A 57,671-nucleotide genomic window follows, 5' to 3' on the forward strand; every position below is an offset into this window, starting at 1 on the left:
TTCATCGCCCTCGCCGTCCTCGTCGTCCGCTGGATCGGCGTCCTACTCCTCGGCCTCACCTCGGTAGCAGGCCAGCTCCTCGCCTCGATCGCTCTCGACGTCGCCATCCCGACCGGCGCGGGGCTGTCCATGACGGCTGTTGCCGGATGTGCCCTCACGCTGGTCGCGGTGCTATTGGCGACGGGTGTTCCGAGCAGCCGCCGGGCGGATCGACCCTCCTGACCGGGGTCGTTTCAGCAGCAGCCTGATCGCCGCTCTGGCACCCGCAGGACGCCGGCCTGCCGGATCCGCGGCCGCCGGTGCCGCATGCCCGGTTCGGGCCCGGAATGCTCAGCCCAGCTTCTTGGAGCGCAGCTCATGCCCCTTGGAGGTCTTGCAGCGGCCCGATTCCAGGTCCCATTGCCAGCCGTGCAGGTTGCAGGTGAGGGTATTGCCCTCGACGACGCCGAACTTGGACAGGTCGGCTTTGAGGTGGGGGCAGCGGCGCTGGACTTCCCAGCCGGCGAGTTCGGTGGAGGCGGAATCGTCGTGTGCTTCGGAGAACCAGCCGTCGGCGTAGGCGATGCGCTCGTCGGTGAGGCATTTGAAGAAGGTGTAGAGGAATTCGTTGTAGCCGCCGATGCGCCACGCCTGGAAGCGGGTGGACAGGAAGATGGTGTTCACCCAGTCCGGCTCGTCGTCGCGCAGTACCGTGCGCACCAGCTCCGGTGCGATGCGGAAGCCGTAACGGTATTTGCCCTCGCCCTCGATCGGGCCGCGGACCAGGCGCTTCGGGAAGTCCAGCACCACGGTTTCTTCGCCGATCACCAGCCCGATGGGGTAGCCGATGCCGTCGCAGATCAGATCGCTCTGCGCCATGATCGGCTCGAACAGCGCCTTCAGCGGTTCCAGCAGCGATCCCTCGCCCGTCGCCCAGGACGCCTTCTCGGCCGCAAGCACCGGCGCCATGCGCTCGGCCATCCGCTCGATGTAGCCTGCCTTGTCGTCGTAGATCTCGGCCGGATCGAAGGGGTGGGTCAGCGCCAGCTCGGCGCCGTGCACGTCGGCCACCGACCCGGGGATCATCAGGACCCCGCCCTCGTTGCCGTGGATCCGCATCTGCTCGAGGAACACCATCTGATCAGGGAAGATGTTGCCTTCGTCGCCGCGGTCGTCGTTGAGGTAGCGCAGCTCGTCGTCCAGGAAGACCGGCGGCCCGGCCGAGGGCACCACCCAGGTCGCGCCGACCTGCTCGATATAGCTGCGGGCCCGGTCCATACCGCGCTGACGCTTCTGCTTACCGAAGTTCGACTTCGTGCGGTTGGGGATGTCGTAGACCATCGGGTACCAGATGGCGCCCGAATACTGCAGCAGATGGATGTCGATGTGCCCGAACGCATCGTGCAGCACGTCCATATCCACCGGCCGGGCATCGTTCATGTTGAAACAGGTGGTCTCACCGTCGGAGACGACCAGCCCGGAGTCGCCGATCGGCCCGTCCGCGGGGGCGCGCAACGCGATGATCATGACGTCCAGGTCGCCGCCGGGACCGGTCACCGTGTGCTTGACCGAATCCTCGGTCTCGAAGAACTTGTGGAAGCCGAGCTTCTCCAGCTCACGGCGCAGATCCGGGACCGGGTAGTCCGGCAGCAGCACGGTGGCGTCCTTGTTGACGTGCGCGGCGAGGTTCTCGGCGTCGAAGTGGTCGCGGTGCAGATGCGAGACGTAGAGGAAATCGCAATTGCCCAGCGCATCCCAGTCGAGCTGGGTGTTGTCCGGGAACGGGACCCAGGAGGCGAAGTAGGCGGGGTTCACCCAGGGATCGCAGAGAATCGACCCGGCCGTCGTCTGGATATGGAAACCCGCATGTCCGACGCTGGTGATCTGCACGAGCTTGTTCCTCCTGAACCGCGGTGTTTCCGTACTGTCAGCCGGTCGTCCAGGGTAGTCGTTACGGGGAGACGTCCCCGATGCAGTAGCCGTCTGATCCCTCACTCAAGGTGAAGGTCCGGCTCTGCGTCACACCCGAGGAGTTGGTGACGGGCACCTGGACCCGGACATATCCGGCGCGCAGCGACGAGGAGTTGATCTGCTGGTCGGCGAAGGCGGTCGTGCCGGTCAATCGGCCCGGATTGTCGGCCAGTGGTGCGCGCACGGGGCTTCCGCTGCCCTGCGGATCCCAGGCCGCCGGGGTCGCCGCGCACAGCAGCGGATGCGTGCCTTCCTGGTCGGTCGGGTCCAGCGGGTCACCGGTGAGCCGGGCGAGATAGCGGCGCACGGTGTGGCGGGCGTCGGCGTCGTCGTATCCGGGTTCGGTGCCCGCGGGGAACACCCGGGGGCAGGCGTAACCGGACTCGATCGCGGCCCGGTCCACGGTGACGGTGCTGCCCGCGCCGCGCCAGGTGATGACGTCGTCGGTGATCGTGCCCGGCTGGGCCAGCGCCCCCAGCACCGGCTGCGGATCGGCGTACATGTCGGCGACGGTCAGCGGCGGCAGCGTCCAGCAGGTGGTCTGTAGTTGGGCGATGGTGCTGGTTTCCAGGTCGACGGCCCAGCGCTGCACCGCGGGCGCGGCCTCGGGCAGCCCGGGCACCGCACCGACCGGGGGAGCGTCGGCGGGGACCGGCGGGGTCGTCGGCACGGGCGGGGTCGGCTGGGTGGGGATGGCCGCGGGCGGGGTGGTGGCGACGGAGGTGGTCGGGTCCGGATCGTCGCCGGGGATCCCGCTCGCCGAATCGCATCCGGCGAGCAGCATCGCGCCCGCGATCAGGCCGCCGATCAACGCGGGGCGCACCGCCGTCCGCCGAGTCCGCGTGCCCGGGGCGGTATCGATCCGGCGTCGGTGGTCGGTGATCGCCGGATCGCCCACCTGCTCGAATAAGGTCGAACCGCAGCGAGCGGCGAACGAGGCGCTGCTGCGAGGTTGCTGCGATACCGACTCCGCGCGTTCCACTTCGACGATCACCTTTCCTCGTACATGCGTGAGGTGCTTTTGGGTCGAGCACCCGATTCCGGCGGCGGCTCACCAACCGAAGCGTGCGATTCGCGAGCGAGGGCGAACGGCCGGTCGCCGGACGCGTTATCGCGGCGCACTGCCGGATCGGACGGGCAGCGACTACGCTAGCGGAATTGTGGAACCCGTCTACCGGACGATCATCGGCCTGGCCCGTACCGTCTTCTTCGTTGAAGGTCTGAAGTTCACCGTCACCGGCGATGAACATATCCCCGCGTCCGGCGGTGCCGTCTTGGCGGTGAATCACACCGGATACATGGACTTCACCTATGCCGGACTGCCGGTGCGCACCCCCAAGCGCTATATCCGGTTCATGGCCAAGAAAGAGGTCTTCGACAACAAGATCTCCGGCCCGATCATGCGGGCGCTGAAACACATCCCGGTCGATCGGTCCGCCGGCGCGGATTCGTACAAGGCCGCCGTCGATTACTTGCGTCGCGGTGAGCTGGTCGGTGTGTATCCCGAGGCGACGATCAGCCGCAGCTTCGAGATCAAGGAATTCAAGTCCGGCGCGGCCCGCATGGCCATCGAGGCCGACGTGCCGATCATTCCGATCGTCATCTGGGGCGCGCAGCGGGTGTGGACCAAGGGCTTCCCGAAGCGCCTGGGCCGCACCAGTACTCCGATCTCGATCGCTGTCGGCGAACCGATCCAGCCCGACGAGTCTGCCGCCGACCTCACCGCGCAGTTGCATACGACCATGCAGCGCATGCTGCTCGAGGTGCAGCGTGACTACCAGCACGAACCCGACGCCTACTGGGTACCCGCCCGGCTCGGCGGCGGTGCGCCGACGCTGGAGGAGGCCGACGCCATGGACGCCGCCGAGGCCGCCGAGAAGGCCGCCGCGCGGGCCGAACGCAAGAACACCCAGCAGTAGTGTGATGCCCGGTGACTAGCGGGTTTGGTAGCAGACATACCTTCCGGCTAGAGTTTGGCGTCGCACGATGACGCGGAGTGCTTCCTATCTCCGCCGATATCGCGATATGCGGATGTAGCGCAGCTGGTAGCGCATCACCTTGCCAAGGTGAGGGTCGCGGGTTCGAATCCCGTCATCCGCTCTCTGTTTCTTCGGGATTGTTCCCAACTCACCATCCGCATTCGCGAGGCCTATTCGCATCGAACTGCCACGGCTGTCGCTGATTTCGCACCCCTGTGCAGGCAATTCTCGCCAATGTGCCGGCGGGCGACGATTTTTCGCCGCCTCCTCCGTCTGGGTTCAGGAGGTGCCGCCATCGGTCCTGATCGACCGGTCCTGAGGGGTCGATATCCGCCGGACCGCTTCCACCGCGCACAGTGCGGCGCAGTGGAGCACCGCGCGGGTGACGGGATGCCGGGCGATGATGAGCAGACGATTCGACACGATGCCTCCGAAATGAAACGGGCGGGACGGCCGAAAAGCCGTCCCGCCCGTTGTCGTTGTGCTGTTACTGCGCGGTGGAGCGGAAGTTGCGCAGCCGCAGGCTGTTACTGACCACGAAGACCGAGGAGAACGCCATCGCGGCGCCGGCCAGCATCGGGTTCAGCAGCCCCGCCATGGCCAGCGGGATCGCGGCCACGTTGTAGGCGAAGGCCCAGAACAGGTTGCCCTTGATGGTGGCCAGGGTGCGCCGCGAGAGCCGGATCGCGTCCGCGGCGGCCCGCAGATCGCCACGCACCAGCGTCAGGTCGCTGGCCTCGATGGCGACATCGGTGCCGGTGCCCATCGCCAGACCCAGGTCGGCCTGGGCCAGTGCGGCCGCGTCGTTGACGCCGTCGCCGACCATGGCGACCACTTTGCCCTCCGCCTGCAACCGCTTGACGGTCTCGACCTTGTCCTGCGGCAGCACCTCCGCGATCACCTCGTCGATGCCGACCTGATCGCCGATCGCGCGGGCGGCGGCCGCATTGTCGCCGGTCAGCATGATCGGCGTCAGGCCGAGCGCGCGCAGCTGGGTGATCGCCTCCGCGGAGGTCGGTTTCACCGCATCGGCGACTATCAGCACACCGCGGGCCTTACCGTCCCAGCCGATCGCGACCGCGGTCTTGCCCTCGGCCTCGGCGGCCGCCATGGCCCGCTCCAGGTCGACGTCCAGGTGCTGCGACCAGTCGGCGAGCAGCCGGGCTCGGCCGACGATCACCGCGTGACCGTCCACCACACCCTGCACGCCGAGGCCTTCGATATTGGCGAACCCCTCGACCGGCTTCAGCTCACCGACCTTCTCGCGAGCGCCCTTGGCGATGGCCTGGGCGATCGGGTGCTCGGAGGAATCCTCCAGCGTGCCGGCCAGAGCCAGCACCTGGTCCTCGTCCTCACCGTCGGCGACGACGACATCCAGCAGGGTCATCTTGCCGGTGGTGACGGTGCCGGTCTTGTCCAGCACCACGGTGTCCACCTTGCGGGTCGACTCCAGCACCTCCGGGCCCTTGATCAGGATGCCGAGCTGGGCGCCGCGCCCCGTGCCGACCATCAGCGCGGTAGGCGTGGCCAGGCCAAGAGCGCAAGGGCAAGCGATGATCAGCACCGCGACCGCCGCGGTGAACGCCGCCGCGATCGCACCGCCGGTGCCGAGCCAGAAGCCGAGCGTTGCCACCGACAGCGCGATGACGATCGGCACGAAGATGCCCGAGATCTGATCGGCCAGCCGCTGCGCCTGTGCCTTGCCGGTCTGCGCGTCCTCGACCAGCTTGGCCATCTGCGCGAGCTGGGTATCGGAGCCGATCCGGGTGGCGCGCACCACGATCCGCCCGCCGACGTTGACGGTCGCGCCGACCACGGTGTCGTCCTGGCCGACCTCGACCGGCACCGATTCACCGGTCAGCATGGACGCGTCCACCGCCGAGGAACCCTCGACGATCACGCCATCGGTGGCGATCTTCTCACCGGGCCGCACCACGAACCGGTCACCGACGGCCAACTGCTCCACCGGAATCCGCTGCTCGGTGCCACCACGAAGCACCGATACTTCCTTGGCACCCAGCTCGAGCAGCGCTCGCAACGCGGCACCGGCCCGACGCTTGGACCTGGCCTCGAAGAAGCGCCCGGCCAGGATGAAGGTGGTGACGCCCGCCGCAGCCTCGAGGTAGATGCTGCCCGATCCATCCATCCGCGAGATGGTGAACTCGAACGGGTGCGTCATCCCCGGCGTACCCGCGGTGCCCCAGAACAGCGCGTAGATCGACCAGCCGAACGCGGCCAGCGTACCGATCGACACCAGCGTGTCCATGGTGGCGGTGGCGTGGCGCATGTTGGTCCAGGCGGCCTTGTGGAACGGCAGCGCGCCCCACACCACGACCGGCGCGGCCAGCGTGAGCGAGAGCCACTGCCAGTTGGTGAACTGCAGCGCCGGGATCATCGCCATGGCGATCACCGGGACGGTGAGCACCAGCGAGACCAGCAGCCGGGTGCGCAGCGAGGCGGTCGGATCTTCCTCGGCCGGTTCCGCGGCAGCCGCCTCGACCTTCGGTGCGGGCAGTTCGGCGGTGTAGCCGGCCTGCTCGACGGTGGCGATCAGCTCGTCGGGGGAGATATCGCCAGTGAAGTCGACGCGGGCCTTCTCGGTCGCGTAGTTCACCGTCGCGGTGACACCGTCGAGCTTGTTCAGCTTCTTCTCGATGCGGTTGGCGCAGGACGCGCAGGTCATGCCACCGATCACCAATTCGACCTGCCCGGTGGCGGGTGGCTGTATCGCGGTGGTCATGGGGCGCTCCGTTTCTATGGTGCTAAGACGATTGTCGCTCGGTCGGGACGGGGAGGATTCAGCGGCCGGATCAGTGGCCGTGGCCGGGTTGTTCGGTGCCATGACCCGCGTCCGGTGCTCGGTCGGCCGGGCCGGCGCTCGCCGTGAACTCGGCGGTCCGGACGACGCCCTCGTGCTGGAAGTCGAGGAACAGGCGGTAGTCGCCGGTGGTCGGCGCGGTCACGTAGAAGGTGATGCCGGGGCCTGATGCGGTGACGCCGTCGCCGGGCTCGCCTTCAGGATGAACGTGCAGGTAGGCCAGGTCCGCGGCGCGCAGGGCGACTAGGTGCCCGTAGGCACCGAGGTAGGGCTGCAGGTCGGTGACCGGCTGACCGTTGCGGTTGACCGAGAGCGTCACCTTCGAGGCCTGACCCGGGGTGATGGTGCCGTCCAGCGTCACGGTGTAGTCGCCGACAGTGGTCGTGGTGGCCGCCGCGGGCAGCGGCTGCGCGTCGTACTGGCCGGCTACCCGCAGATCCGCGCCGAGGGTCAGACCCTCACCGCCCTCAGGGGTGAAGTCGGCGAAGACTCGATAATCGCCTGCGCGGGAGAGGTTCAGCGGAACGCTCCAGGTACCCGACCCGTCGAGCACCGGGTGGACGTGCTGGAAGGCGGCCATATCCCGGCGGACCACGATCAGGTGCAGGTCTTTGTCGTGGGACCGCACGTACCGGGTGACGGGTGCGCCCTTGTCGTCGAGGATGCGGAATCGCAGCTGGGCATCGGCGGTGGCGGTGGTCGTCGCGTTGTCCAGGGCCAGCGTGTAGCCGGCCTCGCTCGCGAGTAGCCCGCCCGGCAGGTCCGCCGAGCCGGATCCACCTGTGGTGGCGGATCCGGCCGCGTGCGCGGTGTCGTGCCCGGCCGGTTCGGAGGGTTCCGGACCGACCGCGGCGCCGACGCCGAGAGCGATCCCGAAGACCGCCGCGAGGCCGAGGGCGAATCCGGCGAACTTGGTGGTTGTGTTCATCGGGAAGCTCCGTTTTCCGGGTAGTGGTTGTGGACTGCTGTGGATGGATTCAGTCGGCGAGCCGGAAGCTCGGACTGTTCGTCGAACTTGATTATTACCATACCCCCCTAGGGTAACTTGTCAAACCTTTGCGGCGGCTCCTTCCGGTGCGGGCGAACGCATGATGGCGGCGGTGATACCGGCACCCGCGAGGGCGATGACGGCGGCGCCGAGGAAGGCCGCGGAGAAACCGTTCGTCAGTTCCGGCAGGTCACCGGTCTGATCCGCGCCGAAGGCAGCCGCGACCGCGGTCATGGCGGCCAGGCCGATGGCCGAGCCCACCTGGTAGCTGACGTTGACGATGCCCGAGGCCAGGCCGCCCTCTTCGGGGCGTGCGGCCGAGATGGCGGTACCCAACGAGGGTATGAATGCCAGCGACATACCTCCGGCCGCCACCAGCGACGCCGGCAGCACGTCGACCCAGAAATTACCGGTCGGGCGCACCAGGGACATGATCGCCAGGCCCACGCCGAGGACGAGCAGACCGGTGACGATCATCGGCTTGGCGCCGAAGCGCTGCATCGCTCGCGGGGCGAGCACGACCATCCCGAGCATGATCAGCGTCGTCATCGGCAGCAGTGCCGCGCCCGAGGGGAAGGCGCTGTAGCCGAGCACCTGCTGCAGGTAGAGGTTCAGGAAGAACCACATCGGCACCCACGCCGCACCAAGCAGCAATTGTGCGATATTGGCGGCGGCCAGGTTCGGTGCGCGGAAGATTCCGAGGCGCATCAGCGGCTCATTGCGACGCGACTGGATGTAGACGAATCCGGCCAGCAGTGCGGCCGACAACGCGAGCACGCCCCAGGTCTGACCCGAAGCCCAACCGACCTCCGGCGCTTGCACGATCGCGTAGACCGCCGCGGCCAAGCCCGCGGTGACGGTGACCGAACCGAGCACGTCCACCGAACCCGAACGCGCAGGGGCGGCAGGCATCAGCAGTGGCACGGCGATGAGCGCGAGGATCGCGATCGGCACATTGATGTAGAAAACCCAAGGCCAGCTGATGTATTCGGTGATCACACCACCCAGGAACACACCCGCGGTGCCGCCCGCGGGTGCCGCGGCGCCGTAAACCGCCAGCGCCTTGGTCAGTTCCTGCGGTGAAGAACCGAACAGCATCATCAGCAGGGTGAGCGCCGACGGTGCGATGAGCGCCGCGCCGCCACCTTGAATGGCGCGCCCGGCCAGCTCGGTCGCCACATTGCCCGCGGCACCGGCGACCACCGACCCGGCGAGCAGCACCACCCAGCCCGCGGCGAACACCCGGCGCGCGCCGAGTAGATCCGAGAGCCTGCCGCCGAGCAGCAGCAGACCGCCGAGCGCGATCACGTAGGCATTGAAGACCCAGGTCAGATTCTCCTGGGAGAACCCGAGTTCGGCCTGCATCTTGGGCAGCGCGATCCCGATGATCGAGGTGTCCATGATGACCATGAATTGCGCCGCGGCGATCACCGCCAGCGCCCACCACTTTTTCGTGGTGGATCTGGTCTGCGTAGTCATCAGAAGTCCCTTCCTTTCCGGAAGCCGTATCAACTTCGCAGTACCATACCCCCCTAGGGTATTGAGATGTCAAGACCCGGGCGACAAATGACAGCGCCGACACCAGAGAGGTGTCGGCGCAGATCTATTCGATGTGTTGGAAGCCGCGCCCGTCGTGCGCGGTGGCTCCGGCCGATTCGAGGCGGCGAGCCGTGGGTGAGGTCGGAGTGTTACCCCTGGTCAGGTCGGGTGCCGAAGAGTCGGCCGGGGTCGGTCGCTATCTGTGGTGAGTCAGGTCGCGTGCAAGCGTCGGGCGGTGGGGGATGTGGGCGTGGTGGCCGGATCGGGTGCAGTGCCGAAGAGCCGGTCTGCCGTCCCCGAACTGGTGACGGTGAACCAGTAGTGCTCGTTCTTGTAGTGGTGGTGGCGGTGATTGCGCCAGATGGCCCGATAGAGCGAGTGTTTCGGCTTGTAGTCGGTGTGGATGAGATAGTGCGTCCACTCGTACCCGAGGCCGAGCGCGGTGATGGTGAGCAGGAAGGTCAGCCCGAGGCCGACGCGAGGGAAGGCCAGCAGAGCGAGCGCGACCAGGACGACGACGAGCACGACCAGCGTCTTCGTCGGGATGAAGATCAGCGGGATATCGCGCGGATCGACATGATGTTCACGGTGTTTGCGGGCCAGTTCGCTGTCGATCGCGATCGGACCGACCCTGCGTGGGCGCCAATGCAACACGGTGACGTGCACGATCCATTCGAAGATCGGGAAGACCGCCAGCATGACCGCGGGTACCAGTACGTCTGTCGGCTGCCAGTCGCCGACGATCATCCGGCCGGTCAGGGCCGCGACCAGTGTGATGCCGATCAGCCAGGGCGAGGGATGCCGGACGAATTCGCGCGCCGCGGCACCGAGGGTGAGACCCCGACGCAGTGCGCGCTCGTCGCGGCGGACCCGTGCGCGCGCGGTGGCGTCGATCGAGCTGGATTCCGATGGCTGGGCTGAGGTCATGACGATTCCCTTGGTAGTGCTCAGTGCCCGTCGAGGACGCTGATCAGAGCGATGGTCGCCGGCTCGAGCAGCGCTCGCGCCCGATCCGCGGCCTCGGATGGCCTGCCCCCCACGACGGCGTCGGCCAACTCGCGGTAGCCCGCCACATTGCCCACCTCGGCGGACATGATCGGGGCCAGCGCCGCGAGCGCGGGCTCATAAGCCGCCCGCAGCATGTTGTTCATCAGCCGGAACACGATCGAATCCGCCGCGTCGACAATGTGATCCCAGAACTCCAACGCGATCCGCTGCTGTGCGATCGGATCGGATTCGGCGGCGGCAATCGAATCCACCAGATCGGCCAACGTGTTTGCCAGTGCCCCGAGGTCCTCGGTGGCGTGTCCACCGCCGAGTGTCGAATCGGACAGTCTCGTCGCCCCTACCGGCCACGCCATATCCGGGCGGCCGGACGCTCCATCGGTGTCGGCGGCGGCCTGCGTAGCCGGCGCGGGGGCCACCGAACCGCGGGCGACTCGGGTGGCGGCGAGCTCGGCGACTTTCGGCCCATTGTGTAGCCGCGCCTCCAGAATGCTGCGCGCCACAGCCGGGTCCAATGTGCCCGAACGAATCAGCAGCCGCGGCAACACCTCCAGCCCTGCTCCGCGCCGATAGTCGAGCACAGTGGTCGCATCCCCCTGCCGCACCGCCACCAACCCCGCCGCCGACAGCCGCTGCAACGCCTCCCGCACCGCGGGCCGCGACACCCCCAATGCCTCAGCCAACTGCCGCTCACTCGGCAACGCGGTCCCGGGCGCAAGCTCCCCGCTGAGCACATCGTCAGCGATCTGCTCGAACACATCCGCCGACACCGACCGCTTCACCACAGGTTGCAACGCCATGCCCCCACTGTGCGCCTCAAAGGTCAGGAGGTCAAGTGGTCAGACCACTTCCTCGGCGGCTCGGCGCACGCATCCAGCTCCGAGCCCGCTCAGCTCGGGTCGGAGCCACGGATTGCGGAGAGCCAGATCGCGGTGACCGCCGCGACGCAGGTGGCGCCGGCGAAGGCAGCTATGCCGCCACCGCCGATGTAGATCCAGAACAGACCGGCGAATGGCGCCGCGACGACGGATTGCGCGTCGAGCAGCAGCCGCCGAAGGGGTGAGGTGGCCGCGAGCGCCTGGGCCACGCCATCGGGATCGGGCCTGGACGGATTGTCGATCAAGCGACCAGGCGGCTCGGTATCGCGCACCCGTCCCGACGGGTAGAGCCGAACCCCACCCACCGTCACGCCTCGCTCACCGAGCTCGGCCGTCGCCTCGGTCAACGAGATCAGCGCGGGATCGAAATATACCGGCAACCAACGGGTCTCGCGCCCCTGCGTGAACTCCAACCACGACCGGCTGACCAGTCGATGCTGCTGCCGCACCCGCTTCACCGCCAGCCGCTCCTGAGCACCGACCCCACTACCGAGCCGCCCCACCGCCCGCGCAATCCGAACCCCGGAATACCCGACGATCCCCACCGCCACCGCCGCGAGCGCACTGAGTTGGTCCACATCGGCGAACGGCGCCCACGCGGTAATGACCGCGAGGGCGCCGAAGGTGACGGTGAGCGGATAGGCCAGGGGGTGTTCGGTCCGGCCTGATCCGCGAATCACTTCAGGAAGCCGATTTTCGTGTAGTCCGGCGACGCGAGTCCGAACGCGCCCCAGTTCGCGACCTCCACCCGCTGCGCCACGGTGCCGGGCGACTGGGTGATGGGCAGCGAATGGACCTCCTCGAAGATCATCTTGTCGGCCTGGTTCGCCAGTTCGATGGCCTTCGCGGGGTCGAGTTCGGAGATGGTCCGTTCGATGAGGTCGTTCAATTCGGGCGAGCCGATACGACCCTTGTTGGACAGGGGCTGGGCGGGATCGTAAGCGTAGATCTGCGGCAGCGCACCGAGCGGGAGAACGCTACCGACCCAGGTGAACTGGGCGATATCGAAGTTGCCCGGGTCGATGACCTCGGTGAACAGGCCCTGACCGGGATAGGTCTCGATAACCAGTTTGACGCCGATCTCGGCCAGATTCTGCTGTGCGATCTGCGCGATCTGCACCCACAGATCCTGCTGGTACATGACGTCGCGGATGACGAGCTGGCGGCCGTCCTTTTCCCGGACATCACCATTGAGCTTCCAGCCCAGCTCGTCCAGTTCCTTCGCCGCCTGCTCGGGGTTGTAGGCGACCACGCCCGAATTGTCCTGGTAACCCTGCTGACCCTCCATGTAGATGTGGTTGTTCAGCGGTTTCGGGTCGTCCACCACGCCGAGCAGGGTGGAGGACGCGATGGCCTGCCGGTTGATGCCCTTGGCGACGGCTCGTCGCAGTGCGGGGTCTTCCAGGATCGATCCCGGTGCGCCGTTGAAGGTGAAATGCGAGAAACGGGGCAGCGGGGTCCGGAGTACCTGGACACCGGGCGTGTTGCGAGCCGTGGTGACTTCCTCGATACCCGAGATGTCGACAGAGTCGACCTCATTGTTCTGGACGGCAGCGATTCGCGCGGGAATGTCGAGTGCGCTGTAGGTGACGGAATCCAGCTTGGGGGTGTCGCCCCACCATGTGGGATTACGAGTCAGCGTGATCCGGTTCTGACCGCGGTCGATCGCTGTGATCATGAACGGGCCCGAGCTGAGCGGCATATCGTTGCGATAGAAATCGTTGAACGCCTCAGGCGTGGCCATGGCCTGCTTCGGCAGCAGGATGCCGTACTGGCCCTGCCATTCGGCGTAGTGCTTGTTGAAGGTGACGATTGCTTGGCGATCGTCGACGCCGCGCTCGACCTTTTCGACTCGGTCGAATCCCTGGTTCGCGGCAACCTGGAAGTTCGGGTCCCTTCCGCTGAGCGCATGCGCCTGAGCGGCCATGTCTTCCCAGGTGATCGGGGTGCCGTCGGACCAGACCGCCTTCGGGTTGATCGTGTAGGTGACCTGCTGCGGATTGGTATTCGTCAGCTCGATACTGGTGAAGTAATCGTGGTCGACCGTCAGTTTGCCTGCGGCATCGGACTGGAAGGCCGACGGCATCGTCCACGCGACCACTGCGGAAGCGTCCGCGTCGCTGTCCACATGCCAGGTGTTGAACGTCGCAGGCAATGACGAGATCGACAGGCGCAGATTCCCGCCGTCGCGAAGCTCGCTCCGGTCACGCGCGTTGATCTGGTTGCTGGTGCCGATGGTGACATCACCACCCTCGACATTGGCATTGTCAGCACTGCACCCGGTCATGATCAACCCGATCGCGGCGATCGGGATCACTAGGCGGGTGCCCATGGATCGGATCCTCATGAAATGTCCTTCCTGCTGGTGAAGTGCGGCGCAGTGCTCATTTCACGAACCCGACCTTCGTGTAGTCATAGGACGCGAGCCCTGGCGCTCCGTAATTGGCGAGGTCCGCGCGGACCGCGACGTTACCCGCCGACTGCACCAGCGGCAGTGAGAAACCGATCTCGAACAGTTTGCGATCGATCTCGTTGGCGATATCGATCGCCTTCTTCGGATCGAGTTCGGCAAGGGCCTTATCGATGAGGTCGTTGATTTCCGGCGAACCGATGCGACCGTAATTGCCCTGCAGATCATTGGGGTCGTACCGGTAGACCTGCGGGAGATTCTTCAGCGCGAACACATCGCTCGACCACACCCATTGGCCCGCATCGAAATCGCCGGGCTGGAAGACGTCGGTGAACAGGCCCTGGCCGGGCCGGGTGTCGATGATGAGCTCGACGCCGATCTGCGCGAGATTCTGCTGGATGATCTGCGCGATCTGCACCCAGCTCTGTGCGTTGTACATGACATCGCGGATGACGAGCCTGCGGCCGTCCTTCTCCCGGAACTCACCGTTGAGCTTCCACCCGAGTTCGTCGAGTTCGCGTGCGGCCGCTTCCGGATCGAAAGGCAGGCTGTTGTCGTGATAGCCGACCTGCCCCTGGACGTACACGTGGCTGTTGAGCGGTTCGGGGTTCGCGACAAGACCGTTCTGCATGGCGACGGCAATACCCTTGCGGTCGATGGCCTTCGATATCGCCACCCGTACCCTCGGATCTTCCAGAATCGAGCCAGGTGCGCCGTTGAAGGTCAGGTGTGACCAGCTGTTGCCCGGCGCCCGGCGGATTTCCACGCCGGGAGTGTTCTGGGCGGTGCGCATATCGTCGATGCCGGCGATGCCCACCGCGTCGATCTCATTATTCTGCAATGCAGGGATCACCGCTTCGTTCGCCAGCACGGTGAAGGTGATGGTTTCGAGCTTGGGGGTGTCGCCCCACCATGTCGGATTGCGGCCGAGCACGAAACGGCCCTGCGCCTTGTCCACGGACTGGATGATGAACGGGCCCGCCGAGAGGCCGAGGGCGTCGAGCTGACTCTTGTTGAATGCCTCGGGCGTGCTGGTCACCGAGGACGGGTACAGGAAGGCTTCACCGGCGAACTGGCCCTGCCAGTCGGCGTAATGCTCCTTGAAGGTGATGATCGCCTGCCGGTCGTCGACCCCGCGTTCGACCTTCTCGACCCGGTCGAAACCGAAGGTCATCTTGATCAGGTACTCGGGGTTCTCACCGCTCAGAGCCGCGGCCTGGGAGCGCATGTCCTCCCAGGTGATCGGCGTCCCGTCGGACCAGACGGCCTCTGGATTGATGGTGTACACGACGCGTTGCGGGTCGGTGCCGGTGAGTTCGACGCTGGTGAAGTAGTCGGTATTCACCGACAGCTCACCCGATGCGCTGGTGTGGAACGCGCGCGGCATCAGCGGACGTTCGACTGCGCCGACCTCGCCGTCGGAGTCGATGTGCAGCGTGTTCCACTGCTCCGGGAACGAACTCAAGGCCAGCCGCAGATTCCCGCCGTCGCGCAGCTCGGAGACATCGCGCGGATTGATGTCATTGGAGGTGCCGAGCTCGGCGACCTCGGCGCCGGGCGCCGGATCGTCCGAACTCGAGCATCCGGACAGGACCAGACCGGTCGCGACGACCGCGATGGCCACACGTGAACCGAGCGAGCGAATCCGCACGGCAAACCTCCTATCGGCTCACGACGGGCTCAGGTACCGCGTCGATCAGTGACCGGGTGTACTCGTGTTCAGGGTTGCCGAAGATCTGTTCCGCCGGTCCGGATTCGACGATCTTGCCGCGATACATGACCGCGATGTCGTGGGCCAGGTTGCGGACCACCGACAGGTCGTGGGAGACGAAAAGGTAGGACAGGCCGCGTTCGGTCTGCAGGTCGCGCAGCAGGTTGAGGACGCCGGCCTGGATGGAGACGTCGAGGGAGGAGACCGGCTCGTCGAGGACGAGTAGCTCCGGGTCGAGGGCGAGCGCGCGGGCGACGCTGATGCGTTGTTTCTGGCCGCCGGAGAAGTCCGCGGGGTAGCGGTCGGCGTGTTCGGGGCGCAGCCCGACCAGAGTGAGCAGTTCCGGTACCCGGCGCGCGATTTCGGCGCGGGGGCGGCCGTCGATGCGCAAGGGTTCGGCGATCGCGTCGTGGATGGGCAGGCGCGGGTCGAGGGAGGCGGTCGGATCCTGGAAGACGATCTGCATCCTGCGGCGGATTTCGCGCCTGCGCGCCTTGGTCAGGGTCGCGACATCGCTGCCCATGATCTCGATGCTGCCCGATTCCGGGCGCACCAGATCCAGGATCTGGGTGAGGGTGGTGGATTTGCCGGACCCCGATTCGCCGACCAGCGCAAGGGTGCGGCCCTTGCGGACCTCGAAGCTGATGCCGTCGACCGCGCGGACTTCGCCCTTGCGGCGGCGAAACACGACGCCCGAGGTGATGGGGAACGTCTTGACCAGTTCGTTCACCCGGAGCACCACCTCGGTGTCGGGTTCGGTGACGGCCTCCGGTTCGGTGATCTCGCTGCGATAGGCCTCGAACAGCTCGGCCGAACCCACCTCCGCGGTGCGGATGCAGGCGGCGGAATGTCCTGGGCCGGTGCGTTCCAGCGGTGGTTCGGCGGCGCGGCAGTCCTCGACGGCGATGGGGCAGCGCGGTGCGAACGAACAGCCCGGCGGCAACGCGTGCATAGCGGGCGGTGCGCCGACGATGGGGATCAGCGGGGTGCGGGCGGGGCCGTCCATCCGCGGGATCGAGCCGAGCAGTCCCACCGTGTACGGCATGCGCGGAGAGGTGAACAGTTCTGTGGTGGAGGAGGTTTCGACGATTTTGCCCGCGTACATGACCGCGACCCGGTCGGCCAGGGTGGCGGCGATACCCATGTCGTGGGTGATCATGATGACGCCGGCGCCGGTGATGTCGCGTGCCTTGCGCAGCAGGTTCAGGATCTGCTTCTGCACGGTGACGTCGAGCGCGGTGGTCGGCTCGTCGCAGATGATCAGCGCCGGATCGTTGGCGATGGCCATCGCGATGACGACGCGCTGGCGCATACCGCCGGAGAACTCGTGCGGGAACGCCTTCGCGCGCAGTTCCGGATCCGGGATACCCACCAGTTCCAGCAGTTCGACGGCCCGTTTCGCGGCGCCGGCCTTGCTCATCGCCCCGTGCGCCAGCAGTGCTTCGGCGATCTGATCGCCGACTCGGTACACCGGCGTCAGAGCCGAGAGCGGGTCCTGGAACACCATGCTGATCGAGCTGCCGCGCAGCCGGGACAGTTGCTTGTCACCGAGTCCGAGCAGCTCCCGGCCGCGCAACCGGATCGAACCGTTGATCCTGGCCTGTTCCGGCAGCAGCCCCATCACCGCGAGCGAGGACACCGATTTACCGGATCCGGACTCGCCGACGATCGCGAGGACCTCTTTGTCGGAGACGGTATAGCTCACCCCACGCACCGCGTCGACGCGGCCTTCCTCACTGGGGAAGGACACCCGAAGGTCGGTGACCTCCAGCAGGGGTGCGGTCGAGTTCTTCTCCGGCGGGGTCTGCTCGACCGTCGTCCCGGCGGTATCGGTCATGGTTTTGCCTTCGCCTTCCGCGACCGGGCCCGCTTGGCGCTCGGATCGAACGCGTCGCGCAGCCCGTCACCCACCAGATTCGCGCACAGCACCGTGATGATCAGCAGACCGCCGGCGAACAGGAACAACCACGGGTAGGTCAGCGCCGACTTGGTCCCCGAGGCGATCAGTGAGCCGAGCGAGACATCCGGCGGCTGCACACCGAAGCCGAGGAAGCTCAGCCCGGTCTCGGCCATGATCGCGGCGCCGACGGTGAGCGTGGTGTCGATGATCAGGATCGAGGCGATGTTCGGCACGATGTGGCTGAGGATCACCGTCCTGGTCGGCGCACCCATATAGCGTGCGGCCCGGACGAATTCGCGTTCGCGCAGGCTCAGCGTCAGCCCGCGCACGATCCGCGCGCTGATCATCCAGCCGAACAGGGCGAGCAGCAGGATCAGCAGCGCGATCGAGCCGCTGCCCTTGGTGCGCGGGGCGAACAAGGCGATGATGATGAAGCTCGGCACCACCAGCAGCAGGTCGACCAGCCACATGATGGCCTTATCGGTCCAGCCGCCGAGCAGTCCGGCGATGGCACCGGCCAGCGCGGCGAGGGTGGTGGAGATGATGGCCACGCAGAAACCGATGATCAGCGATTTCTGAAGTCCGCGCAGCGTTTGGGCGAGCACGTCCTGGCCGATCTGGGTGGTGCCGAACGGATGCTCCGGGCTCGGCGGTTTCAGCAGCGCGGTGTAGTCGAGCTGCTGGTAGTCGTACGGCAGGAACGGCGGCAGCGCGAAACTGACGATGAACAGCACCACCAGTGTGATCGCTCCGCCGACGGCGGGCTTGTTGCGCAGGAAACGGCGCCATACCAGTTTTCGTCGTCCGGTGGCGGCGACCTCGGGGGCGCCCTGGACGATGATCTCGGCTTCGGTCAACTCACACGCACCCTGGGATCGAGAATCGCGTACACGATGTCGGACAACAACCCCGACACCAGCACCACCAGGCCCGCGAACGCGGTCACCGTGACCACGACATACAGGTCCTGGGCATTGATCGAATCGACCAGCCATTCGCCGACGCCATGCCAGCCGAAGATCTTCTCGGTGAAGGTGGCGCCGGTGATCAGGCCGCCGAGGCTGTAGGCGAACAGCGTGGCCATCGGGATGAGCGCGGTGCGCAGGCCGTGTTTGTAGAGGGCCTTGCTGCGGGTCAAGCCCTTGGCGCGGGCGGTGCGGATGAAATCGCTCTGCAACACGTCGAGCATGGCGTTGCGCTGGTAACGGCTGTAACCGGCCATACCGCCGAGGGCGAGCGTCAGCGTGGGGAGCACCAGATGCTGGAGTCGGTCCAGCAGCTGCGGGCCGAAGCCTTCGATGGTGCTGGCCGAGGTTTCCCCCGTATAGAGGAAGATCTGCTGGCCGGTCATCGAATTGATCTCCAGCGCACCGTATTTCAGCAATGTCGCGAGCAGGAACACCGGCGTCGACAGAATCAGCAGCGACACGATCGTTGTGAAGTAGTCGCTGAATTTGTACTGGCGTATCGCCCCGGCGGCGCCGATCAGCACACCGAGCACGGTGCCGATGATCGAACCGGCGATGAGCAAGCGCAGCGATACCGCGACCCGGCGCGGCAACTCTTCGCTCACCGGCTGCCCGGCGAGGGTGGTGCCGAAATCTCCTTGCGGGATGCCTTTGATCCAGGTGAGATAGCGCTGCGGGATCGGCTCGTCCAGATGCAGTTCGGCGGCTTTGGCGTCGATCACCGATTGCGGCGGTCGTGGATTGCGCTGTTCCAGGCTGTCCAGCGGGCGAAAAGTCAGTGACGCGAGGCTGAACGTGAGAAATGAGGCCAGCAGCAACAGCACGACATAGTTGAGCGCACGTCGTAGCAAAAAGCCGGTCATCGGTCCCCTCGAGTCCTGGTGTAGCCCCCGATCATAGGGAGCCACCGGCCGCCGCGCGCGCCCGACGGGCTACCAGCGTGTTCATCTTCCGGCAATGTCGAATGCGCGGAGCCGGCAACCTGTCGGTGTGAGAGGCAGGGCGCGAGGCGCTCGAGGAGGAAAGACAGCACAATGGAATGGGTGACCCGTTTGCATCTGCCGAAGCCGGAACTCGTCGCCTCCGATGTGGACGGCACCCTCATCGACCCCGAGGAGCGGGTGACCGCACGCACCAAAGCCGCTGTCGGCGCGCTGGTCGCCGACGGTGTGCCGTTCGTGCTGGCGACCGGGCGGCCGCCGCGCTGGATCGGTCCGGTGGTGGACGGCCTCGGTTTCGCGCCGCTGTGCGTGTGCGGCAACGGTGCGGTCATCTACGACAGCGCCGCCGACCGGGTGCTGAACAGTCGCACCCTCGACATCGACACCCTGGCCTGGATCGCCGACCTCGCCGAAGAAGTGCTGCCGGGCTGCGGACTGGCCGCCGAGCGGGTCGGCGCCAGCGCGCACGACGCGGTGACTCCGCAATTCGTCAGCTCGCCCGAATACGAGCACGCCTGGCTCAACCCCGACGACACCGCCGTCGCACGGCACGAGGTGATCGACGCACCGGCCATCAAGATGCTGATCCGGCTACCCGGCGCCCGCAGCGGCGAGATGCTCCGGGCGCTGGCACCGCTGGTCGGCGACCGCGCCGATATCACCTATTCCACCGATCACGGCCTGGTCGAATTGTCCGCGCCCGGCGTCACCAAAGCGTCCGGGCTGGTCCTGGTCGCCGAACGCCTCGGCGTCGACCCGGCCGCCGCGATCGCGTTCGGCGATATGCCCAACGACATCCCGATGCTCACCCTTGCAGGCCGCGGCGTCGCCATGGCCAATGCGCACCCCGATGCCCTCGCCGCGGCCAACGAGGTGACCACGACCAACGCCGAGGACGGCGTGGCGCGGGTTCTCGAACGGTGGTGGGTGTGAGTCTCGCCTGAAACGACCGAACCCCGGAGCCGGACCGGTCCGATCTGCTCGAGCAGTCGGGCCGTGCGGGCTCCGGGGTCGATGGGCGGTGGTCACCGAGGCGGTCAGCGCCTCGGTAGTGGGCGGTTCGTCAGCCGACCGGGGCCGGAGCAGGTGCTGCCGGCGGAACCGGAGCGGGTTCGGGTGCGACGACCGGGGCTGGGGCCGGTGCTTCCGGCGCAGGTGCCTGAGCTGGTTCCGGCGCCGGAACTGGAGCTTCCGGAGCGGGCGCGGGCGCTGCCTCGGGTGCGGGCCCCGGGACCGGTGCCTGTGCGTCGGCGGGGGCGGGAGCCGGCGCCTGCCCCTCTGCCGGAGCGGGTACGGCGGCCGGCGGAACCGGTGCCGCGGGATCGGTCGCCGCGACCGGGTCGGGCCGGTTCATTTCCTGTTGGTAGGTGTCGTTGTAGGTCTTCCAGACGGTGGTGACGATTCCGGTGACCTGGTTGAGGATCAGGGAGCCGTACTGGAAATCCTCGCGCAGGCCGTCGGGGACGGCGTAGGAATTGCCGAGCGGCATGCCGAGTACGCCCGCGTCGGCGCCGAGTTCGAGGAAACGGTCGAGGATCTTGCCGACCACCTCGATCGCCGCACCCTCGGGGGTGGAGTACACGTACCCGTTGACGAACTCGGCGTACTGCCCGCCGTGCGCGGTAGGCAGCGGTTCGGAGGCGGCCTGACCCAGCGGGCCCTGCGGTCCGCCCTTCGAGGCCCAGTATTTGGCGATGATGTTGTCGTTGACCATCGTCAGCAGCTTGGCGGTCAGGTTGGCCAGCGCGGCCACATCGGACTGCACCTGCCGTGACGGCGGGGTGCCGCCGGAGGAGCCAGGCGCGCCCGCGGCGATATCGCGGATCCGGTCCATCAACGCATAGGCGGCGTCACCGGGGCAGCTGGTGTTGCCGACGTCGCGGTGGGCGAACACGATCGGCAGCCGCACCTCTTCACCCTGCGCGTACGGGGTGAACTCGGTGCCCTCGGAGTACATGGTGGTGTAACCCTTGGGGTCGAGCCCGGCGACCTTCGTGCGCCAGCCGACGAACCGCCCGACCGAGTTGATCGCCGCGGTGGACGGCGTCTCGGATTCGTAGTTGCCCATCAGCGCGACACCGGAGGTGTTCTCGTTGAACCCGCCCGCATGCGCGCCCTGCACCGTCTTGTCGAGTCCGCCGAAGCGGCCCTCGAAGATCTGGCCGTATTTGTCCACCAGCGCGTGGTAGCCGATATCGCACCAGCCGAGAGTCTGGGCGTGATAGGTGTAGATCGCGCGGACGATGCCTGCCGATTCGGCCTTGCTGTAGTCGTTGCGGCCCGCGGTGTGGTGCACCGTGACACCGCCCAAACCGTCGTCGTAGGTAGGGGAGTCGCAGCGAATGGATTCGTCGGCGCCCCACTGGCTGCGGGTGATCACCGTCGGTCCGCCACCGGGCAGCGCCGCCGCGACGTCGTTGAGCGCACCGTCGATGGCGCCGCGGCCGGGATCGATCAGCACCGCTTTCAGTTCGGGCTGCGGCTGGTCGACGGGTGCGGCGGCGGGCGTCGGCTGGATCGGCGCACCGTGGTCCTGCGGTGCGGGCTGGGCGGCAGGGGCGGCGGCGGGCTTGCGAGTCACCAGAACCTGCACGGCGGTTGTGTTGCCGACGTATATCGGCTCAGTACCCTCGGTACCGGTCGGCGCGGCATTGTCGGCGGCGCCGGTGTCGATCGGCTCGGTCTCGTACCAGGGTCCCCAGGTGCCGTCGGGCTGTTTGGCCCGGACCATGGCCTTGGTATCGAGCAAGTCGTCGGCAGTGAGGGCGACGACGCTGAACGGCGTGTCGCGGGAAAGTTCTTTTACCTGTGCGCCGACCTCGGACATGAGTTCCGGCGGTACCGCGCCGGGGGCGAGGGCCGGGGTGTTCGGATCCGCGCCGACGGCGGGATCGGCGATGAATTGCGCGCCGGTCGGGATCCGCCCGGGAACGGTTTCCAGTTGTGGCGCGGACGGCTGGCTCGAGTCGAATTGGGGTAGGGGAATTTCGCTGGGTAATTGAATGCCAGGCGGTAACGGAAGGCCCTGCGGCACCGGCACCGAGGCAGGAAGCGGAATCTTGCGCAGATCCGAAAGGCGCAGGTCGGGCAGGTCGAGGCCGGTCAATTCGCGCAGCGGCAGCACGATATCGGGCGCGGAGTTCAGCACGACCTCGGCCAATTGCGCGGGGACGGCGGCGAGCTGGGCCTCATTGGCGGTGCGGTAGTCGGAGTCGCTCGGCAGGAGGGTGGCCAGCGGGGCCGCTACCGCAAGCGTGGTGACAACCGGGAGCACGTAGGAGCGTTTCGGTTTGCGGTACGGCACGAGCTTCTCCAATCGGGTCGAACTAGTGATCCGTGTGCAGTCGATGCTTGCGTCCAGATGTCCCAAGGATCACACTAGTCACAACTTTCACATATCTAAACCTCTGGTTGAGGATTATGTGTGCTCGAATGTAGCTCTCGGATCGTGGCCGGTCTAAACGACATGCCGACAGGCGCCGAACCCTGTCCGGTCCCTGAAAACCAAGGGGAGTGAACGGATGCCGCAACGAAACGACAGCGCCCGCGCGAATTTCGCGCTACGCGCGAAGAATGTGCTGGCAGCGCCGCATTTACCGCAGTCGATGCGACGGCGCCGAGGCAAGCGGAGTTCGATCCTCGTCGTCGGCGCGACCGCCCTGCTCGCCGCCGGACCGTTGCTGCTGTGGACCGGCGGCGACGTGTATAGACCACTTGCCGGACCGGGCCACGGCCGCGGGATGAGCCAGCACGGCGCCCTGCAGAGCGCGCAAGACGGCTGGACAGCCGAACGGATCCTCGGCCACTACTACCCGGGCGCGGTGCTCGGCGCGGTCGGCCCGACCACCCTCGCCGTCCGGCTGATGGCGCAGGACGACTCGACCCTGGACACCTACTCCGACGCCGGTGCACGAGTGGCGGGCCGGATCATCGGGCCCGGCGAAGTCGCCCACCTCACCGCACTGCCCGACGGCAGCGCGAATGTCGTGGTCACGACCGGTTGCGACGGTGAAGTGCTGTGGCAGACCTCGACCGCGGATCCCTGGGTCTATCCGGTGGATCCGTCGCCGGGGCGGCCCGCCGCCGAACATCTGACTCTGTGCGGCGGCGGTGCCTATCGCGGTTCGCTCGGTGTGGCCACCGAGGACGGCGCGGCGCGCACGGTGAACCGGGTCGATGTCGAGGACTATCTGCTCGGCGTCATCCCGGCCGAGGTGCAGGCCAACTGGGCGGACAAGGGCGCCGTCGAAGCCCTGCGCGCCCAGGCCATCGCGGCCCGCTCGTATGCGCTGGCCGAGACGCGCTATCCCTACGCGCAGACCTGCGATACCACCGACTGCCAGGTCTATCCCGGTACCGCCAAGGAGGATCCGCGCACCGCGGACGCCGTGGCCTCGACCGCGGGCATGGTGCTGTTGCGTGACGGGCACATCCTGCGCTCGGAGTACTCCTCCGCGCCCGACGGTGGGCAGCCGGCCGATATCCAAACCTTCGAGGTCGGGCCGACACCCGCGGAGTTGAGCGTCGGTTCGCCACCTCCAGGACCGGCGCCGCGCACACGGACCTCCGACACCGAATCCCCGATCGACATCGAATACGCACGGCTCGGCGGTGCGGCGAGTTCGGTGGGCGAACCCATCGGACCGGAAATGATCCTGCCGGAGAACGCGGGCATCTACCGGCTCTACAGCAACGGCGTCATCATCTATACGCCCACACTCGGCGCCCAGGTCGTCGACTTCACGACCCTGCTCGAATTGGTCCCCGACCTGACCACCTCCGCGCCGGGTAGTGCGGAATCCGGGGCGTCCGGCACACCGAACGTGAGCGTGTCGCCCGACGGTGCGGCGACCGGGCCCGGCACGTCGGCCGAAAGCCAGGGGGCGCCAGGAACTCCGGCAGCACCTGGTGATCCGGCAGCGCCCGGAACACCGGCGCCGGGCGATCCGGCACCGTCCGCACCCGGAACTCCCGCCGCCGTCGCTCCTGGCGATCCGGCCGCCCCGGCACCGGCCGAAGCCGCCCCGCCCAGCGGCGCTCCGGATGCACAGGGCGCCCCGACTGCCGGGACGCCCGAGATCCAGCCCCCGGGCGCGGCGGTCTGGTCGGAGCTGCCGACCGAAGCCGACGTCTTCGGTGTTCCCAAGGCTCCGGGCGTCGCCTGAGGCCCTGAAACAACTCTTGACCTTGACGTAGCGTCAACTTGCAAGCTGGTTGCACCGCCTCGACAGGGAAGGAGTTCAGGTCATGGGAACGGGCACCCGGACCGGTGAATGGTCCATTCAGGATCTGGCCAAGGCGGCCGGTACCACCAGCCGCACGCTGCGCCACTACGGCGAGCTGGGGCTGTTGCCGCCGAGCCGGATCGGGACCAACGGGTACCGCTACTACGACCAGAACTCCCTCGTGCGGTTGCAACGCATCCTGCTGCTGCGAGAACTCGGCCTCGGCCTACCGGTCATCGGCGACGTCCTCGCGGGTCAACAGGACACCACCGCTGCACTGCACACGCATCTGGAACTGCTTCGGCAGGAACAGGATCGGATCCGGCGTCGGATCGAGTCGGTGAACTCCACGCTGCAGAAAATGGAAAGAGGTGAAAAGCTCGTGGCAGCAGAAGTTTTCGACGGGTTCGACCACACCCAATACAAGGACGAGGTCATCGAGCGGTGGGGCAAGGACGCCTACGAGAGCGGTGACCGGTGGTGGCGTTCGTTGAGCGCGGGCGACAAGCAGGCCTTCCAGCAGGCCCAGCTCGATATCGCGGCCGACTTCGGTCGGGCACGTGCGGCCGGTCTCGACCCCAGTAGCGATGAGGTGCAGGCCATCACCCAGCGCCACTACGACTGGGTGACCGGCGGCTCGCACGGCAAGCGCCCTGGCGCCGACCATTTCGCCGGCCTCGGCGAGATGTACGTCGCCGACCCGCGATTCGCGGCGAACTACGACGTGCACGGCGAGGGCACCGCAGAGCTCATCCGTGACGCCATGCGGATCTACGCGGACCGCAACCTCCGGTAGCCGCGCACGGTGCCGACGCATCGTTGTTTCGACGACGCCCGCACGGGGAACCTCCCGCGTGCGGGCGTCTTCCGCTGGCTGCCTTTCGGCGCCACACGGTAGAGTTCCGCCGACATCGAGAGGGGGGAATTCCCATGAGCTATCCATATGGTCATCCGGGTCAGGGTCAACCCGGGTACCCCGCGCAGCACGGGTACGCACCACCGCCCGGGTACGGCGCGCCACCTGCATACGGCCAGCCGCCGGGCTACGGCTACCCGCCGCAGCCTCAGCAATCGGCAAGCGGCGGAACCGGTATCACGGCAGGCATTCTCGCGATGATCTGCGGTGCTTTCTACATCTGGGGCATCTTCCGAGCGGTGCAGCTGACCAACCAACTGGGCGCACCGGTGGTGAGTGGGGCTCGCCGCCGCGGCGGCAGCAGCAGCGGATCCCACAGCGATATCGACATCGACCTCGATCTGTCGCAGAACGCCGCCGACATCTCGCTGTGGGTGACCGGGTTCATCGCCTTCCTCATGCTGCTCGGCGGCCTGCTGCTGTTGTGCCGCACCAAATTCGGCCGGGTCACGGTCATCATCGCCAGCGTGCTCGCCCTGCTGAACCTGGCGTGGGCGATCAGTCTGATCGGCGCGATGGTCGGGCAGATGTTCGTCGACATCGCCCTGGTAGCCGCCGTCTTGATCCTGGCTTCCCTCGGCGCCACCGGTCGCTGGATCCGCGCCCCCCGCACCCTGGCCGTCGCCGCGCCGATGTACGGGCAGTACCCCTACCAGTGAGCGGACCCATCGCCACCTGATCGGACAGCCTGCTCGAGCCGCCCTGAGTAGGCGGCTCGAGCACGTCCGTCGAAGGGCCGCGACGAGCTGTCCCGATGGCCCGCCTGTGACAACCCGCCGACGCCGGCATCCGTGTACCCCTACGCCTGACGCAAGCGGCGGATCCTGACGGTCATCAACGGGACCCTGATCAGCTGAGCCGCGCGTCACACCGTCCGCCGGTTTCGCGGACCGTCCGATCCGATCGACGACTAGCGAAATTCCGCTGCCCGATCCGTGAAACCAGTGGCAGAACGCCCGCTGCGCCCGCAGCCCGTGACTCGACCGGGACCTCACGCCGAAGTCCGATACTCTGGGCTCCCGTGACCGTCGCATCATCGCCCTTCGACCTGATCGTCGTCGGCTCCGGCTTCTTCGGGCTGACCGTTGCCGAACGCACCGCCACGCAGCTCGGCAAGCGGGTGCTGGTGCTGGATCGCCGCTACCACCTCGGCGGCAATGCCTACTCGGAGCCCGAGCCGGAAACCGGTATCGAGATCCACAAGTACGGCGCGCACCTGTTCCACACCTCGAACAAGAAGGTGTGGGATTACGTCACCCAGTTCACCGAGTTCACCGGCTACCAGCACCGCGTCTTCGCGCTGCACAAGGGCCAGGCCTACCAGTTCCCGATGGGACTCGGCCTGATCTCGCAGTTCTTCGGCCGCTACTTCACCCCCGAAGAGGCCAAGGCGATGATCGCCGAGCAGGCCGCCGAGGTGGAGACCGCGGACGCGCAGAACCTCGAGGAGAAGGCGATCTCGCTGATCGGCCGCCCGCTCTACGAGGCGTTCGTGCGCGACTACACCGCCAAGCAGTGGCAGACCGACCCGAAGGAACTGCCCGCGGGCAATATCACCAGGCTCCCGGTCCGGTACACCTTCGACAACCGCTATTTCAACGATACCTACGAGGGCCTGCCCAAGCAGGGGTACACGAAGTGGCTGGAGAACATGGCCGCCTCCGACCTCATCGAGGTGCGCCTGGACACCGACTGGTTCGACGTGCGTGACGAGATCCGCGCCACCAGCCCGGACGCTCCCGTCGTCTACACCGGCCCGCTGGACCGCTACTTCGACTACGCCGAGGGCGAGCTGGGCTGGCGCACGATCGACTTCGAGACCGAAGTCCTCGAGACCGGCGACTTCCAGGGCACATCGGTGATGAACTACAACGACGCCGATGCCCCCTACACCCGCATCATCGAGCCGCGCCATTTCCACCCCGAGCGCGACTACCCGACGGACAAGACGGTCATCATGCGCGAGTTCTCCCGTTTCGCGCAGACCGGCGACGAGCCGTACTACCCGATCAACACGCCGGAGGACCGCGCGAAGCTGCTGGCCTACCGTGAGCGTGCCAAGAACGAAACCGCAACGGCCAAGGTCGTTTTCGGTGGCCGACTGGGTACCTACCAGTACCTGGACATGCATATGGCCATCGGAAGCGCGCTGAGCATGTTCGACAATGTGCTCAGGCCGCATCTGGAATCGGGCGCGCCACTCGTCGACGGCGAGCAGGCGTAGGTGCGCACCGCACTCACCTCCGGCCACGCGACCACAGGGAACGAATGACCTCGCAACCGATTCTGGAAGAGATGACGACCGAGACCCGAGCGAAGGCGTTGCTACAGCGCATCATCCTGCCTCGGCCGGGTGAACCGCTGGACGTGCGGACCCTCTACCTGGAGGAATCGCCGACCAACGCCCGTCGCGCGCACGCGCCGACCCGCACCTCGCTGTCGATCGGCGCGGAGTCGGAGGTGTCGTTCTGCACCTACTTCAACGCGCTGCCCGCCAGCTACTGGCGCCGCTGGAGCATCCTGGCCTCGGTGGTGCTGCGGCTGGAACTGGCCGGTCACGGCCGCGTCGACGTCTACCGCTCCAAGGCCGACGGTTCCCGCATCCACGTGCAGGGCCGGGAGTTCGCCGTCGAGCCGGGCACCGATTCGGTGTTCGTGGAGTTCGAGACCGAGCTGGCCCCGTTCGAGGACGGCGGCTGGATCTGGTTCGACATCACCACCGACACCGCGGTCACCCTGCTGGCCGGCGGCTGGTACGCCCCGGTCGAGGCGCCCGGTGACGGCAGCATCGCGGTCGGTATGCCGACCTTCAACCGTCCGACCGACGCGGTGAAGACGCTCGAGGCGCTCGGTTCCGACCCGCTGGTGCTCGATCAGATGAAGGCCGTGATCATCCCCGATCAGGGCAATCGCAAGGTCGTCGACGAACCCGGTTTCGCCGAGGCCGCGGCCGTGCTCGGCGATCGGCTCGCCATCCACGACCAGCCCAATCTCGGTGGTTCCGGCGGCTACAGCCGGGTCATGTACGAGGCGCTGAAGACCACCGACGCGCAGTACATCGTCTACATGGACGACGACATCGAGATCGAACCCGATTCGATCCTGCGCTCGCTGGCCTTCGCCCGGTTCGCCAAATCGCCGATCCTGGTCGGCGGTCAGATGCTCAACCTGCAGGAACGCTCGCATCTGCACACCATGGGCGAGGTCGTCGACCGCGGCATCTTCATGTGGACCGCGGCGCCGAATGTCGAGTACGACCACGATTTCTCCAAGTACCCGCTGCGCGACCGCGACAATTCCAAGCTGCTGCACCGGCGTATCGACGTCGACTTCAACGGCTGGTGGACCTGCGTCATCCCGCGTCAGGTCGCCGAGGAGATCGGCCAGCCGCTGCCGTTGTTCCTGAAGTGGGACGACGTCGAGTACGGTCTGCGCGCCCGCGTGGCCGGCTACCCGACCGTCACCCTGCCCGGCGCGGCGGTATGGCATATGGCCTGGTCCGACAAGGACGACGCCATCGACTGGCAGGCCTACTTCCACCTGCGCAACCGCCTGGTCGTCGCCTCGCTGCATCTGCCGGGCGACGGCAAGCCGATGATCGTGAACACGGTCAAGGCCACCCTCAAGCACCTGCTGTGCCTCGAGTACTCCACGGTCGCCATCCAGAACGAGGCGATCCGCGACTTCCTCGCCGGGCCGGAAGGCCTGTTCGACCTGCTGCCGAGTGCCCTCGGCAAGATCCACGCGATGCGCAAGGAGTACCCGGACGCCGTGGTGCTTCCATCGTCGACGGCACTGCCGCTGCCGAGCCACCACAGCGTCGGCGCGGTCGGCGAGCCGGGCAATCCGCTCGCCAAGGTGGCGCGCCTGGCCAAGGGCGTGGTGCACAACTTCCGCAAGGCCGATCCGGTCAACCATGAGACCCCGCAGCTGAACGTGCCGACGCTGGATGCGCGGTGGTTCCTGCTCTCCCAGGTCGACGGCGTCACCGTGACGACCGCCGACGGCCGCGGCGTCGTCTACCGCAAGCGTGATCCGCGCAAGGCCGCCGCCCTGTTCAAGGAAGCGATGCGGCTGCGCAAAGAGCTCACCGCCCGCTTCCCGGAGATGCAGCAGCGTTACCGGGCCGCGCATGCCGAGCTGACCAGCGCGGCGGCCTGGGAGCAGACCTTCGGCGTCAGCCAGAACGGAACCGAGAAGAAGTGAACGCGATGAACCCGAGCCTGCCCCAGGTCGAGCTGGTCGACGAGGGCTGCGGTGGCGAGTGCGCCTGCAGTGGCGAGTACGTGGAGGTGCCGCGCGAGGTCGCGATCATCAACGCTGTGCAGGCCACCATCGGCGCCAACCCCGCCGTGGTCTCGGCGGCGCGCGGGATGTCGCACTTCGGTGAGCACGCGCTCGGCTGGGTCGGTATCGCCGCGGCGGGTTGGCTCGTCGACAAGCCGCGGCGCAGGCAGTGGGCCGGAGTCGCGGTCGGCGCGGTCGGCGCGCACGCAGCATCGATCGTGATCAAGCGGGTGGTGCGCCGTCCACGCCCGAACGATCCATCGGTGCAGGTCAACGTGTCGACACCGAGCAAATTGAGCTTCCCGTCCTCGCATGCGACCTCCACCGCGGCCGCTGCGGTGTTGCTCGGCAGATTGACCGGGCTACCCTTGCCTGCGGTGCTCGTCCCTCCGATGGTGCTGTCCCGGGTGGTCCTCGGGGTGCACTATCCCTCGGACGTGCTCGCCGGTTCCGCGCTCGGTGCGGCCTCCGCCGCCGCACTGCTCGGGACCGAGAAGCGACTCGCGTCGCGACGTGAGCGACGACGGGCCCGCAAACAGTGACCACGAACGAAAAGGCCTTGGTTGAGATGAGTGAAGAGCCGACCGGTGCCGATCTGGCCGAAGCCGTCGTCAAGGGCCCGCCCAAGACGCTGGGCGGGGGCCTGATCAAGGCCGTTCGGCCGCGTCAGTGGGTCAAGAACGTCCTGGTGCTGGCCGCGCCGCTGGCCGCGGGCCCCGACGTACTCAGCGATGCCTCGGTCCTCGGGCACGTCGCGATCGCCTTCGTCGTGTTCTGCATGGCGGCCTCCGGTATCTATCTGGTCAACGACTCGATGGACGTCGAGGCCGACCGCGCCCACCCGACCAAGCGCTACCGCCCGATCGCCGCAGGCGTGGTGCCGGTGAACCTGGCCTACATGCTCGCGGTCGTGCTGCTGACCGGTTCGATCCTCGGCTCGCTGCTGGCGTCGTGGCAGCTCGCGGTCGTGATGGCGGTCTACATCGGCATCCAGCTCGCCTACTGCTTCGGGCTCAAGCACCAGGCCGTGCTCGACATCTGCATCGTGTCCTCGGGCTTCCTGCTGCGCGCCGTCGCCGGTGGCGCGGCGGCCGATATCGGTCTGTCGCAGTGGTTCCTGCTGATCATGGCTTTCGGCTCACTGTTCATGGCGGCGGGTAAGCGCTACGCCGAACTGCAGATCGCGCTGGGTACCGGCGCCAAGATCCGCAAGTCGCTCGAGTACTACACCCCCACCTATCTGCGCTTCATCTGGACTCTCGCCGCGACCGCGGTCGTGGTGTTCTATGGACTCTGGGCGTTCGAGCAGGGCGAGGCCAATGACACGAATTGGTACGCCATCTCGATGATTCCCTTTACCATCGCAATCCTGCGGTACGCGGTCGACGTCGATGGCGGCGAGGCCGGCGAACCCGAAGAGATCGCACTGGGGGATCGGATCCTCCAGTTCCTCGCAATCGCCTGGATCGGAGCGGTAGGTGTCGCTGTCTATCTCACCTGACGAGATGCTGGTAGCGGGAGTGGAGGGAACCGAATACGCGGAGCGGGCGGCTGCCGAGGAGCAGACCGCCCCGGCTTCGCGTTTCACCCGACTATCCCGGGCCACATTCGTCGGTGGGGTGGTGCTCACCGCCGCACTGTTCGCGATCGGCGGCTGGCAACGCCGCTGGATCGCCGACGACGGCCTGATCGTGCTGCGCACCGTGCGCAACCTGCTCGCGGGCAACGGCCCGGTGTTCAACGCGGGCGAACGGGTCGAAACCAACACCAGTACCGCATGGACCTACATCGTCTGGTTCTTCAGCTGGCTCACCCAGGCGCGCCTGGAATACGTGGTACTCGGTGTCGCGATGACGTTGTCGGTGCTGGCGATCGTGTTCGCCATGCTCGGCGCGGCGCGGCTGTGGGGCGGTACGTCCTCGGCGTTGCTGCTGCCCGCGGGGGCGCTGGTCTATATCGCGGTGCCGCCCGCGCGTGATTATGTGACCTCCGGCCTGGAGAGCGGCCTGGTCATCGCCTGGCTCGGCCTGCTGTTCTGGCTGATGGTGCGGTGGAGTCAGGCCGAACGGGTGCGGGTGCCCGCGCTGTTCGGGCTGGTGTTCCTCGCCGGGCTCGCTCCGCTGATCCGTCCGGAGATGACGCTGGTCGGCGGCCTGGCACTGATGATGATCTTCCTCGCGCCGATGCCCGAATCGCGGCTGCGCCCGAGCATGCTGCGGCTGATCATCGTCGCGGTGGCAGGGCTGCTGCCGCTGGGCTACCAGATCTGGCGGATGGGTTACTACGGTCTGCCGTACCCGAACACCGCCGTGGCCAAGGACGCCGGTGGCGCCAAATGGGAGCAGGGCTTCACCTATCTGTGGGATCTGGTCGGTCCGTACTCCCTGTGGGTGCCGCTGCTGATTCTGCTGCTCGCCGGGATCGTGGCGGCTCGAGCCGGTCGAGCCGGTGCAGGCAAGGTCGCCGCCGCCGCGGAGGATTCCGAAGAGGCCGGCGTCCGCTGGACGGCCCGGTTGCGTACCTGGCTGCGTTCGCCCGCCGCGGTCGTCACGCTCATGCTCGGCAGCGGCGTCATCCTGACGGTCTACGCGCTGCGCGTCGGCGGTGACTTCATGCACGGCCGGATGCTGCTGTCGCAACTGTTCTGCTTGCTCGCCCCCGTCGCGGTGCTGCCGGTGCGCCTGCCCGAGGGCGGGCTGCGCTCGATCTCCGCCGGTAGCGCCGCCTTCGCCGCCACCTCGCTCGCGCTCGTCGGCACGGTGGTGTGGTCGCTGTTCGCCATGGGCACGACCGCGATCACGACCGGCACCAAGATCAGCTCGTCCGGCATCGTCGACGAGCGCGTCTACTACGTGCTCAACACCGGCCACGATCATCCGATCCTGGCCGAGGACTACCTCGATTACGCCAGGATGCGGCCGATGGTCAACGACATCATGGCCAACCCCAACGGCGGGCTGCTGCTCAATTCGCCGTCGTTCATGTTCTGGTACGTCGCCCCTCCGCCGCAGCCCATCCCCGAGGACGGCGCCGGTCATACGGTCTACTTCCTGAACCTGGGCATGACCAGCATGAACGTCCCGCTGGACGTGCGGGTGATCGATCCGATGGGTCTGGCGTATCCGCTGGCCGCGCACACCGACCGGCTCGAGGACGGCCGCATCGGCCACGACAAGAGCCTGTTCCCGGACTGGGTCATCGTCGACACCGGCATGGTCGACCAGAAGCCGTGGATGCCCTGGTACCTGGACGAGAAATGGGTGACGCAGGCCAGGGTCGCGATGTCGTGCCCGCAGACCCACGCGCTGATGGTCTCCTACCGGGACGAGCTGACATGGGATCGGTTCAAGCACAACCTCCGCAATGCGCTGAGCTTCGCGAAGTACCGTATTGATCGGGTGCCCAAGTACGAGATCCAGCGTTGCGGGTTGGTCGATCCCTACCCACAGCCACCGCGCTGAGTGCGTTGTCCAGTGCGCCGTGAACAAAGCGGCGTGCCTCACTTTGTCTCTTTTTGATAACGCTCCGGCATAGGTCACGGGTTAGGCTGCCGTGGTACCCCGTCGTGCTCTGTCCGAAACGTGGGCGTGGGCACGGCGGCACCAACGAACGCGGCGACCCGCCGCATGACGAAAGGCCGAGAACACATGCGAGGCGTGATCGCGCGCAGAGCGCACGGTGGCCGACCGGGAGTCCGAAGAGCCGGGTCCTGGTTGAAGCGATCGATGCTCATGTCGCTGGCAGTGCTGCTACCGCTCGGGGCGTCGGTGGCAGGCCCCGGCGCGACGGCGTCGGCAGCATTCAACCCCGCCGGAATCGACTTCTGGGTCGATTCGGAGATGGGGCCGATCAAGTCCCGCGTCTTCCGCGCCGCGGACGGCAACACCGGCCGGGTCGTGTACGCCCTGGACGGTATGCGGGCTCGTGGCGACCTGAACGGCTGGGAGATCGAGACCGAGGTCGTCCGTGAGCTGACCAAGTGGAACATCAACGTGGTCATGCCCGTCGGCGGCCCGTCGAGCTTCTACGCCGACTGGAACGGGCCGAGTGACTTCCTCGGTCTCAACACCGGTTCGGCGGGCTCGTCCTCAGGTTCGTCGTCCGGTTCGGCCGCGACCGGCTCGTCGGGCTGGACCGAGACCCTCGGCAAGACCAACACCTACAAGTGGGAAACCTTCCTCACCAAGCACCTGCGCTGGGCGCTGCGTGACCGGCTCGGGTTCAACCCGAACAACAACGGTGTCTTCGGCCTGTCGATGGGTGGCAGCGCCGCCCTGACCCTTGCCGCCTACCACCCGGATCAGTTCAGCTTCGCCGGCTCCTACTCCGGTTACCTGAACAATTCCGCGCCCGGTATGCGCGAGGCACTGCGCATGGCCATGCTGAGCGCGGGCGGCTACAACATCGACGCCATGGCACCGCCGTGGGGTCCGCAGTGGCTGCGGATGGATCCGTTCGTCTTCGCGCCGCGGCTCAAGGACAACAACACCCGTCTGTGGATCGCCGCCGGTAGCGGTCTGCCCGGTCCGGCCGACGCCACCGCGCCGCTGGACATGATCCAGGGCATGCCGCTCGAGGCGCTGGCACTGGTCAACACCCGGGCCTTCCAGGTCCGGATGATGTCGCTGGGTGCGGGCAACGTGACCTACAGCTTCCCGCCCGTCGGAGTGCACAACTGGCGGAACTGGGAGTCCGAGGTCTACCGGATGATCCCCGATATGTCGGCACACATCGGCTGATAGCAACAGCTCGATCACCAGGCCGCCCGGCGCATCACGCGCCGGGCGGCCTGTTCGTTCACCAGGGCGTCCTCGGTCTACTCGGCAACGAATGTGCATACGGAAGGCTCCGCGAGTTGTGTGATGGATCACCATCCAGCAACATGGAGGCATTCATTGTCGATTGATACATCAGGAACATGCACACAGGTGGGCGCGCTCCAAGATCGTCGAGCGCGATCACCCGGTGTCCGATGAGGGGGCCGGTTTCGTAGCCATACGATTGCTGACCGGCTGTCCAGGCGAAAGGTCTAGTCGAATGCGAAGTGCGCGCAGGCCCGGTAGATCGGTGCGGTCCGGCTCATGGGTGAAGCGTGCGGCGATAGGAGTCGCCGCGGCGATGCTCGTCCCCATGGGGGTTTCGATAGCCGGTCCGGCTGCGCCCGCCTCGGCGGCGTTCAACCCGTCCGGGTTCGATTTCTGGGTCGATTCCGGGATGGGCCCGATCAAATCGCGCATCTTCCGCGCCAAGGACGGCAACACCAACCGCGTGGTCTATGCCCTCGACGGTCTTCGCGCCCCCGAGACGCTGAGCGGCTGGGAGATCGATACCAATGTCGCGCAGCTGCTGACGGACTGGAACATCAATGTCGTCATGCCGGTCGGTGGTATGTCCAGCTTCTACGCCGACTGGAATGCGCCGAGCAGTTTCGCAGGCATACCGCCGGGCACCGGGTCGTCCTCGGGTTCCGGTGCGCTCAACGCGCTCGCCGCGGGTCCGGGTAAGAGTTATCGGTACCAGTGGGAATCCTTCCTGACCCAGAATCTGCGCTGGGCCCTGCGCGACCGGCTCGGCTTCAATCCGAACCGCAATGGCGTATTCGGTTTGTCGATGGGTGGCAGTGCGGCGCTGACGCTGGCCGCGTATCACCCGGATCAGTTCAGCTTCGCCGGTTCGTACTCGGGCTACTTGAATATCTCCGCGCCCGGTATGCGTGAGGCGATCCGGATGGCCATGCTCGACGCAGGTGGCTACAACGTCGACTCGATGGCGCCGCCGTGGGGCCCGCAGTGGCTGCGGATGGACCCGTTCGTGTTCGCTCCGCTGCTGCGTGACCACAACACCCGCCTGTGGATCTCTGCGGGCAGCGGTTTGCCGGGTCCGACGGACGGGCCCACCGCGGGCACCGTCAACGGTATGGCGCTCGAGGCGCTGGCCCTGGCCAACACCCGCGCCTTCCAGATCAGGATGGCGACGCTGGGTGCCAACAACGTGGTCTATTCGTTCCCGAACGTCGGTATTCACGCCTGGTCTTACTGGGCCGAAGAGGTGGCTCGGATGACGCCGGACCTGTCGGCGCATATCGGCTGAGCCGCACATTCGACAGGGCCCTGTCCGGCACGCCGACCACGGGTGTCCGGGCAGGGCCCGAATTCATGTTGTCCGGCTATTTCCGGCGCATTTATACCGCTATTCCTCGAATCGATGTGCGAAGTTCGAAGTACGCGGGAAAGTTGCCCGGATCGATGCCGTGCGGAGTTCGCCCCGGTCCGTTCATGATCACTTCATCCGGCGTGCCGATGCGTTCGGCCGGGCGTTGGTGATCTTGGTGCGCCACCGTTGATTTGGGATAACGAACAAATAATGTGGTCCGCCGCGACATCAACGACGGGACACGGTAGTGTCACCGCACGATCACCGATTGTCGCGGGCGGATTTCGGCCACCACTTCAACCCCGGTCTTGCTAAGGATTCGGGGGTCGAATATCGTCCAGCGAGCATCAGTGTGACCAGATCGTTGTAGCGCCGTCGACGGCTGTACCGGAAGGTCGGGATTCGGGTACAGGCACCGGCGGCGTCTCGTTGACACAGAACGGGTGTCGTCCGCGGACCGCGGGTTGGCTCCACAACAGCAGAAAGAGAGCAGGATTCATGCGTTTCGGCAGGGCGGCCGCCCCGAAGAGGGCCACGGGACGGCGAGGCGCGCCTCGCAGTTGGCGTAACCGGATTCTGGCCGTCGGCGCCGCTACGTTAGCGCTGCCGATCGCCGCAGGCGTGGCCGCTCCGACCGCCATGGCGGCTCCGGTGCACGGCCCGGCCCTGCGCGCGCCCGCCGGTGGTTACGAGGAACTGATGGTTCCGTCCAGCATGGGTCCGATCAAGGTCCAGGTGCAGTGGGCCAAGCGTGGCGGCAACGCGGCGCTCTACCTGCTCGACGGCCTGCGCGCCCGCGACGACCGCAACGCCTGGTCGTTCGAGACCAACGCGATGGAGCAGTTCGGCAACGACAACATCACCCTGGTGATGCCGGTCGGCGGCCAGTCCAGCTTCTACGCCGACTGGTACTCCCCGTCCAACACCAACGGTCAGAAGACCACCTACAAGTGGGAAACCTTCCTGACCCGCGAGCTGCCGACCTTCCTCGAGGGTTACGGCGTCTCCCGCACCAACAACGTGGTCGCAGGCCTGTCCATGGGTGGCAGCGCCGCCCTGGCCTTGGCCGCCTACCACCGCGACCAGTTCAAGGCCGCCGCGTCCTATTCCGGCTACCTGAACATCTCCGCGCCCGGTATGCGCGAGGCCATCCGCATCGCGATGCTTGACGCCGGCCGCTACAACGTCGACTCGATGGCCGCGCCGTGGAGCCCGGCCTGGCTGCGGATGGACCCGTTCGTGTTCGCGCCGCAGCTGAAGGGTCTGCCGATGTACATCTCGGCGGCCAGCGGCCTGCCCGGCCAGCACGACAACCCGAACTCCGCGATCGGCGTGTTCAACACCGGTAACGCGATGGCCCTCGAGGCGCTGTCGCTGGTGAACACCCGCGCTTTCCAGGCTCGCCTCGGCAAGCTGGGCATCCCGGCCCACTTCGACTTCCCGGCCTCGGGTACCCACAGCTGGAAGTACTGGGAGGGTCAGCTCTTCGCCTCCCGCAAGATGTTCCTGGACGCCACCGGCGCCTGGTGATCATCGGTCACTGAAGCACTCGGGCGCCGCCCGCTTTCCCAGGGAAGCGGGCGGCGCTTTTTTGTTCGAGCGCAGGTCGATGATCGGGCGCGCGGGCGGGATGCGCTGGCGCCGAGGGCGAAACCAAATGGTTTGCTCTGGGCGCGTCCTCCCGGGAACACCGGACCCACCGGGGTACAAACATCCATGTGGTAGGTATTTCGCGCGGTCGGCGGGGCAGCGGCGGACGGTTCGACCGGCAGCCGCGCTCGATCCTGCCCGCGCTCGCCACCGGCCTGGTGCTGCCCCTGGCCGCCGGGCTCTCGCTCGCGCAGGCGCCCGCTCAGGCGCAGCCCGCCGTCACCGCGGCGGCGCCGGCCACCTTGCGCAACGTCATCTGGTTGACCGACCGCCATGTCGAACTGTGGGTGAACTCGCCGGCCATGGGCGCGCCGATCCAGGTCCGGCTGCTGCTGGCCAGGGACTGGAACACCAGGCCCGACGCGAGGTTCCCTGTGCTGTACATGCTCGACGGACTGCGCGCCACCGAGCAGGTCAGCGGCTGGATCCAGGACGCGGGCGCGGTCGATTTCTTCGCCGACAAGAACGTCACCGTGGTGCTGCCGGTAGGCGGGCAGTCCAGCTTCTATTCCGACTGGCTCGAGCCGAACAACGGCAAGAACTACAAGTGGGAGACCTTCCTGACCAAGGAGCTCCCACCGCTGCTCGAGGGCCAATGGCGGGCCACGAATGTGCGTGGCATGGAGGGCCTTTCGATGGGCGGGACGGCCGCCATGTTTCTGGCCGCGCGCAACCGTGACTTCCTGAAGTACGCCGCCTCGTACTCAGGGTTCCTCACCACGACCACGTTGGGTATGCCGCAGGCGATCAATTTCGCCATGCGCGATGCCGGTGGCTACGACTCGGCCGCGATGTGGGGTCCGCCGACCAACCCGCTGTGGGAGGAGCACGACCCGTATCTGCTGGCGGAGAAGCTGAAGGGAGTCAGCCTCTATGTGTCGAGCGGGTCCGGTGCGACGGGACCCTTCGACGCGCCCGGCGGCATCGTGCCGGGCATCAGCACCAACCTCGCCGGTATGGGTCTGGAGATCCTGTCCCGGATGTCGTCGCAGAATTTTGTCACCAAGCTCGGGGACCTGAGTATCCCGGTGCAGGTGAACTACCGTGCCTCCGGTACTCATTCGTGGCCGTACTGGGATTTCGAGATGCGTCAGTCCTGGCCGCATGCCGCCGCCGCGCTCGGCGTGGAAGCCGACAAGCCCGCCTGCGAGGTAGGCGGCGCCATCGGCCCGGTCCTGGCGGGCAACGGCTGGCTCGGCGATTGCCTGACCGGCGAGTACCCGGTGAACGGCGGTGTGGCCCAGGACTTCCGGCATGGGCGGGTGCTGTTCTCGAAAGACGGTGGGGCGCATCCGGTCGCGGGCATGATCGGCGGTGGCTACCAGGCCGCTGCGGGCCCCGCCGGTGTGCTCGGCCTGCCGACGGGCCCGGAGCGCGGCCTGCCCGACGGACGCGGCAGATTGCAGCCGTTCCAGCATGGTTCGCTCTATTGGACACCGCAGACCGGCGCCCAGGTGGTGCGCGGCGCGATTCTCGAGGAGTGGGGCAAGCAGGGGTTCGAGGGCGGTCCCGCAGGCTATCCGGTCGGCCCCGAGATCAAGACGCCCAACCGTGACGGTGCGGTGCAGGGTTTCGAGGGCGGCCCGATGTATTTCAGTCCCGCCACCGGCGTGCACCGGGTCGAGGGTCTGATCCTCGGCAAGTACGCCGAGATGGGCTTCGAGAACAGCTGGCTCGGCTTCCCGGCCGCTGCGGAACAGCCGGTGAAGGATCTCGGCCGCTACAGCCGCTTCGAGGGCGGCAATGTCTATTGGAGCCCGCTCTCGGGCGCCTGGGCGGTGCGCAACGGCCCGATCATGGACGCCTGGCGCGATGCGGGCTTCGAGAACGGCCGCCTCGGCTTCCCGATCAGCGACGAGTTCGCCATCCCCGGCGGCGTCCAGCAGAACTTCCAGGCCGGATTCATCACCGTCCGCGACGGCAAGACCGAAGTCCACCCCTGATCGCGGCGGCAAGTGCGCAGTCCTTCGCCGCCCACGTAGGCAGGTAGGTGCGGTTGCACTGCGGCCTGTGTCATATGCCACACTTCCGAGCCGAGCGGCCGTATTCGCGACTGGGTACTACCCTCGGTGTTCGCCCCCCAAGGAAACCTCAGAGGTTTGCGGCCCGTTTCGTGGATCCGAGGTCGCTGCGCAAGCCGAAGGCGAGCAGCGGCCGGAAACACCAGACATCAGGGCCCGCAAACCCCGCCGCGCCAGCGGCCAATAACTAAGGATTTTCATGTTTCGGACCCGTGGCAAGGTAGTCGGCGTTGCGGTGGCGATCGCCGCAGCCGGGTTGCTCACCGCTTGCGGTGACAACGATTCGACGGCGTCGAGCACGCCAACGCTGACCCCCTCCACGTCGGCGGCTGCGCAGGCGACCGGATCCGCAACGGCTGCGCCCGCGCCGGAGGGTGAGTCCGCTCCGCCCGCGGCGCCGAGCCCGGAAGCAACTCCGGAGGCTGCGCCGCAAGAGCGCCCGGCGCCGGTGCCTGCGGAAGACCTTCCGCCCGCCGAGACCGCGGACCTCGGTGACAAGGAGAAGAAGCTCATCGAGGAGCTGAACAAGCAGGGCGTCAACCCGTCCAACCCGGCAGACGCGGTCACCATCGCCAACTATGTCTGTGGCGCCGTCGCGGCGGGCAAGCCCGACGCCGAGATTGCGATTTACGCGAACGCGATGGCGGGCGCGGATCCGGCGTTCGATCCGTCCAAGATGCCTGTTGAGCAGGCCGGACAGATCTACATCAACGTCTCGAAGCAGACGTACTGTCAGTGAGCGCGCGTCGCGGGTCGAGATCCCGCCGGTCCAGGCCGGTGGGATGTCTGGTGCTGCTCGCCCTGGCAGTGCTGGTAGTCGTCGTGGTGGTGCTGGCGTGGTATCTGCTCGCGGGGCGTTTACGCGAACCCGAGCCGGGTCCCAAGCCGCCACCCGAGCGGCCGACCAGCCAGCCTGCGAGCTGCCCTGACGTGCAGATGATTTCGGTGCCGGGCACCTGGGAGTCGAGCAGCAACGACGATCCGCACAATCCGACCGCGAACCCGGCCTCGCTGATGTTGAACATCACCGGGCCGTTGAACGAACAGTTCCCGGCCGAGCGGCTCGATATCTACACCGTCCCCTACGTCGCGCAGTTCTCCAATCCGATCGCGCTGCCCCCGGACGGCCAGCAGTCCTACAACAACAGCCGTTCCGAAGGCACCCGGCGGATGGTCGACGCGCTCACTGCCCGGCACGCCGAATGCCCGCTGACCTCGTACGTGTTCGCCGGGTTCTCCCAGGGTGCGGTGATAGCGGGCGATATCGCGGCCCAGGTCGGCGCGGGTAACGGACCGATTCCGGCCGATCTGTTGCTCGGGGTGACGTTGATCGCCGACGGCCGCCGCACCGGCGAGACCGGGCCGGGTCAGCCGACCCAGATCGGGCCCGTTCCGGCGGGTGTCGGCGCCGAAGTGGCGCTGGCCGGGCTCAATGTCCCCGGAATCACCATGACGGGTCCGCGACCGGGCGGGTTCGGCACGGTCACCGATCGCACCTACACGATCTGCTCGCCGGGCGATCTGATCTGCGACGCACCGCGTGATGCGCTGCGGCCGACGAACATCTTCGGCAGCCTGAGCACGCTGATCGGCGCGGTCGGCAATCCGGTGCACAGTCTCTACAACGGTTTTGTGGTCGATCCCAATGGCACGACTGCGACGCAGTGGACCGTCAACTGGGCAAACGGCCTGATCGAGGCGGCGCCGCAGCCGCCGCATTCGTGAGGTCCTCCCAACGTCGGACGGGGCGTCCGGTGGCCACCGTCAGGCTGTAAAGTGCGCTGATGATCGCGCGCCAGCCCCCGCTCCGGCGGCGGGCCCGCGCAGGCAATGTCCGATAGCCAGGAGCATGAGTTCATGACTGAAGCCGCCGCACCGGCTGGTGAGTTGAGCGCGCTGGGTTCGCCGCTGCGTCCGTTCCGCTTCGCGGCTGCGGGTGAGGGAAACAAGCAAGAGGGCGGAGCCCGCAAGTTCATCCAGACGGCGCAGCAGGCCGAGGAGTACGGCTTCGACACCTTCGTCGTCCCCGATCACCTCGGCGACCAGGTCGGCCCGATCGCCGCGCTCGGCGCGCTGTCGCAGGCCACCGAGCGGATTCGGCTGGGCACCTCGGTGCTCGCGAACGGTTTCCGCAACCCGGTGGTGCTCGCCAAGGACCTCGCCACCATCGACGTGCTGTCCAAGGGCAGGCTCGAGGTCGGGGTCGGCGCGGGCTGGAAGGCCGACGAGCATCTGGCCGCGGGCCTGGACTACGACTCCCCTGGAGTACGCCTCGCCAAGCTGGACGAGGCGTTGAGCATCCTTGACGTGTTGTTGCGCGGTCAGGAATGCACCTTCGAGGGCAAGTACTACCAGGTGCGTGGCATCAAGGGCACCCCGCGACCGCGGCAGGGACCGCGTCCGCCGATCTGCACCGGCGGCGGTGGTCCCAAGATGCTGCGGCTGGCCGCCAAGCATGCCGATATCGTCTCTGTCGTTCCGGTCACCACCAAGAACGGCACGGGTCTGCTCTCCGGTATCACCATGGAGAAGACCCTGGAGAAGGTGAATCTGATCAAGGAGGCCGCCGGTGAGCGCTTCGATCAGATCGAGCTGAACTGGGCGATCACCGCGATCGTCATCACCGACGACCGGGAGAAGACCGCAGAGATGGCGCTGGCCGCCATCGATCGTGGCCTGCACCCCGACCTCGAGGTCGACGTGAAGCTCTCGGTCGAGGAGCTCTTGAACTCGCCCTACGTGGCCATCGGTTCGTTCGAGGAAATCGCCGACCAGATCCGCCGGGTGCGTCAACTCACAGGGATGTCCTATGTGGGCGTGTTCCCCACCCAGATGGATGCGTTCGCACCGGTGATTCCCTTGCTGCGGGACGAGTGAGTAGCTCTTCTCTGTAACATGTCTCTGGTTTGAGAACATCTAGCCGATAGGCGGTCACCGCGCAGACCGCAACAAAAAAACTGCAGGGCCGGCTCGGTGCAGACCGAGCTCCCGCGGGCGAAAGCGAGTCGGGGCCTCACAGGGAACAGCGGCGAATGTCGTCGTCTGGCTGCGTGTGCCTCGGAGGAGAAGGAATGGACGAGACTTTCGACGATTACCTGGACGAAAGCGGGAATATCACAATTCCCGAAGATCGGACCCTGGTCGATCACGTCGAGAAGCACACACGCAATGACGCGAACACGCTCGCGTACCGCTACATCGATTACTCGCGCGAGCGAGACGGTGAGGTGCACGAGCTGACGTGGCAGCAGTTCGGGGTGCGCCTGCGCGCGGTGGCCGCCCGCCTGCAGCAGGTGACCAACCCGGGCGACCGGGTCGCGATCCTCGCCCCGCAGGGCCTCGACTATGTGATCTCCTTCTTCGCCGCCATCTACGCGGGCAACATCTCGGTGCCGCTGTTCGATCCCGACGAGCCCGGTCACACCGACCGGCTGCACGCCGTGCTCGGTGACTGCGAACCGTCGGCCATCCTCACCGCGAGCTCCTCCGCGGCCGGGGTGCGTCAGTTCTTCCGTGCGCTGCCGGCCGCTCAGCGTCCGCGCATCATCGCCGTCGACGCCATTCCCGACAGTGTCGGCGAGAGCTGGGTGCGCCCGGACATCGCCGTCGACGACATCGCCTACCTGCAGTACACCTCGGGTTCGACCCGGGTCCCGGCCGGTGTGGAGATCACCCACCGCGCCGTCGGCACCAACCTGCTGCAGATGGTCGACGCGATCAACCTGGACTGGAATTCCCGCGGCGTCACCTGGCTGCCGCTGTTCCACGACATGGGCCTGCTGACGGTGATCCTGCCCGCGGTCGGCGGAAAGTACATCACCATCATGTCGCCGACCGCGTTCGTGCGGCGTCCGTACCGCTGGATCAAGGAGCTGGCTGCGGTCGCCGACGGCGCCGGTACCTTCGCGGCCGCCCCGAACTTCGCCTTCGAGCACGCCGCCGCGCGTGGCCTGCCGAAGGATGGCGAATCGCTGGATCTTTCCAACGTCATCGGCCTGATCAACGGCAGCGAGCCGGTCACCACCTCCTCGATGAAGAAGTTCAACGAGGCCTTCGCGCCGTACGGTCTGCCCAAGACCGCGATCAAGCCCTGCTACGGCATGGCCGAGGCGACGCTGTTCGTCTCCGCGACCAAGGCCGAGGACGAGGCCAAGGTCATCTACGTCGATCGCGACGAGCTCAACGCGGGCCGCATCGTCAAGGTCGATCCGGGCGCGGAGAACGCCATCGCGCAGGTGTCCTGCGGTTATGTGGCGCTGTCGCAGTGGGCCGTGATCGTGGACCCGGACACCGTCGAATCCGACGGCGGCGGCCACGAGCTGGCCGACGGCCGGGTCGGCGAGATCTGGCTGCACGGCAACAACATGGGCATCGGCTACTGGGGCCGCCCGGACGAGACCGCGGCGACCTTCCAGAACAAGCTCACCGAACGTCAGGGCGAGAGCCACGCCGAGGGCTCCGACGCCGACGGCAACTGGATGCGTACCGGCGATTACGGCGTCTACTTCGACGGCGAGCTCTACATCACCGGCCGCGTCAAGGACCTGGTCATCGTCGACGGGCGCAACCACTACCCGCAGGACCTCGAGTACTCCGCGCAGGAGGCGAGCAAGGCTCTGCGTCCCGGTTTCGTGGCCGCGTTCTCGGTGCCCGCCAACCAGTTGCCCCCCGAGGTATTCGCCCAGGGCAGCCACTCCGGGCTCAAGTTCGACGCCGATGACGCCTCGGAGCAGCTCGTCGTCGTCGCCGAGCGTGGCCCTGGCGCCGGTAAAGCCGATCCGCTGCCGATTGCCGACGCGGTACGCGCTGCCGTCGCGCAGCGGCACGGCGTGACCGTCCGCGACTTGCTGCTGGTGCCCGCGGGTTCCATCCCGCGCACTTCCAGCGGCAAGATCGCCCGTCGCGCCTGCAAGGCCGAGTACATCGGGGGAACATTGCGGGGTGGCTACACCCAGCAAGCCTTCCCGGATGCCCCGGAGGTTTGAGTTGTCCGGCCCGTCGCGGTGTGAGCCGCGGCGGGCCGAGTGCCCTGCCGGCCTCCGGTAGCCCTCGCTGAAACAGCAGCGGGGTCGCTCACCGATATGGCTGTTCGAGAGACTTCGTGTTCGACCGATTGATGCCCGCCCGCTGGGCGTCGTAGACAGATGGGCGACGGTGCCCATTCGCCGCCGCGCCCAGCGCGCTTACAGGTAGCTTGAGGATTGATGGCTGAGAACGAGGGCATGGCTCCCGAGACGACCGACAACCTTCCCGTCGATCCCGGCGCGGATGCCGAAGCTGCTGCCCCCAGTGCGCCGGCCAATCCCGATATCTCCGTTGCGGAGCTACAGGAATGGCTGCGCAAGTGGGTGGCCGACGCGACAGGTCAGCAGCTCGAGCAGATCACCGTCGACCGTCCGATGGAGGAGTTCGGTCTGGCTTCGCGCGATGCGATGGCGCTCGGCGGCGATATCGAGGATCTCACCGGCGTCATCTTGAACCCGACGGTGGTCTATCAGCATCCGACGATCGCCTCGCTGGCCGACGTCATCATCAACGGTGAGCCGGAGTTGCCTGCGGAGGCGGCCGACGAGCTTTCCTACACCGCCGGATACGCCCCGGGGGAGGCGCACGACATTGCGATCGTCGGCCTGTCCACCCGGCTGCCCGGCGCCGGTGACACCCCGGAGTCGACCTGGGAATTCCTGATGAACCGCGGCGACGCGATCCGGGAGCTGCCCGAGGGCCGCTGGTCGGAGTTCCTCAGTGAGCCCTCGGTCGCGCAGGCGGTCGCCGAGGCCAACACCCTGGGCGGCTACCTGGACCAGGACGTGGTCAAGGGCTTCGATGCCGAGTTCTTCGCGATGTCGCCGATCGAGGTCGAGCGCGTCGATCCGCAGCAGCGGCTGATGATGGAACTCACCTGGGAGGCGCTCGAGCACGCCCGGATTCCGGCCAGCGACCTCAAGGGCGCGCCGGTCGGCCTGTTCATCGGCTCCTCCACCAGCGATTTCCAGATGATCGCCGCGCTCGGGCTCAGCGACCCCGACCCGAACTTGCCCGCTTCCGCCGAGGCGTACGCGATCATGGGCAGCTCCAACGGCATCATCGCCAACCGCGTCTCCTACTTCTACGACTTCCGCGGCCCGTCGGTCACCGTGGACACCGCATGCTCGTCCACGCTGGTCGCGATGCACCAGGCAGTGCGCGCGCTGCGCGACGGTGACGCCGACCTGGCGCTGGCCGGTGGTGTGAACATGCTGCTGATGCCGATGACGACGCTCGGCTTCGCGCCCGGCATCGCCAAGGACGGCCACATCAAGGCCTTCTCCTCCGACGCCGACGGCATGGTCCGTTCCGAAGGTGCCGGTCTGGTCGTGCTCAAGCGGCTCGCTGACGCCGAACGCGACGGCGACCACATCTACGCCGTGGTCAAGGGCTCGGCGGTCAACAACGACGGTCGCTCCAACGGCCTGCTCGCACCGAACCCGGACGCCCAGGCCGATGTGCTGCGTCGCGCCTACCGCGACGCGGGCATCAAGCCCTCCACCGTCGACTACATCGAAGCGCACGGCACCGGCACTCCGATCGGTGATCCGATCGAGGCCGACGCGCTCGGCCGGGTGGTCGGGCGTGGCCGCGACGCCGACAAGCCCGCGCTGCTCGGTTCGGTCAAGACCAACTTCGGTCACCTCGAGTCCGGTGCGGGCGTGCCGAGCCTGGCCAAGGTGGTCATGGCGTTCCAGCACAATGTGATTCCGCCGAACATCGGCTACGCGGGCCCGAGCCCGTTCATCCCGTTCGAGCAGGCGCGGCTGAAGATCGTCGACGAGCCGACCGAGTTCCCGCGCTACAGCGGCACCGCGACCGTCGGTATCTCCGGCTTCGGCTTCGGTGGCACCAACGCGCATGTGGTGTTGCAGGAGTACGTGTCCAAGGCTGCTGTGGCAGTGGAGGTTACGGGCGACGCGGATGCCGACGTCGAGACGACCGATGTGGTGGCCGAGGCCGAGGGCATCGTCGCCGAATCCGAATCCGAAGCCGTCGAGCGCGAGACTCCGGCGGCGGTGGCGGAAACCGTTGCCGTAGAAGCCGAATGGTCCGCCGAGCGCGAAGAGCCGCTGCCGGTGATTCTGCCGGTCTCGGGGTACCTGCCCTCACGTCGTCGTCGTGCCGCCGCCGAACTGGCCGACTGGCTGGAGACCGAACAGGGTCGCAATACTCCGCTCACGGACGTCGCGCGGTCGCTGGCCAAGCGCAGTCACTGGCGTTCGCGCGGTGTGGTGCTTGCCAAGGACCATGCGGAGGCCGTCGCTGGTCTGCGCGCCATCGCGGCGGGTAAGCCGGGCACCGGTGTGTTCACCGCCGACGCCCCTGCCATCAAGCCCCCGATGTGGGTGTTCGCCGGCTTCGGCGCCCAGCACCGCAAGATGGGTAAGCAGCTCTACCAAGAGAATTCGATCTTCCGTCGCACCGTCGACGAGGTCGATGAGCTGGTGCAGGACGAGGCCGGGTACTCGATCCGCGAGATGATTCTCGACGATGCCCAGGACTACAACGTCGGCACCTCGCAGGTCGGCATCTTCACCATCCAAATCGGCCTGGCCGCGCTGCTGCGTGCGCACGGCGCCGAGCCCGCCGCGGTCGTCGGCCACTCCATGGGTGAGGTCGCCGGTGCCTACATTTCCGGCGGTCTGACGCTGGAAGACGCCGTGCGCGTGATCTGCGCCCGCTCCCGCCTGATGGGCGAGGGCGAGCAGATGATCACCGATGACGATGTGCGCAATATGGCGCTGGTCGAACTCAGTGCCGACGATGTCGCGGAGCTGCTCACCGAATTCCCCGACGTCGAGGTGGCGGTGTACGCCGCGCCGACCAACACGGTGATCGGCGGCCCGCAGGCGCAGGTCGCCCAGATCGTCGCGCGGGTCGAGGAGTCCGGCAAGTTCGCCCGCGTGCTGCAGACTCGCGGTGCGGGCCACACCTCGCAGATGGACCCGCTGCTGGGCGAGCTGGCCGCCGAGCTGGCCGGTATCGAGCCGACGAAGATGACGGTCGGGCTGTACTCCACCGTCGACAAGGAGCAGTTCTACCGCGCCGGCCACGATCCGGTGCACAACGAGGACTACTGGGTCAAGAACATGCGCCACAGCGTGTACTTCACCAATGCGGTGAAGCTCGCGGTGGACTCCGGCCACACCACCTTCCTGGAGCTGGCGCCGAACTCGGTGGCGCTGATGCAGGTGCTCGGTACGACCTTCGCCGCGGGACTGCATGACGCGCAGCTGATTCCGACGCTCAAGCGCAAGGAAGACGAATCGGCCGGTGTGATCTCGGCGCTGGCTCAGTTGTATGTGCACGGCCACGCCGTCGATCTGCCGTCGCTGCTGCCCGCGGGCGCGTACGGCGATGTCCCGCGTACCGCGTTCGTGCGTAAGCCGTACTGGCCCAAGGCCACCATGTCCTCCGGTGGTAACAACCGGGCGCCCGGCGCGCACGTCGCGCTGCCCGACGGCAGGCATGTGTGGGAGGTGCAGGCCGGTTCGGTCGGCGACCTCGCCGCGCTGGTGAATTCGGCTGCCGCGCAGGTACTCAGCGATGTGGCGCTCGGTGCGTCGATCGCCCACAGCGCCCCGCCGGCCTCCGGCACGCTGACCACCACGCTGACCCCGCATCCCGGTGGCGCGTCGGTGCAGGTGCACGCCCGTGAGGGCGCCGGTTTCCGGTTGCTGTTCGACGCGGTCGTCACCTCCGGTGCCGCGCTGCCCGAATCCGTTGCCGCCGCGACGGTTGCGGCCGCACCGGCCGAGGCCACGGCGAGCGCCGACGTCGAGGTCGTCGAATCCTTCGGTGATCGCTGGGATCCCAACGGTTCCCAGACCGTCGAGGAACGGCTCGCGGTGATCGTCGCCGAATCGATGGGTTACGCCGTCGAGGACCTCCCGATGGAGATCCCGCTGATGGAGCTCGGCCTCGACTCCCTGATGGCCATGCGCATCAAGAACCGCGTCGAATACGAATTCGACATCCCGCAGCTGCAGATCCAGGCCGTGCGCGACGCCAGCCTGCACGAGGTCGGCAAGGTACTGCGCTACGCCATCGAGCACCGCGACGAGGTCCAGGAGATCGCGCAGCGGCAGGCCGCGGGCGAAGACGTGACCGTCGATGAGGGTTTCGTCGCCGCCGCGCGGGCCGCGCTGGAGGCGGGGGAAGACCCGGGTGCGGTGGTGAAGGCCGCCGCCGGCGACGCTGCGCCGAAGGCCGACGTCGAGAACACCACGGTCGAGGCCGAGGCGGAAAAGATTGTCGCGGAAGCGGAGTCGAAGGCGGCGGCGAAGGCCGAGCCTGTTGCGGCACCCACTCCGGCGCCTGCGGAAGCGGCCGCGATTTTCGGCGGCGGCAAGGCCGAAACCGAAGACGACGTCCCCCCGCGTGACGCCGCCGAGCGCCTGACCTTCGCCTCCTGGGCGGTCGTCACCGGCAAGTCTGCCAAGGGCATCTTCACTACCCTGCCGATCCTCGACGAGGACACCGCCGAAAAGTTGGCCGCCCGCCTGACCGATCGGGTCGGGGCGGAGGTCACCGTCGACGATGTGCTCGATTCCGAGACCATCGAAGACCTCGCCGACGTGGTGCGCAAGCTGCAGGACAGCGGCGCCGATGTGGACGGGTTCATCCGGCCGCTGCGCCCGCGCGCCGAGGGCTCGAATGCCGTGCCGGTGTTCGTGTTCCATCCCTCCGGCGGCAACACGCTGGTGTACGAGCCGCTGATGAAGAAGCTGCCCGAGACCACCCCGGTGTACGGCCTCGAGCGCGTCGACGGCGAAATCGACGAACGCGCCCGCCAGTACGTCCCGGAACTGCGCAAGATCCAGGGTGACGGACCGTACGTGCTCTACGGCTGGTCGCTCGGTGCGGTCCTTGCGATGGCCGTCGCGCAGATTCTGCGGGCCGAGGGCGCGGACGTCCGCGTGGTCGGTCTGATCGACCTCGCGATCCCGACCGAGCCCGAGGACGACAGCCCGCAGGAGCGGGTCCGCCGGATGCAGCGCTACCAGGCCTTCGCGAAGAAGACCTATGGCGTCGAGGGCGAGCTGCCCGACGAGCAGCTGGAAGAACTGGCTCAGGCTTCCGATGAGGATCAGATCAAGATCGTCACCGATCTGGTCAAGATGACCGGCGCGAAGATCCCGGGCGGCGTGCTCGAACATCAGCGCACCTCCTGGGTCGAGAACCGCGCACTACAAAAAGTCCGCCCGACCCACTACGACGGTGATGTGGTGCTCTACCTCGCCGACCGCTACCACGACGGCATGCTCGAGCTGGAGCCGCGCTACGCCGACCGGCTGCCCAACGGCGGCTGGGACGAGTACGTGCCCAACCTCGAGGTCATCCACATCCCCGGCGACCATTTGCAGATCGTCGACGAACCACGCATCGGCAAAATCGGAGCGGACCTCTCCGCGAAGCTCGCGGAAATCGAGGCGAAAGGGGCCAAGTGAGCACTACTGCCGAGAAACTCGCGGACCTGCGTAAACGCCTCGAGCTGGCGCAGGAACCCGCGGGTGAAGCGGGGGTGGCCAAGCGGGCGAAGAAGGGGATTCCCAGCGCCCGCGACCGGATCAACATGTTGCTCGATCCAGGCACCTTCGTGGAAGTCGGTGCTTTGGTGCGCAAACCCGGTGATCCCGATGCCCTCTACGGCGACGGTGTCGTCACCGGGCACGGCCTGGTCGACGGACGGCCGATCGCGGTGTTCTCCCACGATCAGACCGTCTACGGCGGTTCGGTCGGTGAGATGTTCGGTCGCAAGGTCGCCGGGATCATGGAGTACGCCCTGAAGGTCGGCTGCCCGGTCGTCGGTATCAACGACTCCGGTGGTGCGCGCGTGCAGGAGGCGGTGACCTCGCTGGCCTGGTACGCCGAACTCGGCCGTCGCCAGGAACCGCTGTCGGGCCTGGTGCCGCAGATCTCGATGATCCTCGGCAAATGCGCGGGCGGCGCCGTCTACGCCCCGATCAACACCGACGTCGTGGTGGCGACCGAAGAGGCGTACATGTTCGTCACCGGCCCCAAGGTGATCCGCGAGGTCACCGGCGAGGACGTCAGCCTCGAGGAACTCGGCGGCGCCAACAGCCAGGCCCAGTACGGCAATATCCACCACGTCGCCGAGGACGAGAAGGCCGCCTTCGCGTGGGTGCGTGACTACCTCGGATTTCTACCGACCTCCTGCCAGGAGCCGCCGCCGATCGTGAATCCCGGTCTGGAGCCGGAACTCACCGATTCCGATCGTGAGCTGAACGGGATCGTGCCGGACTCGGACAACTCCGGCTACGACATGCAGGAAATCCTGATCCGCATCTTCGACGACGGAGATTTCCACGAGATCGGCGCGACGGCCGGGCGCAACATCATCACCGGCTTCGCCAGGGTCGACGGCCGCAGCGTCGGCGTGGTGGCCAACCAGCCGATGTTCTACGCAGGCGCATTGGACGCGCGAGCCTCGGACAAGGCGGCGCATTTCGTGCGGATGTGCGACGCCTTCGAGATCCCACTGGTCTTCGTGGTGGATACGCCAGGCTTCCTGCCCGGTGTGGAGCAGGAGAAGATCGGCGTCATCAAACGCGGCGGCCGGTTCCTGTTCTCGTTCGTCGAGGCGACCGTGCCGAAGGTGACAGTGGTGATCCGCAAGTCCTACGGCGGCGGATACGCGGTCATGGGCTCCAAGCAGCTCGGCGCCGACGTCAACCTGGCCTGGCCGACGGCGCGGATCGCGGTGATGGGCGCGGAGAGCGCGGTGAGCCTGATCGGTGGCAAGCAGATCGCGGCCGCGCCGGAGGATCAGCGTCCGGCGATCCGCCAGCAGATGATCGACTTCTACAACGCCACCGTCGCCACGCCATGGGTGGCGGCCGAACGCGGTTACATCGACGCCGTCATCGAACCGTCGGCGACGCGTCTGGAACTGCGCAAGGCGCTGCACCTGCTGCGGGACAAGACCATCTTGAAGAACCCGCGCAAGCATCACCTGCTGCCGCTGTAAGTAAAGGGCCGTAGACAGCGATCGGGCCGCATCCGGTAGGGATGCGGCCCGCGTCGCGTTTGTCGTCGGGTCAGTGTCCGATCAGGCGACCTTCGCGGATTCGATCACGACGGCCTCGGCCGGGACGTCCTGGTGGACGCCGTGCGAGGAGGTGGACACGGCGGCGATCTTGTCGACCACCTCGGTGCCCTCGGTGACGGTAGCGAAGACCGCGTAGCCCCAGCCCTGGCCGGCCGGCTGGGTGTGGTTGAGGAAATCGTTGTCGGCCACGTTGACGAAGAACTGCGCGGTCGCCGAATGCGGGTCGTTGGTGCGCGCCATGGCGACGGTGTAGCGGTCGTTTTTGAGGCCGTTGCCCGCCTCGTTCTGGATCGGGGACTTGGTCGGCTTCTGCTTCATATCGCCGTCGAAGCCGCCGCCCTGGATCATGAAGCCGGGGATGACGCGGTGGAAGATGGTGCCGTCGTAGTGCCCGGCGTTCACGTACTCCAGGAAGTTCTTCACCGTGTTCGGCGCCTTGGCGTCGTCCAGCTCCAGCCCGATGGTTCCGTAGTTCGTCTCGAGATTCACCTTTGTCATACCCATAGCTTTCCATTGCCCCCACCGGTCGACGGTAATTCGGGTGTCGTTTCGCCCGAATCCGCGTTCTGCTAATACGTAGCTGCCGCGAGGCAATGTCCTACTGGACACGCCATGTCGAACGCCGCGCTCTAGACTTCCCAACCGTGTCAGATGCAGTCGCTGTTTTGCCGGAGACGCCGCCCGCACCGCAGGTCGCTCCGCGCGATTTCCGGACCGCGCGGCTCATCGCGCTGGTCGCAGGCGTGCTCGGTGCCCTGTTCGCGCTGGCCACGCCATTTCTACCGGTAACGCAGACGACGGCGACGTTGAGCTGGCCGCAGCAGGGTTCGCTCGGCAATGTGCAGGCGCCGCTGATGTCGCAGGTGCCGATCGAGCTGAGCGCGACCATTCCGTGTTCGGCGATCGAGCAGTTGCCGCCGCAGGGCGGAATGCTGTTGGCCACCGCGCCGCCGCAGGGTGATCAGGCGGCGCTCGAGGCGCTGTTCGTCCGTGTCTCGGATACCTCGGTGGATGTGGTCGACCGCAATGCGGTGGTCGCCTCGGCGCAGCGCTCCGAACTCGCGGGCTGCACCGATATCACCATCACCTCCGATATCGATCGGACGCACGCGGTCTTCAACGGGCTGACCACCGAGGCCGGGCAGCCGGTCGAGGGCCAGCTGCTCGGCGATCTGCGGCCCCAGGTGGTCGGTGTGTTCTCCGACCTGGAGGGCGCAGTGCCCGCGGGCCTGGCGTTCGACATGGAGATCGATACGCGCTACAGCTCCACGCCGACCCTCATCAAGATGGTCGCGATGATCGCCGCCGTGCTGTGCACGCTGATCGCGCTGGCTGCGCTGGCGCGGCTGGACACCAGCGACGGCCGCGGTCACCGCCGGTTCCTGCCTTCGCACTGGTTCAAGCCGACCTGGGCCGACGGTGCCGTCATCGGGACGCTGCTGGTGTGGCATTTCGTCGGCGCCAACACCTCCGACGACGGCTACATCCTGAGCATGGTCCGGGTCGCGCCGGACGCAGGCTATATGGCCAACTACTTCCGCTGGTACGGCGTGCCGGAGGCGCCGTTCGGCTGGTACTACTACGTCATCCAGCTCTTCGCCGAGGTTTCCACGGCCAGCCCGTGGGTGCGTCTGCCGGCGCTGGCGTGCGCGATCCTGTGCTGGATGGTGATCAGCCGCGAGGTGGTGCCGCGCCTCGGTCGCGGCGTGCGCACCAACCGGGTGGCGCTGTGGACCGGTGGTCTGGTGTTCCTGGCGTTCTGGCTGCCGTTCGACAACGGGCTGCGTTCGGAGCCGATCGTCGCGCTCGGCGCGCTGCTGACCTGGGTCTCGATCGAGCGAGCCATCGCGACGGGCAGGCTGCTGCCCGCAGGTGTCGCTGTGCTGGTGGCCGCGTTCACGTTGGCCGCCGCCCCGACGGGCCTGATGTGTATCGCGGCACTGCTGGCCGGTATCCGTCCGCTGGTGAAGATCGTGGTGCGTAAGCGACGCGAACACGGGACGCTGCCGTTGCTCGCACCGATCGCGGCAGCCGGTCTACTCGTCTTGACAGTCGTCTACAGCGATCAGACCTTCGCCGGTATCCAGGAAGCCAACCGCGTGCGTCAGCTGACCGGCCCGAACCTGGCCTGGTACGAGGACTACCTGCGCTACTACTACCTGTTCGTGGAGACCGTCGACGGTTCGGTCTCGCGCCGGTTCGCGTTCCTGGCGATGCTGCTGTGCCTGTTCACCACCATGCTTGTGCTGCTGCGCAGGCGCCAGGTGCCCGGTATCGCCAGCGCCCCGACCTGGCGGTTGATGGGCGTGGTCTTCGGAACCATCTTCTTCATGATGTTCAACCCGACCAAGTGGACCCACCACTTCGGCGCCTACGCCGGTATCGCCGGTTCGCTGGCGGCGGTGACGGCGGTCGCGGTGTCGGCCAGTGCCTTGCGGGCACGGAAGAACCGGGCGATCTTCCTGGCCGGGCTGCTGTTCGTGCTCGCCGTGGCATTCTCCGGGATCAACGGCTACTGGTACGTGTCCAGCTTCGGTGTGCCGTGGTTCGACAAGCGGGTCTCGGTTGGCGGTATCCAGTCCAATACGGTGATCCTCATCCTGTTCGGGGCGGCGTTGGCACTGGTGGCGTGGCATGCGCTGCGTGAGGGTTACGCCAAACCGCCGAGTTCACCGCGATCGGCGCGCGGCAGGCGGATCCGAAAGTTCGCCGCCATCCCGTTGACGCTGGTCGCCGCCGCGATGGTGCTGTTCGAGGTGGTGTCGCTGGTCAAGGGCGCGTATTCGCAATACCCCGGCTACTCGCTGGCGCGCTCGAACATCGACGCGCTCTCCGGCGACAGCTGCGGCCTCGCCAATGACGTGCTGGTCGAGGCGGATCCGAACGGTGGACGGCTCGACCCGATCATCGATCCGGTCACCCCGCCGACCAACCCGAACGATCCGCTGGCCGGCGTCGATCCGGTGGGCTTCGACCCCAACGGTGTGCCCGACGATCTGTCCGCCGACGCCGTCGAGGTGAAGCCGGGTACCGGCAACACCTCCACCCAGTCGGTCGGCGCCGCGTTCGCCGAAGGCCAGAGCGCGGGCACCGGCGGCGGCCAGGGCGCGCAGGGCGTGAACGGCAGCACCGTGGCGTTGCCGTTCGGGCTCGACCCCGCGGCCACCCCGATCCTCGGCAGCTACCAGCACGGCGTGCAGCAGCCTGCTTTCGTGACCTCGAGCTGGTACGGGCTGCCCGAGCGTGCCGAGGACAAGCCGCTGATCGTCATCTCCGCGGCCGGCCGCATCGTGTCCTACGACGACACCGGCGCCATGCAGTACGGCCAGTCGCTGACCGTCGACTACGGCAAGCGTCAGCCCGACGGCAGCGTCACCCCGCTCGGCACCTACCTGCCCCGCGATATCGGCCCGTTCCCGTCCTGGCGCAACCTGCGGGTGCCGCTGGACGAGATCGCGCCCGAGGCCGACGCGGTGCGCATCGTCGCCAACGACCCCATCCTCATCGGTGACCAGTGGCTGGCGTTCACCCCGCCGCGGGTGCCGACGCTGGAGTCGGTCAACAGCTTCATCGGTTCCGAGCAGCCGGTCCTGCTGGACTGGGCCGTCGGCCTGCAGTTCCCCTGCCAGCGCCCCTTCTCCCACCACAACGGTGTCGCCGAGGTCCCGCGCTACCGCATCCTGCCCGACCGCCCGCTGGCCATCAGCTCCACCAACACCTGGCAGGCCGAAGAGTTCGGCGGCCCGCTCGGCTTCTCCCAGATGCTGTCCAAGTCGGTCACCATGCCGACTTACCTGAAGGACGACTGGGCCCGCGACTGGGGTTCGTTGGAACGCTACGACCAGTATTACGACGCGACTCCGGCCGAACTGGAAACCGGCACCGCTTCGCGTTCCGGTTTGTGGATGCCGGGACAGCTGCGAGTGTTCTGATCCGGCCCCGAAGCTGACGAAGGGCGGCGCTCGTCGATATGACGAGTGCCGCCCTTTTCGTTGGACGACGGGGTTTGCTGGTTCTACACGTTGGTCATACGCCTACCCAGTTCGCGACGTAACACCTCTTGATCGGGCAGGCGGTTGAGCACCCGTAGCACCGACGGGCGTAGTTCTCGTTGCTCCTCGTCGTTCAGTAATCCGACGAGATCGCGCAGGGGCATATCTTCGAAGGCCGGAGTCATGTGTTCAACTGTACGGTCCGTCGCTGGGTAATTCCTGAGATCGAAACAAGCAGTAGCCCAACGTTTCCCGAGAGGAAACAGGGCGTCGTGGGAGTTACCGCAGGGTATCGGCGCTGCGCCCGTCATCGGACCGGTTCGGCACCGGCGGACGGCGCGCCTTCCCACTCGCGGAGATCTTTGAGATTCCCGTGAGTGGGAAGGGCTGCCGGTTACCTGATCCGGATCGGAGCGTCCTTCTCGAGCCCCGAACGGGTCACTGTGGTGACACCCAGTTCCGCCGGAACAGCACTCGGGTCATACGGAGTGAACTGTTCCAACGAACCCCAGTCCCGCGCCCAGTCGTCGTTCAGATACGTCGGCACAGACTTCGCTTGCAGCAACAGTTCCGTCCACCCGAGTGGACCGCCGCCGATATCGTCCTGCCAGGCGTTGGAAGCGTCGGCGCCGACGCGGTCGGGCAGGATGCGCCAGCGTGGGACTTCGGCTACGCCGAGGTGGTGGTCGAAGGGGCGTTGGCAGGGGAAGGCCAGGCCGACGTGCCAGTCCAGCAGGACCGGGTCGGTGTGGCCGACGACGGAGTCCAGGGTGGCCAGGCGTGGCAGGCGTGGTGGGGTGATGGCCAGCCACTGGCGCTGGGTGATGTCGTTGTCGGAGGCGACCAGGCGCACCGCGTTGACTTCGGCGGGCAGCTGGTCCAGCGGTACCCGCAGGTTTCGCCAGGACGGTGCCGGTCCGATATCGGTCGGGGTCAGCGCACCGAGCACGGTCATGGATCCGTCGGCGGCGCGGGTTCCATACTCCAGCACCAGATCCTGGCCGTAGGTGAGCACGCCGTCGGCGTCCACGGACCGGATGCGCCCGGCCGCGGTGATGGCCAGCACCCGGTAGGCGGGGTCGGCGCGCATGGCGTCGGTCAGGTCGAGGCGGTACCACTGGGTGGTCAGCTTCGCCTGGCTCTGGTCCTCGTCGGTGTAGCTGCCGAGCACCGGGGTGCGGGCCGGGTCGAGGCCGAAGGGCAGTACCACGGTGGAGCCGTTGATACCGGCCTGTGCGGTGGTGCCGCCGCCGGTGCCGGCTCCGGTGGTGTCGCTGGTTTTGTTGTCGTTGTCGGATTCGACGGTATTGGCACCGCCGCCCGCGACCTCCTCGGCGTCGGCGGTGAGGTCGTCGGCTACGCCGTCCGGGGTGAATCCGACCGACTCCACTCCGGTTTCGGTGGTGGTGAGGCCGTCGGCGGGCGCGCCGTCGTACGGAGCCAGCAGCGAATCGGCGGTATTCGTTTCCACGAGTACCGAATCGGCCATTGCGCACGGCTCACCGGCCAGCGACCGCACGTTGGACTCGGCGACCGAGTAGGCCGGGTACTGGGTGACGGCGGCCTTGGCCAGCGAGGCCACTTCGAAGATCACCATCAGCGCGGCGGCGATCGTCAACGGGGCCGAGGCGTAGCGCCCCCATCGTGAGTCGCCGGATCGCCGATAGGGCTGCCGGTAATGCAGCCACAGCGCGACGAGCAGCGCAACCACACTGAGCCCGAGGAACAGCGTCGACACACCCTTGCCCGCCACCAGCGGCGCCTTGTCCCACCACGGGACACCGTAACTGGACACGTACCACCAGCCGTTGGAGCCGGTGAAAGTGATGGCGAGCAGGAACAGCACCGCCGCAGCGAACAATGCCCGGTTACGTGCCGAGCGAATCCCGTTGACGCCCACCGCGACCGCAGCCAGCGCGGCCAGCGATCCGGCGAGACCGGCGTACACGCCGAAGTGATGGGTCCACTTGGTCGGCGTCCACATCATCAGCAGCAGCGAGGCGAACACGATCCCGAGAATGCGCACCGACGGACCGCGTGAGGTGCCGGGAATCCGGCCCTTGCGCAGCACTTGCAGCACACACACGAGCAGGCACAGCAGCATCAGCAGCACACCGAACCGCCGCGACAGCGAACCGTCCGGCGCCAGCATGAGCAGCGAATCCCAGCGGGTGCGTTCGTCGAACCAGGCGACGTTCGGTCCGACGATGGTGCGGACCCGGGTGGCTTCCATGACC

40 protein-coding genes and 1 tRNA gene (2 of these 41 only partly in view) are annotated in these 57,671 nt (G+C 67.1%); 23 read left to right on the forward strand and 18 right to left on the reverse strand.

What is annotated here, in order from left to right; all coding sequences use genetic code 11:
* Window positions 1-222, forward strand: partial view of a DMT family transporter gene (locus ACFXNW_RS02155; RefSeq protein WP_379415243.1) — the end only. 756 nt of this gene lie to the left of the window's left edge; the window shows 222 of its 978 coding nt (coding positions 757-978); its start codon lies off the left edge, out of view; its stop codon occupies window positions 220-222.
* A gap of 108 nt (window positions 223-330) precedes the next feature.
* Here the strand turns inward: ACFXNW_RS02155 and ACFXNW_RS02160 are convergent, their stop codons facing one another.
* Together ACFXNW_RS02160 and ACFXNW_RS02165 are read right to left on the reverse strand one after the other, a co-directional pair.
* Window positions 331-1,869: a Rieske 2Fe-2S domain-containing protein gene (locus tag ACFXNW_RS02160; protein ID WP_379415245.1), complete on the reverse strand. Its 1,539-nt coding sequence runs from the start codon at window positions 1,867-1,869 to the stop codon at window positions 331-333.
* A 61-nt stretch (window positions 1,870-1,930) separates the two neighbouring features.
* Complete coding sequence (locus ACFXNW_RS02165; RefSeq protein WP_379415247.1) at window positions 1,931-2,944, reverse strand: hypothetical protein; 1,014 nt, start codon at window positions 2,942-2,944, stop codon at window positions 1,931-1,933.
* 166 nt (window positions 2,945-3,110) lie between these two features.
* Between ACFXNW_RS02165 and ACFXNW_RS02170 the strand changes: the two genes are divergently transcribed.
* Window positions 3,111-3,869 carry a lysophospholipid acyltransferase family protein gene (locus ACFXNW_RS02170; protein WP_379415248.1) on the forward strand — a complete coding sequence of 253 codons (759 nt, stop codon included), beginning with the start codon at window positions 3,111-3,113 and terminating at the stop codon, window positions 3,867-3,869.
* Window positions 3,870-3,977: 108 nt separating this feature from the next.
* A tRNA-Gly gene (locus tag ACFXNW_RS02175) sits at window positions 3,978-4,050 on the forward strand.
* 158 nt (window positions 4,051-4,208) lie between these two features.
* On the opposite strand, the gene ACFXNW_RS02180 is transcribed toward ACFXNW_RS02175, so the two are convergent.
* The 12 genes from ACFXNW_RS02180 to ACFXNW_RS02235 form a co-directional block, all read right to left on the reverse strand.
* Window positions 4,209-4,352, reverse strand: coding sequence for a hypothetical protein (locus tag ACFXNW_RS02180; protein WP_379415250.1), 144 nt, complete (start codon window positions 4,350-4,352; stop codon window positions 4,209-4,211).
* Between the two features lie 64 nt (window positions 4,353-4,416).
* Window positions 4,417-6,669 (reverse strand): heavy metal translocating P-type ATPase, encoded by a 2,253-nt coding sequence (locus tag ACFXNW_RS02185; RefSeq protein WP_379415251.1) that lies wholly within the window; start codon window positions 6,667-6,669, stop codon window positions 4,417-4,419.
* A 70-nt stretch (window positions 6,670-6,739) separates the two neighbouring features.
* Window positions 6,740-7,675 carry a hypothetical protein gene (locus ACFXNW_RS02190; protein ID WP_379415252.1) on the reverse strand — a complete coding sequence of 312 codons (936 nt, stop codon included), beginning with the start codon at window positions 7,673-7,675 and terminating at the stop codon, window positions 6,740-6,742.
* Window positions 7,676-7,795: 120 nt separating this feature from the next.
* Window positions 7,796-9,214 carry an MFS transporter gene (locus ACFXNW_RS02195; protein ID WP_379415253.1) on the reverse strand — a complete coding sequence of 473 codons (1,419 nt, stop codon included), beginning with the start codon at window positions 9,212-9,214 and terminating at the stop codon, window positions 7,796-7,798.
* 270 nt (window positions 9,215-9,484) lie between these two features.
* Window positions 9,485-10,201, reverse strand: coding sequence for a sterol desaturase family protein (locus ACFXNW_RS02200; RefSeq protein ID WP_379415255.1), 717 nt, complete (start codon window positions 10,199-10,201; stop codon window positions 9,485-9,487).
* 20 nt (window positions 10,202-10,221) lie between these two features.
* A complete protein-coding gene (locus ACFXNW_RS02205; RefSeq protein WP_379415256.1) occupies window positions 10,222-11,079 on the reverse strand; it encodes a FadR/GntR family transcriptional regulator in 858 nt (285 codons plus the stop codon).
* 89 nt (window positions 11,080-11,168) lie between these two features.
* Window positions 11,169-11,837 carry a hypothetical protein gene (locus tag ACFXNW_RS02210; RefSeq protein ID WP_379415258.1) on the reverse strand — a complete coding sequence of 223 codons (669 nt, stop codon included), beginning with the start codon at window positions 11,835-11,837 and terminating at the stop codon, window positions 11,169-11,171.
* The gene (locus ACFXNW_RS02215; RefSeq protein ID WP_379415260.1) at window positions 11,834-13,504 is read right to left on the reverse strand and encodes an ABC transporter family substrate-binding protein; all 1,671 of its coding nucleotides are present in this window, start codon (window positions 13,502-13,504) and stop codon (window positions 11,834-11,836) included. Before ACFXNW_RS02215 ends, ACFXNW_RS02210 begins: the two co-directional genes overlap by 4 nt.
* 37 nt (window positions 13,505-13,541) lie before the next feature.
* Window positions 13,542-15,218 carry an ABC transporter family substrate-binding protein gene (locus tag ACFXNW_RS02220; protein ID WP_379415261.1) on the reverse strand — a complete coding sequence of 559 codons (1,677 nt, stop codon included), beginning with the start codon at window positions 15,216-15,218 and terminating at the stop codon, window positions 13,542-13,544.
* A gap of 10 nt (window positions 15,219-15,228) precedes the next feature.
* Window positions 15,229-17,115, reverse strand: coding sequence for a dipeptide ABC transporter ATP-binding protein (locus ACFXNW_RS02225; protein ID WP_379415262.1), 1,887 nt, complete (start codon window positions 17,113-17,115; stop codon window positions 15,229-15,231).
* Window positions 17,112-18,035: an ABC transporter permease gene (locus ACFXNW_RS02230; RefSeq protein WP_379415263.1), complete on the reverse strand. Its 924-nt coding sequence runs from the start codon at window positions 18,033-18,035 to the stop codon at window positions 17,112-17,114. Before ACFXNW_RS02230 ends, ACFXNW_RS02225 begins: the two co-directional genes overlap by 4 nt.
* Entirely contained in the window at window positions 18,032-19,009 is a 978-nt protein-coding gene (locus ACFXNW_RS02235; RefSeq protein ID WP_379415264.1) for an ABC transporter permease, read from the reverse strand. Before ACFXNW_RS02235 ends, ACFXNW_RS02230 begins: the two co-directional genes overlap by 4 nt.
* A 171-nt stretch (window positions 19,010-19,180) precedes the next feature.
* On the opposite strand from ACFXNW_RS02235, the gene ACFXNW_RS02240 reads away from it, so the two are divergent.
* Window positions 19,181-20,020, forward strand: a complete 840-nt coding sequence (locus tag ACFXNW_RS02240) for an HAD family hydrolase (protein WP_379415265.1) — start codon at window positions 19,181-19,183, stop codon at window positions 20,018-20,020.
* A gap of 130 nt (window positions 20,021-20,150) precedes the next feature.
* Here ACFXNW_RS02240 and ACFXNW_RS02245 read toward each other — a convergent pair whose 3' ends face one another.
* Entirely contained in the window at window positions 20,151-22,391 is a 2,241-nt protein-coding gene (locus tag ACFXNW_RS02245) for an N-acetylmuramoyl-L-alanine amidase (RefSeq protein WP_379415266.1), read from the reverse strand.
* Window positions 22,392-22,608: 217 nt separating this feature from the next.
* Here ACFXNW_RS02245 and ACFXNW_RS02250 point away from each other — a divergent pair, with 217 nt between their 5' ends.
* The 18 genes from ACFXNW_RS02250 (at window position 22,609) to ACFXNW_RS02335 (ending at window position 51,361) form a co-directional block, all read left to right on the forward strand.
* Window positions 22,609-24,252, forward strand: coding sequence for a SpoIID/LytB domain-containing protein (locus ACFXNW_RS02250; protein WP_379415267.1), 1,644 nt, complete (start codon window positions 22,609-22,611; stop codon window positions 24,250-24,252).
* An 82-nt stretch (window positions 24,253-24,334) separates the two neighbouring features.
* On the forward strand, window positions 24,335-25,108 hold the full coding sequence (locus ACFXNW_RS02255) for a MerR family transcriptional regulator (RefSeq protein WP_379415268.1): 774 nt from the start codon (window positions 24,335-24,337) through the stop codon (window positions 25,106-25,108).
* 134 nt (window positions 25,109-25,242) lie between these two features.
* On the forward strand, window positions 25,243-25,887 hold the full coding sequence (locus tag ACFXNW_RS02260) for a hypothetical protein (protein ID WP_379415269.1): 645 nt from the start codon (window positions 25,243-25,245) through the stop codon (window positions 25,885-25,887).
* A gap of 362 nt (window positions 25,888-26,249) precedes the next feature.
* Window positions 26,250-27,452, forward strand: coding sequence for a UDP-galactopyranose mutase (gene glf / locus ACFXNW_RS02265; RefSeq protein WP_379415270.1), 1,203 nt, complete (start codon window positions 26,250-26,252; stop codon window positions 27,450-27,452).
* A 44-nt stretch (window positions 27,453-27,496) separates the two neighbouring features.
* Window positions 27,497-29,434 carry a glycosyltransferase gene (locus ACFXNW_RS02270; RefSeq protein WP_379415271.1) on the forward strand — a complete coding sequence of 646 codons (1,938 nt, stop codon included), beginning with the start codon at window positions 27,497-27,499 and terminating at the stop codon, window positions 29,432-29,434.
* 5 nt (window positions 29,435-29,439) lie between these two features.
* On the forward strand, window positions 29,440-30,057 hold the full coding sequence (locus tag ACFXNW_RS02275; protein ID WP_379415272.1) for a phosphatase PAP2 family protein: 618 nt from the start codon (window positions 29,440-29,442) through the stop codon (window positions 30,055-30,057).
* Window positions 30,058-30,083: 26 nt separating this feature from the next.
* A complete protein-coding gene (locus tag ACFXNW_RS02280) occupies window positions 30,084-31,016 on the forward strand; it encodes a decaprenyl-phosphate phosphoribosyltransferase (protein ID WP_379415273.1) in 933 nt (310 codons plus the stop codon).
* 4 nt (window positions 31,017-31,020) lie between these two features.
* Window positions 31,021-32,976, forward strand: coding sequence for a flagellar motor control protein ZomB (gene zomB, locus ACFXNW_RS02285; protein WP_379416253.1), 1,956 nt, complete (start codon window positions 31,021-31,023; stop codon window positions 32,974-32,976).
* Window positions 32,977-33,162: 186 nt separating this feature from the next.
* A complete protein-coding gene (locus ACFXNW_RS02290; RefSeq protein WP_379415275.1) occupies window positions 33,163-34,254 on the forward strand; it encodes an alpha/beta hydrolase in 1,092 nt (363 codons plus the stop codon).
* 298 nt (window positions 34,255-34,552) lie between these two features.
* Window positions 34,553-35,605 carry an alpha/beta hydrolase gene (locus ACFXNW_RS02295; protein ID WP_379415276.1) on the forward strand — a complete coding sequence of 351 codons (1,053 nt, stop codon included), beginning with the start codon at window positions 34,553-34,555 and terminating at the stop codon, window positions 35,603-35,605.
* A gap of 561 nt (window positions 35,606-36,166) precedes the next feature.
* Complete coding sequence (locus tag ACFXNW_RS02300) at window positions 36,167-37,198, forward strand: alpha/beta hydrolase (protein ID WP_379415277.1); 1,032 nt, start codon at window positions 36,167-36,169, stop codon at window positions 37,196-37,198.
* 188 nt (window positions 37,199-37,386) lie between these two features.
* Window positions 37,387-39,261: an alpha/beta hydrolase-fold protein gene (locus tag ACFXNW_RS02305; RefSeq protein ID WP_379415278.1), complete on the forward strand. Its 1,875-nt coding sequence runs from the start codon at window positions 37,387-37,389 to the stop codon at window positions 39,259-39,261.
* Between the two features lie 277 nt (window positions 39,262-39,538).
* Window positions 39,539-40,078: a DUF732 domain-containing protein gene (locus tag ACFXNW_RS02310; protein ID WP_379415280.1), complete on the forward strand. Its 540-nt coding sequence runs from the start codon at window positions 39,539-39,541 to the stop codon at window positions 40,076-40,078.
* Window positions 40,075-41,064 carry a cutinase family protein gene (locus ACFXNW_RS02315; protein ID WP_379415281.1) on the forward strand — a complete coding sequence of 330 codons (990 nt, stop codon included), beginning with the start codon at window positions 40,075-40,077 and terminating at the stop codon, window positions 41,062-41,064. Before ACFXNW_RS02310 ends, ACFXNW_RS02315 begins: the two co-directional genes overlap by 4 nt.
* A gap of 132 nt (window positions 41,065-41,196) precedes the next feature.
* Window positions 41,197-42,216, forward strand: a complete 1,020-nt coding sequence (locus ACFXNW_RS02320; protein ID WP_379415283.1) for an LLM class F420-dependent oxidoreductase — start codon at window positions 41,197-41,199, stop codon at window positions 42,214-42,216.
* A gap of 194 nt (window positions 42,217-42,410) precedes the next feature.
* Entirely contained in the window at window positions 42,411-44,324 is a 1,914-nt protein-coding gene (fadD32, locus tag ACFXNW_RS02325) for a long-chain-fatty-acid--AMP ligase FadD32 (protein WP_379415285.1), read from the forward strand.
* 219 nt (window positions 44,325-44,543) lie between these two features.
* The gene (pks13, locus tag ACFXNW_RS02330; protein WP_379415287.1) at window positions 44,544-49,820 is read left to right on the forward strand and encodes a polyketide synthase Pks13; all 5,277 of its coding nucleotides are present in this window, start codon (window positions 44,544-44,546) and stop codon (window positions 49,818-49,820) included.
* Window positions 49,817-51,361 carry an acyl-CoA carboxylase subunit beta gene (locus ACFXNW_RS02335; protein WP_379415289.1) on the forward strand — a complete coding sequence of 515 codons (1,545 nt, stop codon included), beginning with the start codon at window positions 49,817-49,819 and terminating at the stop codon, window positions 51,359-51,361. The genes pks13 and ACFXNW_RS02335 overlap by 4 nt, the downstream gene beginning before the upstream one ends.
* Before the next feature lie 81 nt (window positions 51,362-51,442).
* Here the strand turns inward: ACFXNW_RS02335 and ACFXNW_RS02340 are convergent, their stop codons facing one another.
* The gene (locus ACFXNW_RS02340; protein WP_379415290.1) at window positions 51,443-51,940 is read right to left on the reverse strand and encodes a peptidylprolyl isomerase; all 498 of its coding nucleotides are present in this window, start codon (window positions 51,938-51,940) and stop codon (window positions 51,443-51,445) included.
* A 95-nt stretch (window positions 51,941-52,035) separates the two neighbouring features.
* On the opposite strand from ACFXNW_RS02340, the gene ACFXNW_RS02345 reads away from it, so the two are divergent.
* Entirely contained in the window at window positions 52,036-55,374 is a 3,339-nt protein-coding gene (locus ACFXNW_RS02345) for an arabinosyltransferase domain-containing protein (protein ID WP_379415292.1), read from the forward strand.
* 83 nt (window positions 55,375-55,457) lie between these two features.
* Here the strand turns inward: ACFXNW_RS02345 and ACFXNW_RS02350 are convergent, their stop codons facing one another.
* Complete coding sequence (locus ACFXNW_RS02350) at window positions 55,458-55,619, reverse strand: hypothetical protein (RefSeq protein WP_379415294.1); 162 nt, start codon at window positions 55,617-55,619, stop codon at window positions 55,458-55,460.
* Between the two features lie 209 nt (window positions 55,620-55,828).
* Window positions 55,829-57,671, reverse strand: the 3' portion of a protein-coding gene (locus ACFXNW_RS02355) for an arabinosyltransferase domain-containing protein (protein WP_379415295.1). 1,712 nt of this gene lie beyond the right edge of the window; only the last 1,843 of its 3,555 coding nucleotides appear in the window; its start codon lies beyond the right edge, outside the window — the gene reads right to left on this strand; the stop codon is at window positions 55,829-55,831.

Origin of the sequence: Nocardia sp. NPDC059180, from assembly GCF_042754945.1 — a bacterium.
Classification (GTDB): Bacteria; Actinomycetota; Actinomycetes; order Mycobacteriales; family Mycobacteriaceae; genus Nocardia.

What these genes read in the sequence shown, in the direction of transcription:
- ACFXNW_RS02185 (WP_379415251.1), bottom strand. Translation starts at nt 6,669, where the DNA reads ATGACCACCGCGATACAGCCACCCGCCACCGGGCAGGTCGAATTGGTG.
- ACFXNW_RS02190 (WP_379415252.1), bottom strand. Translation starts at nt 7,675, where the DNA reads ATGAACACAACCACCAAGTTCGCCGGATTCGCCCTCGGCCTCGCGGCG.
- ACFXNW_RS02195 (WP_379415253.1), bottom strand. Translation starts at nt 9,214, where the DNA reads ATGACTACGCAGACCAGATCCACCACGAAAAAGTGGTGGGCGCTGGCG.
- ACFXNW_RS02200 (WP_379415255.1), bottom strand. Translation starts at nt 10,201, where the DNA reads ATGACCTCAGCCCAGCCATCGGAATCCAGCTCGATCGACGCCACCGCG.
- ACFXNW_RS02205 (WP_379415256.1), bottom strand. Translation starts at nt 11,079, where the DNA reads ATGGCGTTGCAACCTGTGGTGAAGCGGTCGGTGTCGGCGGATGTGTTC.
- ACFXNW_RS02215 (WP_379415260.1), bottom strand. Translation starts at nt 13,504, where the DNA reads ATGAGGATCCGATCCATGGGCACCCGCCTAGTGATCCCGATCGCCGCG.
- ACFXNW_RS02225 (WP_379415262.1), bottom strand. Translation starts at nt 17,115, where the DNA reads ATGACCGATACCGCCGGGACGACGGTCGAGCAGACCCCGCCGGAGAAG.
- ACFXNW_RS02235 (WP_379415264.1), bottom strand. Translation starts at nt 19,009, where the DNA reads ATGACCGGCTTTTTGCTACGACGTGCGCTCAACTATGTCGTGCTGTTG.
- ACFXNW_RS02240 (WP_379415265.1), top strand. Translation starts at nt 19,181, where the DNA reads ATGGAATGGGTGACCCGTTTGCATCTGCCGAAGCCGGAACTCGTCGCC.
- ACFXNW_RS02250 (WP_379415267.1), top strand. Translation starts at nt 22,609, where the DNA reads ATGCCGCAACGAAACGACAGCGCCCGCGCGAATTTCGCGCTACGCGCG.
- ACFXNW_RS02255 (WP_379415268.1), top strand. Translation starts at nt 24,335, where the DNA reads ATGGGAACGGGCACCCGGACCGGTGAATGGTCCATTCAGGATCTGGCC.
- ACFXNW_RS02260 (WP_379415269.1), top strand. Translation starts at nt 25,243, where the DNA reads ATGAGCTATCCATATGGTCATCCGGGTCAGGGTCAACCCGGGTACCCC.
- ACFXNW_RS02270 (WP_379415271.1), top strand. Translation starts at nt 27,497, where the DNA reads ATGACCTCGCAACCGATTCTGGAAGAGATGACGACCGAGACCCGAGCG.
- ACFXNW_RS02275 (WP_379415272.1), top strand. Translation starts at nt 29,440, where the DNA reads ATGAACCCGAGCCTGCCCCAGGTCGAGCTGGTCGACGAGGGCTGCGGT.
- ACFXNW_RS02280 (WP_379415273.1), top strand. Translation starts at nt 30,084, where the DNA reads ATGAGTGAAGAGCCGACCGGTGCCGATCTGGCCGAAGCCGTCGTCAAG.
- zomB (WP_379416253.1), top strand. Translation starts at nt 31,021, where the DNA reads ATGCTGGTAGCGGGAGTGGAGGGAACCGAATACGCGGAGCGGGCGGCT.
- ACFXNW_RS02290 (WP_379415275.1), top strand. Translation starts at nt 33,163, where the DNA reads ATGCGAGGCGTGATCGCGCGCAGAGCGCACGGTGGCCGACCGGGAGTC.
- ACFXNW_RS02295 (WP_379415276.1), top strand. Translation starts at nt 34,553, where the DNA reads ATGCGAAGTGCGCGCAGGCCCGGTAGATCGGTGCGGTCCGGCTCATGG.
- ACFXNW_RS02300 (WP_379415277.1), top strand. Translation starts at nt 36,167, where the DNA reads ATGCGTTTCGGCAGGGCGGCCGCCCCGAAGAGGGCCACGGGACGGCGA.
- ACFXNW_RS02310 (WP_379415280.1), top strand. Translation starts at nt 39,539, where the DNA reads ATGTTTCGGACCCGTGGCAAGGTAGTCGGCGTTGCGGTGGCGATCGCC.
- ACFXNW_RS02320 (WP_379415283.1), top strand. Translation starts at nt 41,197, where the DNA reads ATGACTGAAGCCGCCGCACCGGCTGGTGAGTTGAGCGCGCTGGGTTCG.
- fadD32 (WP_379415285.1), top strand. Translation starts at nt 42,411, where the DNA reads ATGGACGAGACTTTCGACGATTACCTGGACGAAAGCGGGAATATCACA.
- pks13 (WP_379415287.1), top strand. Translation starts at nt 44,544, where the DNA reads ATGGCTGAGAACGAGGGCATGGCTCCCGAGACGACCGACAACCTTCCC.
- ACFXNW_RS02340 (WP_379415290.1), bottom strand. Translation starts at nt 51,940, where the DNA reads ATGACAAAGGTGAATCTCGAGACGAACTACGGAACCATCGGGCTGGAG.
- ACFXNW_RS02345 (WP_379415292.1), top strand. Translation starts at nt 52,036, where the DNA reads ATGTCCTACTGGACACGCCATGTCGAACGCCGCGCTCTAGACTTCCCA.
- ACFXNW_RS02350 (WP_379415294.1), bottom strand. Translation starts at nt 55,619, where the DNA reads ATGACTCCGGCCTTCGAAGATATGCCCCTGCGCGATCTCGTCGGATTA.